The sequence below is a fragment of the Streptomyces sp. NPDC055025 genome (assembly GCF_053608565.1).
The window spans coordinates 1-57,671 of record NZ_JBSGVS010000032.1 but is presented as its reverse complement, the minus strand read 5'-3'; the positions used below and the strand labels follow the sequence as shown (position 1 = coordinate 57,671).

The window sequence follows — 57,671 nt, the reverse complement described above, 5'->3', positions numbered from 1 at the left end:
ATACTCACACATATGGGATTATTTAACCCTCCAACGCACCGACCAGCCCGAAGACATATCACTCTCAGTGCCGAAACGCACGCTGCACACAGAGGAAAAAGACACCCCGCCAAACCACCCCAGCCCGCCACCCCGGACGGCCACCTCTTCCGCGCGCCCCGCGGCGAACGCGTCCGCTCCACCAAGTACCGCGAGATCTACAAAGAGACCCGCGAACAGACATTCACACCCAAGGACCCCAAGACGCCGCTCGCAGAGGTCCCGTACTCACCCCGTCACGCCGGAATCACCTTCTGGATCAAGGCAGGAGTCGAACCCGCCGAAGTAGCGACGACTACCCCTCTACGCCTCATCTTCTTCTTCCAGACCGAAGCTCTCCGGCAGGTCCCTCATAGCGGCGCGCACGTCAGGTCGTGACTCATGCTCCGCCACTTCCCGGAAAAGTGCCGCCAGTCTCACGCGGTCGACCGTTGGTAGTTGATCGAACACGTGGGCAAGATCCTCAAACCACCCGGTGGCAAGGTCGGGGTCCACTTCTTCGTCACTCGTCAAGAACTCATTCTCGCCGAAAACCACCCGGAGGTCGCCTCAGGCTGGACCGACCACGGCACCCCGTACGACAAACGCGGCCTCAAACGCCGCGCCCGCAAGACCACCCGTCCCGTACCGATCCCGCCGACGCTCGTCCAACTCCTCCGAGAACACAAGGAGCGCTACGGCCTGGCCCCTGACGGCCGCCTCTTCCGCGCGGCCCGCGGCGGACGCGTCCGATCCACCGAGTACTGCGAGATCTGGAAAGAGGCCCGCGAACAGGCACTCACACTAGAAGACGCCAAGACGCCGCTCGCAGAGGTCCCGTACTCACTGCGGCACGCCGGAATCTCCCTCTGGATCAAGGCCGGAGTCGAGCCCCCCGAAGTAGCCCGCCGCGCCGGCCACAGCCTGGCCGTGATGTACAAGGTCTACGCCAAGATCCTCCGAGGCCGCCAGAACCACGCCAACCAGCTCATCGCGGCAGCCCTCCTGGAGGGGGGCGAAGTCTCTCCCAAGTCTCCGTAACATCCGTTACCCGCTCCCTCTGGTGCTCTTCTGGTGCGCCAGATGGAGCGGGTGCCTGCAGTACGGGAACGCTCGACACCGCTCCGATTACACCCCATGCACCAGTTGGCAGGCTTACAGCGGCTAACACAATGAGGTCGATTGCGCCTGGCGGCCGTGTCCGGTCTGGGAGTTTGGGCGTTGGGCTGGTCGTGGGAGCCTCGCCGTGGATCGTGTCGGATGAGCTGTGGGAGTGGATCGAGCCGCTGCTCCGAAGAAGGAGCGGCGGTTCCGGTATCCGGGCCGCAAGCCGGTACCGGACCGTGAGGTGCCGTGCGGGATCCTGTTCGTGCTCCATACCGGTATCCAGTGGGAACACCTGCCGCAGGAACTCGGGTTCGGGTCGGGGATGACGTGCTGGAGACGGCTGCGGGACTGGAACGAGGCCGGAGTGTGGCAGCGTCTCTACGAGGTGCTGCTCGCGGAGCTGAACGCGGCCGCCCGACTGGACCGGTCCAGAGCCGTGGTCAATTCTTCGCACGTCAGGGCGTTGAAAGGGGGCGCCACACCGGCCCCTCGTCGGTCGACCGGGGCCGGCCGGGCTCGAAGCACCGCCTGATCACCGACGGCCACGGCACACCACTGGCCATCATCCTCACCGGCGGCAACCGCAACGACGTGACCCAGCTCCTGCCGCTGATCGACGCCGTCCCCGGAATCAGAGGCCGACGCGGCCGTCCCCGCCAGCAGGCCCGACTCACTTTTCGCCGACTGCAGCTACGACCACGACATCTACCGCGACCAGGTCCGCGCCCGCCGCATCGTGCCGGCCATCGCCCGCCGTGGCACCCGGCACGGCACCGGCCTGGGCACCTACCGCTGGGTCGTAGAACGCACCTTCGCCTGGCTCCACGGCTTCAAACGACTCCGCATCCGCTGGGAACGCCGAGCCGACATCCACGAAGGCTTCCTCAAACTCGCCTGCTGCCTCATCACCCTGCGACAGATCAACTCATTGTGTTAGTCGTTGTTAGGGCTTGCCGGAAAACAACTTGCGTGTTCTGGCTCTTGACACCCCAGCGCAGTCAGGGTGTTCGAGAGCAAGTTGTTTACCGGCACGCCCTTACAGCGCGGCCCATTGCGCACGACTGGTCCGCTCACGCCGGACCCGTGTTGCAGATTAATCGGCCAGGCGCTCGATTTTATCCAAGAGAGCAATCATTTCAGGGTGAATTTCACCTGCCTTGGCATATTTGGCGATTGTGTCGAATGCGACGGATTTATATCCGCGATTCTGCAGCTCCCTATTCACAGCGGCCATGACTTCCTTGGGTGGGCAAATTGAATAGCGAAAGTCACTCCTCTTCCATTTTTCGGCTAGCTCATTCAAGCCGTCCTCGTTAATGGTAGCCACACTTCTACCTGATGGTCTTTCGGTGACCACCTTCTCCGCTAGAAGTCGCGATGTGACCTTGTTCTGCATTCCAATCATTACATCGTCAATCATTCCCTCCACTTCACCGACTGGGCACTGGGTGAGACGAGCGATAGTTTCCGGAATTATGAGGTAACTTTCAAGCTCCTTCTTCCTCCACACATGAGCATGTACATCGACGTTGTCAAAGCGCTTGATTACTTCCTCGACCTGTGCATCTGTGCGGTAGTCGCGATCCAGTAGCACAAGCGCCTTGACCGTGTTTCCAAGGAATTCCCTGAGGAACCAACCGAATGCCTCGGCATGCTCCCATCTAGAATAACCGCTCATGGGCACAACGGCCAGTGAAATATCCTCCGAAATTTTGCCCAACCCCAGCGTTCTTGAAATGCGCTTGAGAGTTCGAATATCTTTGCCTTCAACGAAAATCACGCCATGGGCACGCAGAGCTTTCGCCATCGCCAAATTAAAGGAGCTTCCGAGTGCAGCATTCAAGCCGTCGAGATTTGATTCTTTGGGGGCCCTCACTGCTCTACGTCGCGTCTTATCTACCCAAACAATGGATTCAGGCTCGGCCTCGGTGAGGACCTCGGTCGAGTGAGTCGCCAAGACGATCTGGGTATCCAGAGCTTCGAGCAAGCGGACTAGACGTCTTTGTAGATCTGCGTGAAGGAACACCTCCGGCTCGTCAAGCACGAGTGTAGGCAAACTCCGGGAGCGGTAGAGATGAAGCAGGAGTTGTAGCCAAATCTGTACACCATCGCCAGCCCATACAATCTCTTTTTCGGAGGTATTACCTGCCTCCGTAAAGAAGACATCAATGCTCGACGTGTCATATCGCGTTGCAGGCTTCCTCAAATTAATACCCGCCAGCCAAGGCGAGGCGAACTCAATAAACTCATCCCATTCTCCCGCCTGATCGAGCATTCTTAGTTGATTTCTGAAATGTCGGCTACTGAGGCGTGTTGAAAGATTTTTTCGGACTGTTTCCGCTTCCAGAATTGCCTCTTCGTGCTCAAGCGGAGAGAGCGTAGGGATTACACCGATTGTCGAGAAGTTCGCTTTGACGGGTGCAACCGTCCTCGGTGGGCTCCCGTTCACTTCAAGAAGATAGAAAAAGGGATTAGGTTCGTCCTCGTAGGGGCGTCGCTCAGGCCAGACAATCCGCATTTTGCAGCCATTTTTCCATGACAACTCCATGCTCGTCTCATCGTCACGAAAATTATGCCGCACGCTCTCATTCAGGGCGGCAAAATCACGCGTTGGCACTGGGTAAGAAAGATAGTAAGAGCCCGCATGTTGTTCGGTTGCGTTGGGGCGATTTCTTTTTGCGACTCTTAGGCATGTTTCCGCAAGTCGGAGTGCAGTCAGGATGGTGCTCTTTCCGGCACTGTTGGGACCTACCAGAAGTGATGATCCTTTAAACGTCATTGTGAAATTCGCGAAGGCCTTGAAGTTCGTGAACTTAATCTCTTTGATCAACGTCCCCCCTAGAGCTGCTGTTGCCAGGACCCTCAAGTCCTGTTTACCACTGAACCTCGAAGGCTTTCTATCCATTTGGTTTATATGGAGGATCCTTGTAATATTGATACTTTTCGTGCCTGCACCAGACTGTCGGCGCTGAGCGGGTTTGGCCGGCGTCCTGCCCCCGGTTTGGAGTCGAAGATGATCAGGGGACGTATGTTGGCTGGCAACTCGGGCAGGCTGTGATGCTGCCCGGAATTTGAACGAGGAACCGACCGCCCCAGCCACGAAGTCACCCCTTCCCTCATCAACCGCTGATCGCTGTTCGCTCGCGTGGGCGCCGACCGAGCTGCGGCGGGGCAGAGTCAGGAGCGTAGGCCCGACCGGGGCCGTGCCGCGCGGCGAACGGAGCGAGCCGCCCTTGAAACCGTGAGGAAGGTTGTAACTCGTGGGCCCGGTTGGTGGCCCGTTGGAGCACCTGGTGATCGTCCATCGCTTCAGCAGCGTGGTCGATCACGGAATTCTGGGGGACGGCTGGGGGACGAACGCTGATCCAGAACGGTCCACAGGCGAGAAACAGTGAGACAGGCTCAACACGGAAGGGGTGTCCCTCAGTCGGAGACACCCCTTCTGACCTGCACCTACATTGACCAGTGCGGTGGGTGTGGGATTTGAACCCACGGTGACATCACTGCCACGACGGTTTTCAAGACCGTTCCCTTAGGCCGCTCGGGCAACCCACCCGCGCCCCGTCCACCAGGGGCGGAGCGCCTACAGCCTACCGGCTGCCGGATCTCGCCGTGTCGCACTGGCCAGAGGATGGCCACGCTCCACGGATCTCACGTGCGAGTCTCACTGTCACGCCGAGCCGAGGGCAACAGAAGGTCCCGCTCGGGGTGGTTGTCACCGGTGACCTTCCCCTGCACTCCGAGATCCACCCGGGCAGCCTCATGGAACTGGTTGATCTCCCGGAAGACGACGCGATTGCGCTCGCGCCACTCCTCCAGGGACCCGGCAGTCTTCCCGGTCGCCTGCCAGTCGACGGCGAGGGCGGCTGCGTTCAACTCGTGTGCGGCTTCGACCACTTCGTCCCCGCCGAGCAACATGATCTGCTCGAACGACCGCCCGCGATGACGCTCGGCCTCAGCCAGCTCGCCAGCCATCTCCGCCTCGGAGTGCTCACTCCGCCGAAGCCCTTCCTTGTGCTCGTAGAGCTGCACAGCAAGGAAGATCCCCGCCCGGACCCGGTCGACGTAGCCGCTGTAGGCATCGAGCTTCCGATCGTCCCAGCGAGTCAACAGCTCCCGTCGATGCCGGCTCCGCTCCATCACGTAGTTGGTCAGATGCGTCGTCAACGCACCCAACAACACAGCAGCGACGGTCACAAGCTGCTCGCCGGTCCCCAACCCATCCCCCAGCGCCGAAGTCCTCTACATCTCTAGAGGATCTTACGAGCCGGGGCACTGGCGGGACAGAAAGGCCCCCTCAAGCGCACGCCGGGCCAAGCCGCGTCGATAACAATGGGACCCGCGGACGCAGAATGCGGGGTTCCTCGGTCGGGCTTATTGATCACGCCAGGGGACCCTCCACAACTCCGATGCCGCCGCGAAGGGCTGGGAGAACCATCCCCGCAGGGTGCGGGGAGGAGGCCCGGCGCGCGATTGTCGGCATCCTCGACCAGGGACCATCCCCGCGGGTGCGGGGAGCAGTGTTCCGGGAAGCACCGAAGCGCTCCATCAGTGGGACCATCCCCGCGGGCGCGGGGAGCAGTGGACCGACGCCGACCGCCAGGCGGTCCGCGCGGGACCATCCCCGCGGGCGCGGGGAGCAGACCACGGGGCGCCTTTTCTGGACCACGGTGGAGGGACCATCCCCGCGGGCGCGGGGAGCAGCCGCCGTTGTAGGCCGCGCTGATGGTGCCAGGTGGACCATCCCCGCGGGCGCGGGGAGCAGAGGTGGGGGCATGCTGAACAGGTGCTGGAGTGGGGACCATCCCCGCGGGCGCGGGGAGCAGGGTGTTGTCCATCAGCGGCCGTAGGTCGGCTGGGGACCATCCCCGCGGGCGCGGGGAGCAGTACCGGACCTTTCCGCCTTTCAACACGATCTTCGGACCATCCCCGCGGGCGCGGGGAGCAGCTCCACGGGTTCCCGGGGTCGGACAACCCGTGGGGACCATCCCCGCGGGCGCGGGGAGCAGTTCGCCAGCATGGTCGGGCTGGGCAACACCCCGGGACCATCCCCGCGGGCGCGGGGAGCAGCCGAAAGCCCCACCCGGGGGTTGTCTCCACAAGGGACCATCCCCGCGGGCGCGGGGAGCAGTCCTGCCGGTCGTCGTGGCGCGCGACTGCCGCGGGACCATCCCCGCGGGCGCGGGGAGCAGTCCGCGAGGGTGCGTACGGCGTGGCCTATGGCGGGACCATCCCCGCGGGCGCGGGGAGCAGCGGACGGGACCGTCCCGGGCCAGCCCAACGGAGGGACCATCCCCGCGGGCGCGGGGAGCAGACTTTCTGACCTGGGGGTTTATCCCGGGTGGCGTTGGATTTCGAGCACTTTCACCGATTCCGGCATTCGGCGTGAAGCGACCATTGGTGACCCTCAACTCCTGCCGAAGCGACGGCGTCTGGACGCGTTGCTCCAGCCGGGTTTCGGGCCGCTGGCCGGCGGCCGAGGGTTGTTGTTCGGGCGGCGGATCAAGGTCAGGCCCTCGTGGTCCGTGGGGTGCCAGGCATGGTCGTGGGTGCGGAAGGTGAAGCCCTGTTCGTTGTTCGTGGTGTGGGCGAGCAGGGCGCGGCCTTGGCCCGCGTACTGCCGGACCTCGTCCCAGAGGACGTCGCGGATTCTCGCGGACGGGTTGCCGATGAACACGTCGGCGGAGATCTCAAGCAGCCAGCGTGTGAGGAATCCGCGCAAGCCCGCTGGGCAGTTGGTGAGGACGATCACGGTCACCAGATCACCGCCTCGTCCGCGTCTCCGTAGTTCCGTCCGGCGGCGACCTCTCGGTCACCATCGGTTTGGAGAACCACCCGGTCCGCCCCACCGAGCGGGTCGCCGTCCCCCTCCGCGCCATTCGGCAGCAGAAGTTGTTTGATGTCGTCGACGCAGCGGTTCAGCAGGCCGGTTTCGTTGATGCGGTCACGCAAGGCGCGACGGGTTCGGGGACCGACGTCTTCCTCGCCCTCGGCCGCGATGTCGAAGGCCAGGGGAATACCGATCTCGGTCTTGTAGAGGTCGGCGATGTCCAGGACGAAGGACAGTTCGTGCCCGGAGTGGACGAAACCGAGACCCGGGCTGCAGCCAAGAGAAGCGACCACGGCGTGGGCGATGCCGTACATGCACTGGGCGGCGGCGGTGATGGCCTGGTTGACCGGGTCGCCGCTCGTAAAGTCGCCGGGGGTGTATTTGCGGCCATGCCAAGGGACACCGGTACGGGCTGCCTGGTCGCGGTAACAGCGCCTGACCCGGGTGCCTTCCCTGCCGAGAAGCTCGTGGCGGGTGAGTCCGGCCGGGTCTTCGTCGGGGAAGCGGAGCCGGTACATGGCTCGTGCGACGGCGACGCGAGTACGACGGTTCGCCCACTGGAGGGCCTGGGCCTCGACCAGGGCGGCGGACCGGGACAGGGCGCGTCCGCCCGCGTAATAACGCACGCCGTGCTCACCCACCCAGACGACGCCGGCCCCGGTCTCGCCCAGGACGCTCATGGCCTGGTGGGTGATGCGCGTGCCGGGGCCCAGGAGGAGAGTGCCGATGGTGGCCGACGGGATATGGGTCGTGCCGTCGGCGTCCTCGGCCGTGATGGCGTTCGCGTCCCGGTGTACGGTGCAGCGCTCCAGGTAGATGAACGAGAGGCGCTCGCTGGTTCGGGTGAGGTGGCGTGGGGTGAGCGCGGTGCGCTTGCCGACTGTCGTCATCGGTTCATCCGCCAGTGGTGGGGAGCGGTGCGAGCGTCATCAGTCCGCAGCCGTACGCCTTGGCTTTCCCGAGCCCCTGGATGAGCGTGCGGCGCATCACTTCGGGATCGGTGACTTCGAGATGCCCGTCAAAGGTCACGGTCACCACCTTCACCTGATGCCGCTTCCGGTCCGCCTCCCCGGACTTGGCGAAAGACAGCGAGCGTGGGTCGCGAACGGTCAGTTGATACCGGTCACCATGGTGCTCGTACTTCTGATACGTCGTACCGCCCGGCAGCAGTCGCTTGCCTTCGGGCTTCTCCACGATCCGGAAGCCCGCGTTCTCCTGGCGTTCGAGGAGCCACCCCATCTGGTGGACAGGGGTGCGGTGCGCGGTCCGTTTGGTCGGCTCACCGTCCTTGCGGCGGATGTGGTGCACCGGGTTCGCGGTGAGGCGGAAGGCCCATGTCCGGCCGGGAGTGAGGCGCTGAAGAAACGGAGCGTACGGTCGGCTCTGCCAGCCGGGCGTAGCCGGGTCCAGGGACGCCGCCGGCCAGCCCGCCTGCTCGACAAGGTGGGTGAGATCGGGGCGGTCGGGGCTGACGACGTACAGGAAGACCTCGGCTCGGGCATTGTGGTCAAGCCGCCACAGCACCCGTTGAGTGGTGGGTTCCGTCGGCAGCAAGCCGGGGAACGAGGCCATGACGGCGGCGTGGAGCGACTGGGGGGAGGAGAGCAGTCGACGGGCTCCCGGGCGCGCGGTGTTCACGCGGAAACGGGTCAGATACATCAGTGGGTCTCTTCTTCCGGAAGGCTGTCTTCCAGCGCGTCGAACGGGTCGTGCGGCGGCACGGTGCGGGCAGGAGAGGCGGAACGCACCGAAAGGGCCGCCGGGTTGGGTACCTCCACCGTCGTACTGACCACGGTGCGCAGACCGTGCCGACGGTGCTCGGCGGCGAAACTGAGCGGCTGATCCCGGAGTACATCTCCGTCGCGTGCGCCGTCGTCGGCGTCCCGGAGCATCACCAGGGGCACCATGGCCTCTCGGCGGCGAAGCTTCTGATACCAGGGAGACGCCTGCCAGGTCTCCGCCCGCAGCACCTGGTCGAGGTCGGTGTCGTGATGAACGTCAAGGTCGACGGGACGGGCCGGCGGGCAGGACCGTCGGCCCAGGTAGGGCGGGTAGACAGGAGACCGCAGCGCCCTGTGCAGCGAGCCGATGAGCGTACCGTCACCCTCGACTGCGGCGACAAAGACCGCGTCGGCCAGGTAGAAGCGTTCGGAGAGCGGCATGGACTTGCCTGTGACCGGGTGATGGGCGGTCTGGAAGTCCCTCACCCGCGTGCCCGGCTGATCGATGCGGACACCGAAGCGCAGGGCGCTCAGCCGCGCCAGCCCGTCGTCGTCACCGCGCTCGATGCCCACCGCCGCGGCCAGCAGGCCGATCACCCCGCTCTTCGTCGGTGCGGACTCCGTGGTCCGGCGGACGAAGCGGGACGAGGCCCCCCAAGCCTGCAGGGGGCCCGCCATACGGAGCGTGAGCACACTCGTCATGCCTGCTTCTCCAGGCGACCGGCAACCTCCTGGCCGACCGACTTCACCAGCCCGGACAGACTCGACACCACAGCGCCGACACCGTTCAGCTCCTCGGTGTGCGCGCCGACACGCAGCACCCAGGAGACGGTGGACTCTTCGTCCCCGTAGACCGCCTCGACCTCCGGGATGTACTTCGCCAGACGCGCGGCGGCCCCCTTCATGTACCCGCCGCCCTGCCCGGCCGAGCCCGACTCCTCTCCGGCGGAGACCGGCTCCTCGAAAGCCGAGACGAAACTGATGGGCCGGGTGGTACGCAGCTTGACGACGACCGCGTCGGGAAGGGTGTGATGGCCAAAGGTATTGATCTTGCCCTTGGGCAGTGAGGCGATGAAGCCGTGCAGGAACGCCTCGACGGCGCGGCGCACCGGATCGGTGCGCGGTTCGTCGTCGCGCAGCCCCTCGCCCAGGTTGGCCGCGAGCTGATGGACTCCCAGCGCGGCGTAGCGGTAGAGGGTGGCTGAGTTGAAGTCGACGTTGCCGATCATTCCGGCGCCGGGTTCCGCGTCGGTGTTCCGGTCGTCGACGGCGGTGTAGTAGTCGGATTCGTTATCGACGCGGTGGACGCTGATGGCGTGGGCGACCTGGACGGCGGCGTCGACGTTGATGTCGGCGGAGTCGGCGACCATACGGCCGAACAGGGCGATGTCCACGGAGTGGCGGGTGTCGGCGATCTGCTTTGCGCGCGCCTTGTTGCCCTTCTCCTTGTCCTTGAAAAATGCCTTGATGTCGGCCGCACCCTCGACGGCGAGCGCGGCCAGGCCGTCAAGCTGCCGAGCGCTGAGGAACATCAGATACTTGGACTCGGGCGCGGGTTCGTCGTCACCGTCCTTGGCGGCGTTGGCCTTGCGCGTGGGCACCTCGATCTTCGAGCCGGTGGCTTCGTGGATCACTTCGGCCGCCAGTCGGAGAGCGGCTGGGCCCTTCAGTGATTCGTCGAGGTCGGCGATGCGGTCGGCGAGGACCTCGGCGACCTTCTTCGTACGCACGCCGAGCTCGCTCGGGTCCAGCAGATGCTCGTCGCCGAAGTATTCACGCGTCGCCCGCTTCCACGCCTGGCTGGAGACCCGGGCGCGGGGCACCCCGCCGTAGACGGCTGACTTCGGAGCCCCCGTGTCGTCACGGTTGAGATTGCTCGGCGGGACGGTCTGCAGGGCGTGTACGTCGAGGAAGAGGCGGTTCACAAGGCGTCCTTGTCGATGGTGTCTGCGGAAAGTACGGGCTGGTCGGAGGCTGCCGCCGACGGCCCGTCTCCGGTGTCTTCGTCATCCGGGCGGTAGGCGTGAAACGACCGTCCCCAGGCGCGGCGCACGGGATCACGACCACCCGTCTCCTGCCACTGGTAGAGCTGCTCGGCGAGCAGGGCGTAGTCGAGGGCGATGTCCTCGCGGCGGAGCAGGAGGACGATGTCCCGCAGGCGTGAGGCGAGCGCGGGCAGATCCGGGGCGTTGCCGGCGCGGACGAGACGCTTGAGGACGGGCTCCTCGATGTCGCCCGGCGTCATCAACTCTCGTACGGCGGCGCCGAGGCCGGTGGGTGATTTCCGGCTGTCGGACCGGTGCATGCCGGTTCCCCGCGACTGCTGATGCAGGGCCCACAGGGTCAGGGCCACGTGTACGGAGTCCTCGGCGCGGATGAGTTCGTCCTCGCGCAGTGGCCGCCCGCCGTCCTGCGGGCGTTCGTGCAGTGGGCGGGTGTCAACCAGGTTCCACAGGTCGGGCACGCAGAGGGCTTCCTTGCCCGCGCCGCGCCGCAGCCTGGCCAGCGCTGCGACGGCGTGGGACTCGTCCTTCAGATAGCCCCTCTGGAACCGCCCGACGATCTCGCCGGTGAGCAGTCCGACCCGCTTCGGGACAGTGGACGGGGCGGCGGTGGTCATACGGGCACCTCGGCGGCGGAGTCGGATCGGGATGCGGAGTCGTCACCTGGGGACGAGCCGTCGGAGAACGCCTGGCCGAGAACCTTGCCGAGCCGGGCGCGGAACCACTTTTCGGCGAGGGCGGAGTTGAGCCACTCGCTGCCCTTCTTCACCGCCACGGTCCTGCCTTCCCACGCCGCATCGCCCGCGTCGGCCAGGACCCGCTCCCCGAGCTGTCTGACGTGGCGGTACACGTTCTGCTGCCAGATCCTGCGCTGCTCGTAGGGATCTTCGTCTTCGGTGAGACCCCTCAGCCAAAGACGGTACGGGCCGTCCAAGGCCGCGAAACCGAGTGCGCGGGCAGTGCTCCGGGCGGAATCGGTCTCGGTACCGGACGCGCGGGCCAGGTCGGAGGCGAGGTCACCGAGAGCGATAACGGCGTCGTCGGCATCTCTGACCGCGTCAATGGCTTGCTGCGCATATACACGGTCCTGCCGGTGCAGAAGCACCAGAGCCATGGAGAGATGGTCCTCAACGGTCTCGTCGATCACCGACTGCTGGGTGCCATACACCGCGCCGACGACGCACGCCCTGATGAGGAAGCCGCGTGGCAGTTCCCCCTCGCCCACCAGCCGGGAGACCCATTCGATGACGCCCGGCCTCAGCTCGGGAGCGGCATCCGAACCCTGCGGCGACCGGGTCCGGTCGGCGATCAGGGACGCGAGTCCACGCCAGGCCGAACGGGCCGGATCATGCTCGCGCGGGAGATAGACGACACCTTCGCGGCGCTTCTTCTCCTGCGCCGGACTGCGCCGCCATGCGGTCATGGGCTCCCGGGTGTGCATATTGTGCGGGGCCAGCGGGTCGCCGTAGCCGAGTACGACCCCGTACGCGCCATCGGCATCGAAGTGCAGCCGCAGGCGGCGGCTCTGCCAGGTGTACAGGTCCCGCAGGCCCGAGGGCTGCCGGCCGACCGCGCCGGGGCCGTCCGGCTCGCGCCGCCAGGCCGGGCGGTCGTCGTCGGTCCACCGCAGGCCGGTGGTGTCGCCGGCGATGAGGTTGAGGAGCAGAGTCTCCCGCAGGTTCTTGCCTTCGACGTATACCCCGCCGAGCGTGCCGGCCCATCCGACACCCAGCGGATATACCTTGCCGCCTTTGACCCGGGGGTCACCGTCAACGCCGGTCTTGATGCCCGAGGTGTCGTACCCGTGTGCGTGGACGATCCAGCGAGCGGCCTCGGCGAAGCCCAGTCTGTCGACGGTCGGCATCCGGGCGGTGAAGAACGGCTCGCCATTGGGGACATCGGCGACGATCCGGCTCAGGGAGAACACTTCGTCCCGTGTCGTGCGCAAACCTGGGACCTGAAAGAACGGCGCCGAAGGGTGTAACAGGTCGAAGCGGTCACGGTGGATGTCGAGGTACGCGGAGACCGGCGCGAAGCAGTCCTCGTCGTTCCACAGGTCCGCCCAGTGGTCGATGTCCTTCGGTCCGTCGAGGGCGTCGTGTGCGAGGGCGAGCAGCAGGCGCAGGAGAGCGAATCGCTGTGTGGGCAGTCCTGCGGCGATACGGCGCAGATCACTGGCCTGTTCAAAGATCTCGCGCAGTGAGAGCTCGTCCTCGGTGCCGCCCAGCCGCTGGACAGGCACCCATGGCCGTACGGTCAGGTCGAACGACAGCGAAAGCGATAACTCGCCGCTCACCGTCGTCTCTTCGTTTGTCTCAGTCATCCGTCATCGTCACCTCAAGGCCGTCGGTCTTGCTGTACTTGAGCAGAAAGCCTGCCAGGCGGGTCTGCCAATCGGCGTCGAGCGCGAGAATCAACTGGCCGGCAAGCCAGTGGCTGTCCTTGGTCTGCCAGGCGGGTACGTACAGCTCTTCGAGTTCCGCGATCGCCCGGTCCATCACCTCGGCATACGAGAACTGGATGGGCAGACGGAGGCCGCATCCGGCAGCGGCCCGAGCTGCCTGCGGCGAAGGAGGACGGTCCTCCGGCAGTTCCAGCCCGCCGCGCCGCCCGCTCAGCCAAGGCACCGTGGCGAGCGCGCCGTCGGACCGGCGCTGGACGACGATGACCTCCAGGCTCTCCTTGCTGTCCCGTACCTGGGCCCGCCCTGCGCGGGTGTCATCCGCGTCGCCGACGCCTGCCGCGATCCAGCCAATGATCGGGCGGCCCGCGCGGCCCACGGAGTCGAGCCGGAAACGGCCGGCCCGCTCTGCTTGGTCCGTCCGGTGCTTTTCGTGCCGTTCCAGCGCCGTGGCCATGGCGTCGGCCCAGTTCCCGGGACCGACGGGTCCATCCGCGTAGGCGCCCTGAACGAGCGGGCTGATGTCCTGAGGCAGCCGTACGGGCATGCCTGGACCGGTCCGGGTGGCGATACCGGTGCCGGTGCCGCTGCCGGTCCGAGTGCCGTTGTCGGCCGCGGTGTCGGCCGTCGCAGCGGTCAGGTGCGGAAGCAGCACGGCCGCGCTTCGCAGCAGCGCGTACGCGCCGTACACCGCGACGGAGCCCCGCACGGGCACGGGCACATCGCCGCTCCAGTCGACGCCGGTGATCAGACAGCGGGCCGTACGCAACCGCTCGGGCCGGTCGGCCTGGCCCACGCCTCGCTGATGTCGGTGGAGCCGTCCCATCCGCTGAAGCATGAGGTCGACCGGGCAGAGGTCGGTCACGAGCAAATCGAAATCAACGTCGAGGGATTGCTCGGCGACCTGGCTGGCGACAACGATGTGCCGGCCGACCGGGCGCCGGTCCCCGGCTTTTCCGGGCGGACCGAAGCGGGCCAGCAGATCGGCGTCCTTCGCCGCACGGTCCAGGTCGAGGAAGGACGAATGCGCCACGGTCACGTGTTCGTCGCCGAAGCGCTCCCGCAGCACCTTGGCGGTGTCGAGGACCCGCTTGACCGTGTTCCGCACGACCAGCGCGCAACCGCCGCCATCGAGTTCGGTGGCGAGCCGCTCGGCCAGCACGCCCAGGTCGTCACCGAGCGTTTCGACCTGGACCTCCGCGCCACGGGCAGAGGCATCCGGTTGTTCCATGACAGGTGCGTGTCCCGGGGCCACGGCGGTCAGCAGGGGATAGGCCTCGGCGCGCGCCACGTCCTCGAACTCCTCCGCCCCCTTCGCCGCGGCACCCGCCGAACCGGGGGCGGCATCCGCGTACGCCTCGGCGAGCTGTCTGCGCCGGGCCGCAGGAAGCGTCGCGGAGAGCACCACAACAGGCACCCGGTAGGCACCCAGCCACGACAGAACCCGGTCCAGATAGACGCTCATGTACGTGTCGTAGGCGTGCGCCTCGTCGATGATGACGACCTTGCCGGCCACCGCGAGATGGCGAAGCGCGAGGTGACGGCTCTTGAGACCGGCGAACAGCAATTGGTCCACGGTGCCCGCGACGAACGACGAGAGCATCGCCTTCTTGCGTCCGCGGAGCCACACGTGCGCGACCAGTTCGGCCGGAGCGGACCGCTTCTCGTCAGCGGGCCGCGAGAGCTGGGTATCCGCGTCCGAGTCGACGGCCGCGATCGGCTGCCTGCTCACACGCATGAGATCGGCGTAATCCTCGTTGAGGGCGGCCTTGGAGTGCGCCAACAGGACCGAGAGCCGCGCGCCTTCTTGGGCCGGAAGCCGTTCCAGCCAGTCCAGCAGACGAGGAAACATCGCATTGCCGGTGGCCATGGTCGGCAGCGCGAAGAAAACTCCGCCTGCGCCCGATCGGGCCGCGAAGATCTCTGCCACAGCGAGCGCGGCCTCCGTCTTCCCTTCCCCCATCGGCGCCTCGATCACCATCAGCCCCGGCACGGGCATCGCACGTGCGAGACGGACCGCCGCCTCCTGGACCGGCCTGACCTTGGCACCCGGCGGAAGGTCGAACCGTGAAGCGAAGAGTTCCTGCGCGTCCTCGGGCGGCTCGTCCGGCTGCCACGGCGGCGGCAGGCTCAGCCCGCGCCAGGCGGCTGCGACGCGTTCTTCGCCGGTACGGGTCTCCTGCGGGAAGTACGGGAAGAGATCGGGATTGCTGGCGATCCAGTCGGAGACGATCACCAGAGCCGTGAGCAGTACCTGCACCGGCTGGGGCAGCTTAACGGTCCGCCATGCGTCGAGCCGCTGCCGTACCTCGTACTCGTCGGCGCATGCGTCGAGCAGTTCGTACTGCACCCGCTGCCACGCTGCCCGGCTCGCGCCAGGTGTGCGTAACAGGTGCGGACGGTCGTTCAGTTCCTTGAGCTGTGTGTAATCCGGCGGCACCCCGTGGTGGCCACCCGGAACGACGGCGAACTGAGCGGACTGCTTCACCGTCCACCCATGATGCTCTTCGAGCCACTCCCCCAGCAGTACCTGACCGGCGAGACCGTGGGGCGCGATCCTGCGCTCCGGTCCGAACTGACGGAGGGTCTTCATCTCAAGCCCTTCCGCTCGCATCCGGTCGGCCAACGCGTCGACCTGGCAGGCGAAGGCCGGGGTCGCCTTACCGATGTCATGCACCGCAGCGAGCCACACCACGAGTCGCCGGGCGTCATCGACCCCGCCCGGCAGCACCTCGGCCACCAGTCCCCGCACGCCTATGGGCAACCAGCGATCCCACAACAGCCCCGCCACAGCGGCGCTGTCCTCCATGTGCCGCCACAGCGGCAGCCAGCCCTCAGTATCCCGATCATGCTTGGCCCACACGGTCCGCACGGCCCCTGTGAGCCGGTTTCCGAGCCTCGGTCGGGGCTTCGTTCCAGCGGTCATGAACTGATGAATACACGCAAATCAGCGGTCACCGTGCGCATATGGGGAAATCATCCCGTGGGTGCGAGGAGCAGGAGGCGATCCAGATCGACATCGCCAAGTCCGGGGGACCATCCTCGCAGGTGCGGGGAGCAGGTCGAAGGCGTCGTATCTGAGCTGGGGGTTGACGGGACCATCCCCGCGGGTGCGGGGAGCAGTTTCGGGGTCTCCGGCCCGTGGTGGGCGGGGTGAGACATCCCCGCGGGTGCGGGGAGCAGGACCCCTCTACCTCCGCCGGGGCCTGGTCCTGGGGACCATCCCCGCGGGTGCGGGGAGCAGCCGTCGGCAGCCAGCACTTCGTCCCCATCCGCAGGACCATCCCCGCAGGTGCGGGGAGCGGTCGGCCAGCCATTCGAGGCGGGCCCATTCGTAGGGACCATCCCCGCGGGTGCGGGGAGCGGCTGCCCTCGGAGCGGCCCCGGTTCTACGCCGAGGGACCATCCCCGCGGGTGCGGGGAGCGGCAGCGCGCCACCGGGGTCGCCCACATCTGCGAGGGACCATCCCCGCGGGTGCGGGGAGCGGACCGACAGCATCACGTGCGCCGTGGGGGCGGTGGGACCATCCCCGCGGGTGCGGGGAGCGGCTCAAGCGCGCCAAGCCGCGCGAGAAGTCCGTGGGACCATCCCCGCGGGTGCGGGGAGCAGAGCCCTTCCGGAGCTGGCTGCGTGACTGGAGTGGGACCATCCCCGCGGGTGCGGGGAGCAGGAGCTGGCCCGGCGGATGGAGTGGCGAGTCGAGGGACCATCCCCGCGGGTGCGGGGAGCAGGCACGAGCACGAATCGAACGCAGGAGACGGTTGGGACCATCCCCGCGGGTGCGGGGAGCAGGCTTGGCTGCGGTTGCCGTGCAACTTGCGGTAGGGACCATCCCCGCGGGTGCGGGGAGCAGCCGAACGTCCCGGACCTGGTGCCGGACACCAGGGGACCATCCCCGCGGGTGCGGGGAGCAGATCTCGTCATGCAGCCAGGATGGCGGGGCATCGGGACCATCCCCGCGGGTGCGGGGAGCAGTGGCCGTCCGCCTTGCCGAGATCGGCGGGGACGGGACCATCCCCGCGGGTGCGGGGAGCAGTCATTCCGGCCGATCTCCCGGCCGATCGCCCTGGGACCATCCCCGCGGGTGCGGGGAGCAGGCGACCAGGTCGCCCACGTCCCGGGGGATCGCGGGACCATCCCCGCGGGTGCGGGGAGCAGTGCATGCGCGGGAGGTGACCCGCGCCGGGGCTGGGACCATCCCCGCGGGTGCGGGGAGCAGGTTGCGGGCGGCCCGTACGGTCTCGCTCGCGGGGGACCATCCCCGCGGGTGCGGGGAGCAGCTACCCGTTCAGCTCGGACCGGCGTCCACCTGGGGACCATCCCCGCGGGTGCGGGGAGCAGAACGGCGTCTGGCTGGAGGACTTCGCGCACGAGGGACCATCCCCGCGGGTGCGGGGAGCAGGCGAAGCGGAGTTGGAAGACCTGGCCACGCGGGGGACCATCCCCGCGGGTGCGGGGAGCAGGTGCTCGCGCAGCAGCAGCGGAACGTGCACCGGGGACCATCCCCGCGGGTGCGGGGAGCAGGGTCGGTCACCGGCTCCGTCCGCGGCGCTGTTGGGACCATCCCCGCGGGTGCGGGGAGCAGACTTCCTGACCTGCTGCTTTACGGCGACAGTGCGCGAAATTCAAGTAGTTTCACTGAAACACTCAAATGGAGCGAAAGGTGCAAGTCGGAAGCCTTTTCATGCATATGTCACTCGTCGCCTTCAAGGGTAAATGGCGGGCCATACGGTTGCCCGACGGGCAGTAGCCCTATCCCTGCTCGAATTCGCCCGGTGCCCGCGTGGTCTCTCCGGTGGACCGGTGCCGGAAGTTCCAGCCCGGCACCCCACACCCGCAAGGATGGTCCCTGTCAGTCCGAGAAGGGGTCCCCGACGTTACCGTTTGCATGAGACTCGACGGAGAGGCGATCGGATGCGTAGCTACAGCTCGGCAACACTGGTCAGCCTCAGCCGGGGGTACGTTCGCCACACGGCGGGAGCGCTTGGGAAGGCATCGGTCGCCGCTCGGTACCTGAATCCCCAGCTCCGGAAGCATCCCCGGCAGCGGGTCGTACGCTCGCGGTTCGGGGCACGGTTCGCCGTTGACACTCAGGACCTCATTCAGCGGTACATCTACCTGTTCGGGGTGTGGGAGCCGCATATGACGCGATGGCTGCGAGGGCGGTTGGGGCACGGGGACACGTTCGTCGATGTCGGCGCCAACATCGGGTACTACAGCGTGCTCGCCTCGCGGCTCGTCGGGGACGGCGGCAAGGTGGTGGCGATCGAGGCTTCGCCTGTCTTTCTTCAGCGGCTGTCACAGAACGTGCGGCTCAATGAGTTGGGCAACGTGCGAGCGGTGAACGGGGCCGTCTCGGACAGTCGGAAGACGCTGACGTTCGTGCTGGCCAGCTCGGCCAACATGGGCGCGAACAGCATCGTGCCGTACGACGGGCCGGCGGAGTCGACGTTCGATATCGAGGCCCGGCCGCTGGGTGAGCTGCTCGATTCGGCGGAAATCAGCACTGCCCGGGTCATCAAGATTGATGTCGAGGGAGCCGAGGGGAGCGTCGTACGGGGCATGGCGCCCATGCTCGACAAGCTGCGGCCGGACGCCGAGATCACCGTTGAGGTGACACCTGAGCGGATGGCCCAGCTCGGCGACTCCGCCGAGGAGTTGCTCACGACCATGCGCGACCACGGGTTCAACGTCTACCGGCTCGCCAATGACTACCGGCCGGAGAGCTACCCGGCCGCGCTGCGCGGTGCACCCGTCGTGCCCGTCCGGTGGCGTGGGCAGGTTGTCGACGAGAGCGACCTGATCTTCTCGCGGGTCGACGCGGAGACGCTGACGTGAACAGGGCCCGGCTCCCCCGGTTCGAGGTAGCCGGGCCGCATCACCAGTAGATGGGGGCGAGTGTTCCGCCGGCGCATCGTGGGCAGGGCACTCGGTACGTCCATCCGCACGCCGCGCAGCCTTCGAAGCCGCAGCACTCCGGGCACCAGATCGACCGGTGGCCCGTACAGCACCCGCAGTAGGTCGAGGTCACCGGCCGTTCCTCGGTCTGCTTCCTTGGCCCTCGGCCCTCATCCCACGGCATCGGACGACGGCTCGGCGCCCTCGCCGCCGTCGTGGTCACGCACCGGCAACCGCGCGCCTCGGCTCTCCGCGACCCTCAGCACAACGTCCAGAGCCTCCGTCGTCCATGTCAGCGCCTGGCGGAGTTTGCGCGCCCCCGCCTTCCCGTCGGCCAGGACCGCCTCGGCGTCCCTCAGTACCTCGGCCCCAGCACTTGTCTGTGCGGCCTCGATCTCGTCAGCCAGCCGGGAGATCAGACTTCCGTTGTCATCGCTGCTCAGATAGCACGGTTTCCCTCCCGAGTCCGCCCACGGCAGCAAGCGCAAGGCCGCGGGAAGAGGGGGCACAGACGGCGGCGTGCCTGCGAATTCATGCTCGTTCATCTTGACCGCTCCAACCGCTCGGACACGGAGCCCGTGGTGACGAGAATGTCCGCGCGGTCGCCGGGCAGCACCAGGAGCGCCCCCTCCACCACGCGTTCGGTCGCGTCGGTCGAGACGCGCTCCACCGCCAGCACGGGGGACCGGGTGGTGATGCGCAGCGTCTGCGCCTCCGTGGTCGTGGGGAATCGGGCCGTGATTCGTTCGGTAGTCCGCGTGACCTGCACCCCGGCGGCGGACAGCAGCTCCCGTACCTCGTCGCCCCAGACAGACTCGATCGCCGTGGGCACACCGAGCCTCGCGACCACGTGCGGTACGTAGATACGGGCCAGGCTCCTCGGTGAGGTGCCCTGGTGACCGACGAAGACGTACTCGGTCACCGGACTGCCGGCCTCAAGGCCCAGGAACAGCGCCAGTTGGCCGTCGACCTCCACCGTCCTGGTGTCGCATCCGACACTCACCGCGGCGTCGGGTACGGCCCGCTGTTCTGCCTCGCCGAACCTGGTGTTGGCATACGTCATCCGCTGACCGGGCCGACGGACGAAGTTGCCGCTGCCATGACGCTTCTCGATCAGCCCCTCGCCCTGGAGAATTTCCAGAGCATTGCGGAGAGTTGGCGTACTGACCTTGTAGCGAGCGGCCAGTTCCTGTTCCGCCGGCAGCCGATCGCCAGTGGGCCAAGTGCCGACAGCGATGAGCCGACGCAGGTCATCGGCGATGTGCTCGTACCGATTAGCCATGCGCCGCTCCCTTGCTGGGGACTTCAACGGCGCGCAAGTGGCACGAGCAGACGCATGTCTCGTAGACAAGCGGCAGCTCGGCCGGAGCGGCGGCGGGTTCCGACTCCGTACAGTCGGCGTGCGAACCGATACGACAAACCGCAGAACGGTACGGCGGCGCGGCGCCGCCGCCACGAGATTGCTGGTGACGGAGGGATCTCACCGGACCTCCACGGCGTCGAAGTGGTGATGAGCCAGGGACGCGCGACCACGCGGTACGCGCCAAAGCTGTGCACGCTCTTCGCTGGTCAGTACGTACGGACGGACGAGGACGTTGTCCTCCGCGCGAAGCGACGCCGCGTGCTTGAGTGCCCGCGTCGGACGAGGAACAAGCCGTGCCGGAGGCGCCGTCCACTCCCCGAAGGGATGCGGCACGATCCCGCGCGAACGTTGCCCGCCGCGCCATCGATCAGGCCTCGATGTACTGCTGAACTGCCGTCTGGTCCACGCGGCAGCACGACGGATAGTGTCTAACACGCTGATCAGCTCCCTATGGCTGATGGGTGTGCCCCGGGACGGCGCCGGCCGTCCCGGAGGCGTTCTTGCTGATGGCGACCCATGCGATCCGGCCGCCGTCCCCGGTGACAGCGAGACCGAACGAGTCGCCCGTCTCCAGCACCGCTAACAGCTCCTGCCAGGACCCCGCCGAGACCAGGTCCGGTACCTCCGCCTCGACGCAGATATGGCTGTCGTGATCCACGAAACGCGCGGTGAGCCCTGCTTCGGAGAGGCGCGCGGCGACCTGCTCAGCACGTCCTTCAGGTGAGGACACAGGGCCTCCGTTGCCGCGAGATCACTTTCAGTAAAGCTAGTTAACTAGATTAGAGCTAGTGGACTAGATTTTCCATATGCGTGAGCAACCTCCCTACCTCCGGATCGCGGACGTACTGCGGCAACGCATCGCCAACCAGGAGTGGACGCCGGGGGACCGACTTCCCTCGCGGGCTCAACTCGCCGGGGAATGCGGGGTGGGCGAGAACGTCATACGCCGCGCACAGGAGCTGCTCATCTCGCTCGGCGTGCTGGAGGGGCGTACGGGATCGGGGACGTACGTCGCGGAGCCCCGCGAACGTCTGCGCCTGGTCCGCTCGCAGTACCGCGAGCAGCGCGGCGGGTCACCGTTCAGTGCCGACATGGGATCGCTCGGCAAACGGGGCACCTGGGAAAGCCGCACCGACGCGAAGATTCCTGCGCCGGCCGAGATCGCCGCACGCCTCGGCATCGCGGAAGGGGACCTCTGTGTCCGTACAGCGTACGAGTTCCTGGTGGACGGCAAGCCGGCCCAACTGTCGACGAGCTGGGAACCGTACGAGCTGACGGCCGGCACCCTGGTCGTACTGCCCGAAGGCGGGCCGCACGCGGGCGCAGGGGTCGTCGACCGCATGGCCGAGATCGGCATCACGGTCGGCCACGCGGTGGAGCAGCCGGAGCCCGGACAGGCCAGCACCGAGGAAGCAACACTTCTCGGCGTGCAGCGGGGCGCTCTTGTGACCCGAATCCGGCGGACGTACTACAGCGACGATGCCCGCCCGGTCGAGACCGCGGACATCGTCATCCCAGCCGCCACCTGCGAAATCGTGTATGAGGTGCCGGTCAAGACTCAGCTATAAGTCCATTCCAGACCAACAGATCTCCAGAACTCACGCCTCGCCTACTGAGTAACCGAGGGGTACACGCCTCTTGCCGGGCGACGCGTAGGTCTCACGGATGAACACGGAAGGCAGCGAAAAGCCCTGCCGCTCCGGGAGTGAGTGGCAGGGCTCCAGTGGCCGGCCTGACCGTTCAGGGGCGGGTGAACCCGTCCTGTCGAATGGCGGATACGAAGACAGCAAAGGCACGGTCGCGGAAGATCAGCCCCGGACCTGAGGGATCCTTCGAGTCACGAACAGGGACGACGCCTGGCATCCCCTCTGCCACCTCCAAGCATGCGCCCCCCTCCTGATTGCTGTATGACGACTTGCGCCAGGCGGCGGCGCTGGGAACGGGTCGGGCCACGGTCGTTTTCCTCCGTTATGGCTCGCATGAGGTCGAGCGACGTCTGGGGCGGCAGTGCGTGCGCCCGCACGTGATCGTAAGTGACCTGATAGCCCTTGACTTCTTCCGGGTCCTCCACCAAGTGACCACTATCGGCGCCTTCGGTGTACGCCACGGATGTTCCGTCCGGGGCAGTGGCGATGTTGAGTGATCCGCCCATAGCCGGATGTGCGCCGGCCGCAAATGGGAGTACCTGAATGGTGATGTGTGGCTCCATGGCTCGCGCGATCAGATGTTGGAGTTGTCCACGCATGATCGCCGTCCCGCCTACAGGGCGCATGAGCACGGATTCATCAAGCACGACCCACAGACTCGGTGGAACTAGCGAGCTGAGGCGATCCTGTCGCGCCAACCTTGCATCCACTCGTTCGTCAAGTTGCTCTTTCGTTTTGAGTGAGCGCCCCATGCTCAGCATTGCCCGTGCGTAATCCGGGGTTTGCAACAGCCCATGAACGGTGTGACCCATGTATGCCCAGATCTCAGTGGCTTTTGCCTCTGCGTCCATATAGGCACGGCTCCAGTCAGGAAAGCTCTCCCGGTAGACGTGGGGCCATAGGTCCACCAGCAGCCCATCCGCCCCAAGCGCTTCATCCAGCGCGATAGCAACAGGCAGGGTGGGTTTCGCACCTGTCGCACGTTCAATCTGCGAGATGCGCGAGTGCTCCACTCGGACAATTTCCCCCAACCGCTTCTGAGTCATGCCCAGTCCGGTACGGAGGCGGAGGACGCGGGCGCCGAACAGGTGACCCATGGTTGACGAGGCATCAACTTCCTTGGCCATGGCCTCACTTTCCGGAGTTTTACGGATCAAGAAGTAAAGCGGTTCCCCCTGTTGAGACTACGCGCGAGTGCTCACCCTGGTAACAGGCAACCGCAGGTTCGTTACAGAGAGCGAAAAGCGCAGATGGAGGCCGTGTGACATGTACGGGAAACCCACGCCGAACCCAACGGGCAACCGCGTTGTGCTGCGATGGAGCACGGATCCGCGATGCGTCGCGTACGCGCGGTTGGAGCTGCGGAAAGCACTGGCCGATTGGGGCCTGTCGGTCCTGGAGGACTCGGCCACTCTGATCCTGTCCGAGCTGCTGAGCAACGCCGGGCGGCACGCGAGGGTGACGCCGGAACAGACCATCGAGACGCGGTACTTCCGCAGTTCGGGCGCTCTGCGCATCGAGGTGCACGATGGTTCGCCGGAGCGTCCGCAGCCGCGTACGCCGGACGCGGAGGCGTCGGACGGGCGGGGGCTGCTGCTGGTGGAGGCGTTGGCGGACGCGTGGGGCGTAGCCGAGCGGTGTGGGCCGGGGAAGGTGGTCTGGGCGTCGTTGTCGGTGCCGCTCGTACGGTCCGTTACGAGGGATTGCTCGTGACTGCGCCGCGGGGAAGGCCTCCGGTCGTGCCGTACATCGCCTGCTGGTCCTCCGAGCACCGTCCGCCGGGCGTGGTGCTCGTGAGGGATGGGGGCATCGCGTACGCCGACGAAGGACCATACGAGCGAGATGACATGGGTGTGTTGTGGAAGCGGGTGGGGATCAGTCCGGGGAAAGGGCAGCCGGAGTTCGGGAATGTGCATTTCCTGCGGCAGCGCCAAGCTATGCGGAAGCTGCTGTGCCAGGTCTGCGGCGGGCCGTCGGACCGTACGCCAGAAGGCACACTCTGGCTGGTCGGCGAGGACGCGGACTACCCGGAGCTGCACAAGCCCGGCTATGTCACCACGCACCCGCCCCTGTGCGTGCCGTGCGCGGTCACCTCGGTCGGGGCGTGTCCCCACTTACGCGAACGACATGTGGCGTTGCGGGTGCGGTCGTTTGTGGTGGCGGGAGTGCACGGGGCGTTGTATCAACCGGGCGGGTCGTTTCCGGTGGCGTATGACGCGGGCGGGGTGGCCTTCGAGAGTCGGCGGCTCAACTGGGTACTCGCCAGCCAGCTGATCATGGAATTCCTTGAGTACACGATCGCGGACCTGAAAGCGGAACACGTCGCATACCTCAAGCGAACGGAGGCGCGGAGCAAGATCTTCGGGGCGGGTCTGAAACGCGCGCCTCAATAAGCCAGAACTCCCGCCTCTGTCGAACGCAACGGAAGCGGTTCCCTCGCATCCGAAGTCTCAACAGGGGCGGGCATTCTCACCCGTTTAGCTCGATACGGAAGAGCCTCAGAGCTATCAGCGCCCGCCCGCCAGTGGCCGCGCCCCCGCGCAACCCGGCCAGAGCATCGCGGTTCAGCTGGAGATCGGGTACTGCCACCGCAGGTACGCCAGCGCCCGCGCCCTGGACTCCACCACCGCCATGCGGGCATCGCGCTCCTCCGGGTCGGTGTGCGCCGCCTGGCCGGTGGCCTGGCCTGGCCATTTGCGGTAGAGCAGGCCCACCTCGGAGGAGAACCAGCCCCGGCTGACCGAGTCCAGCGCGAGCAGCAGTCCGGTGTCCTCCGAGGCCGGCAGTGCCATCCAGCCGCCGAGCGCGAGCAGCAGATCACGACGGGCGAAGAGAGTGGCAGGGTGGACCGGCGCCCGGTAGTTGTTCGCCGACCAGTACTCAAGGACGGCGCCGCGCTCGATGGGCCCGTTGTCCGGGTCGCCCTCGAAGCCGACCGTAGAGCCGTCGGGCAGCAGATCCAGTACGCGCGATGTCGCCCAGCCGAGGGTGGGATCGCCTTCGAGTGCGGCCAAGTCCCGGGCCAGAGCGCCCGCCGGCAGCTGGTCGTCGGCGTCCAGGACCTTGATGTACTCGCCGTCCGCGTGCGCGAGAGCCAACGTACGCGCCGTACCCGGACCGCCGGGACGCCCCTGCCGGAACGTCACCCGCGGATCATCGGGGACATGGGGCGCGACCTCGTCGCTCCGGCCGTCCTCCTGGATCAGCCAGTGCCAGTCCCAGCCCGCGGGAAGGTCCTGTGCGACAAGGGACTTGTAGGCGTCCGGCAGGAAGTGAGCGGACGGGCCGTGTACGGCGGTGACGATGATGATGCGCCGGCGCACGGCACTCACCACCTTTCCAGGGGAGTGGTGAAGAGCATTTCCGTGCGGTCGCCAGGCAGCGTGACATCCGAGACGTCCACCACCCGGTCATTGACGTCGAACGTCGTCTTCCGGAGCACCAGGACCGAGGTCCCGGGCGGGAGTTCCAGCTCCTCCGCCTCTTCGGGAGTCGGTGGTCGGGCGGAGACGAGTTCCTCGACACGGCCGACCTCGATGCCGACGGTGTAGAGCTGGTTCTGTGTGCCGCCCGGCCAGGGCTCCTTCGTCTCGTCCAGGAGGTCCGGGTTCGACTCGACCAGGGAACGGACGAGGTACGAGGTCACCAGGTTGAACGGGGCGTTCTCGGCGGCGTACCGCGTCCGGTAGGTGCGCTCCAGGAGGGGGGTCCCCTCCGGCACGCCGAGCGCCTTCGCGATCTCCTCGGACGCCTTGATCTCGCGGTACGCCGCGTAGAAGACGAGATCGTTTACGCCGAGGCCTGTGTCGTGCTCGGTGGCTCCCGTCTGCTGCCGCTCCGCCTCCGTTTCGCGGGCACGGTCCTTCTCCCACTGGTGCCGGAGGTTCGTGCGCAGCACGCGCGTACGGGGCTTGCGTACGAAGTTGCCGCGGCCGTGCTGCTTCTCGATCAGCCCCTCGTCCTGGAGGAGCCGGAGCGCGTCACGGATCGTCGGGACGCTCCGCCGGTGATCCTCCGCGAGCTTCGTCTCGGAGGGCAGGCGGTCGCCGGGCTTCAGCTCACCTGCGCGAATGGACTGACGGAGTTCGTCCGCGATCCGCTCGTATGCCTTGGCCATGAGTGCTCACCGTTCTCTCTCGTAACGACACCAGCTTACGACTCCTAAAGAGGTCTTGACGACTGGTGGAGAGGTACGCCACAGTCGAGGAAACTCCTAAAGAGGAGTTGAGGAGAAGACCTCTTTAGGTCTCGCCCTGGCGTTGCTTGAAAACTGCACAGCGTGCCTCGACGAACGAGTGCTTTTGATCTTCGGCGCCCAAGCCCCCGCAGGGCACGGGCGTCGGAGGTCATGACCACTCAGTTCCCGGATGACTCCGGATAAGCGGTCACCGGCCGACGACGGCGGTCGACGGGTCAAACGATGCCCGCCGCGCCGGCCTCTCCCGATCCCATCCAGTCCCGTGCTCAGGAGAGATCCCATGCGTACGTTCATCGGCGGCCACGAAGCCGCGGGCGAGGACGAAGACTTCCGCGCCTTGTTCCTCGGCGGGCGCGACGAGTCGCCCGAGCAGCGTGCGGTACGCCAGGCGGCGGCCCGCGACGTCTTCGCCGACCTGCTCGAAGAGAGTGCGGACGACGAGATCGCGATGCTCAACGCGGCGTACGCGGCTCAGCTCAGCAGCATCGTGATCAGGCCCACGGCGGGTGCTCTGCCGAAGCCGAAGGATCGCCTGAGGGACGCCGCGTGAGCCAGTGGAACGTACAAGTCGCGGAGCCTCCCCCGCTGAGCACAGCGGAGAGAGCGCTGCTGGGCATGGTGATTCCGCTCGGCGGGGGTGTCGGCGGGCTCGGGCTCGTCGCCTCGTTCGGCTCCGTCTCGTCCGCCGCCACCCGCTGGGGGTTCGCGGACGCCTGGATGCTGCCGGTCGGGATCGACCTGGCCATCCCGGTCTTCACCGCGGCGAACCTGCTACTCATCCGGCTCGGTATGCGGTTGGCATGGGTACGATTCGTGCCCTGGGCGCTCACTCTGGTGACCTGCTGGCTGAACATCGCGGCCAGCGCCTCGGTCTCGGCGAAGGTCGCGCACGGCGCGATGCCTCTGCTGTGGGTCGTGCTAAGCGAGATCGCCGCGCATGTTTACGCCGTAAATGTCGGTGTGGCGACCGGAGCTCGGATGGAGCGCATCCGCCGCTCACGCTGGCTGTTCGCGCCCCTCACCACGCTGATGTTATGGCGCCGGATGGTGCTCTGGGAGACCACCGACTATCGCGAAGCCCTGGCGCTGGAGAAGCAACGGCTCCTGGTCCATGCCGAGCTGCGCGAGAGCCACGGTCGGGCGTGGCGGCGAAAGGCTCCGCGCCGAGACCTGGTGCTGCTCAAACTGGGCGAACTCACACCGGAGGGCTCGCTCTCGGCTGACGAGCGAGACGAGCGAGACGCGGGAGACGAGCCCGACCCTGACGACAAGCCGGGCTCGGAGCCCACACCGCGTCCCCGGCGGAGGCGACAGGCCGAGAAGTACCGCCCGCGTATGACGTGGGAAGAAGCGATCGCCAGGGCCCGCGAGCACACCGCCGACTGGCCGTACGAGCGCCTCGACGCGGAGCCCATCCGCAAGGCCATCGGTTGTAGCCAGAGCCGTTCGCGCCAGCTGCGCGACGTGCTGCGGTCCGAGCGCCGGCCCCAGGAAGCGGAGCCGATGCCGGTCGACGGCTGATCTGAACCCGTCACCTCTCACCGAACTGAGGTCCGGCCGCTGCTTTGGCGGGTAGGGCCGGGCCTCAGCCTCCCCTCCCAGTCCGGAAGGAAGCGTCAGTGAAGCACGAGCCCGAGGAGCCCGACGCCCAGGAGCGCGCGCTCTTCGCACGCTTGGAGAAGGAGTTGGGATCGGGTCCGACCGAGTCGGCCGACCGCGCCGCCGCCGAATCGGGCGACCCTCGCCAGACCGTCATGGTCGACCGCCCCGGCGAACCCGTGGGCCCCCGCCTGATGGATCGGGTACGGGACGCGAAGCGCCGCCCGGTCATCCCGGCCTGGGCCCAGTCCCGCACCGAGTTCAAGACCGCCGGGCGCGGCGTCGCGGCGTACGCGTGGCACGTCTCGGCGTACCACGCGGTGCGCACGCCCTGGTACACCCTGCGTCTCGTTCGCCAGTCGCCGCACGGCGTGGCCCGGTTCGTCGGCGGCTCGCTCCGGTGGGTGACGGATGCTGAGGGCGAGCCCTTCCGTCAGTCGGCCGCCTCGAACGACGACATCGACGACTATCTGAGGCTCTCCCGCCAGCGCGATCGTCGGGTGCGGTGGCGCGCGGTCGTCACCTTCGCCGCCACTGTCGTGGGAACGGCCACCGCCTTGGCCCTGTACGTCCTGGCACCGGCCTGGTTGCTGGCGTTGAGCGGCGCAGTCGTAACCCTGGCCCTGGGCCGACTCGGACAACCAGCAGATGATCCCGTTATCCACAGGGCTGTGGAGATCCCGAAGGCCACCAAGCTGACCAGCGACATCGTGTTGCGGGCGCTGGGCTCTCTCGGTATCCACGCGATCAACCAGGCCCAGTCCAAGGGCGGCCCGGGTTTCACCTTCACCGCCCCCATCACCCGGGACGGGCCGGGCTGGCTCGCCGAGGGCGACCTTCCGTACGGCGTCACCGTGACGGACGTGGCCGACCGGCGCGACAAGCTGGCCTCCGGGCTCCGCCGCCCACTGGGCTGCGTGTGGCCCGAGGCCGTACCGGACGAGCACACCGGCCGACTCCGCCTGTGGGTCGGGGATCAGGACATGTCCCTGACCAAGCAGGCGCCATGGCCGCTGGCGAAGGCCGGGGCCACCGATCTCTTCAAGCCGGTGGTCTGGGGCACCGACCAACGCGGACGGTGGGTCGGGGTCACGCTCATGTTCATCGCGGGTGTCATCGGCGCCATCCCGAGGATGGGCAAGACGTTCCTGCTCCGCCTCCTGCTGCTCATCGCCGCTCTGGACCCGCGAGCCGAACTCCACACGTACGACCTGAAGGGCACCGGCGACCTGGACTCGGTCGGTGACCGCGTCGCCTACCGGCACCGGGCCGGCGAGGAAGACGCGGACATCGAATACGCCATCGCGGACCTTCGCGAACTCCAGCGGGAGCTGCGCAGACGGGCGAAAGTCATCCGTTCCCTTCCCCGCGACATGTGTCCCGAGTCGAAGGTGACCACCGAGTTGGCCTCGAAGCGCTCCCTCGGACTCCACCCGATCGTGGTCGGGGTGGACGAGTGCCAGGTCTGGTTCGAACACCCCACGTACGGCACGGAGTTCAAAGAGATCTGTACGGACCTGGTCAAGCGGGGCCCGGCGACCGGGATCGTGCTGTTGCTGGCCACCCAGCGGCCGGACAAGGACAGCATCCCGACCTCGATCAGTGCGAACGCCTCGGCCCGTTGGTGCCTCAAGGTCATGGGCCAGACGGAGAACGACATGGTGCTCGGGACCGGTGCTTACAAGCGCGGGGTCCGGGCCAGCATGTTCGCCTGGGGCGACAAGGGCATCTGCTACTTCCTGGGGGAGGGCGCGGACGCCCGTATTGTCCGCTCCGCGTTCATCAACGCGGTCGAAGCCGACCGGATCGCGCTCCGGGCACGGGCTCTGCGCGAACGCGCCGGCACCCTCGCCGGACACGCGCTCGGCGAGGAGCCCGAGGCCGGCGCGCACGCCTCGTACGACCTGCTGGCCGATCTCCGCGCCGCCGTTCCCGCCGACAAACCGAAGCTCTGGAACGAAGCTGTCGTCCCGCGTCTCGCCGAACTCCGCCCGGAGGTCTACGGGGACTGGACCCCGGAGCAACTGACGGTCGCGCTCAAGCCGTACGGCATCCGGACTACGCAGATCTGGGGAACCACCGAAGACGGCAAGGGCGCCAACCGGCGCGGCATCAAGCGCGCCGATGTCATCAAGGCCATCGCGGAACGTGACGGACAGGCCGACGCGGCATAGCCGTACGGCGCGCGTCCGACGCCCGTTCACCGCCGCTGGACCTAGCAGGCAGCCCTGCTAGGTCTAGCACTCCCGCTAGCGCTCGAAACCCACTCCGACCAGGCATCTAACTCCTAGCAGCCGGTCCCGCGCACCCCCTGAATCCCGCTCTGGAAGGGGTAGCCATGCCCTCCCTGCTCTCCATCACGCCCATCCTGATATTCCTCGCGCTCTGTTACGCGCTGCTGTGCACCACAAGCCCGTACGGAGCCTGCCGTAAGTGCAAGGGCTGGGGTCACAAGATCCATCAGACCCGCGCCGGAAGGCTCAAGCGCGGTCACCAGTGCCGCCGTTGCGCTGGCTACGGCAGGCGTCTACGCATCGGCCGTCGCGTCTACAACGGCGCTTCGCGCCTCCACCACGACGCCACCCGCTGACCCGGCGCGATTACCAGACGCGATCAAGGAGGCCATGCCCATGTTCCTGACCATCTCCGCTCTCGCGCTGTTCGGGCTCTTCCTGACCCTGCTCCTGTGCTTCAGGGCGCTCGGCGTCGGTGCCGCCGCCGTCGCTGTGCTCTTCGGTTTCTACCTCTCCCGCACCGGAGCCGCGGACGCGATCGACCAGATCATGTCCGCGCTCGGCAGCGCGCTTCACGACCTCGGCAACTGAGGGCAACTGACCCGCATCCGGAACAAACCACTGAAAGGCATCACTCCATGTCTGAGCAGCTCGTCACCGCCCCTCCCCGCATCTCGCTGATGGCCGCCGGTGAACTCCGCGACGCGCTCAAGGCCATCGGCGAGGGCCGCGGCCCCGCCGCCGTCGCCTCCCTGATGGCGATCGATTCCGCCTCGTGGCAGGCGATCGAGCAGCGTCTCGTCGCCGTCGTGGGCAACGACCTCCGTGCGCTCCTTCTGTCCGCCGCCGGTGGTGCTGGTGCCGCCGGTGGCACCACGCAGACGCAGCAGTTCCTCGGCTGACACGCCGTCCCCATCCGCCACCGTCCCTATGGAGGACCCGTGTTCAACCCCAGCCCCACCCTCGCGTGGTTCGACAGCTTGACCGCGAGCGTGCACGCGCTCGGCGCCGCCGCCCGCGAGTACCGGACCGCCAACCAGGCCGCCCAAGCCTCCGCGTGGCACACCGATCCCACCCGACTGCTCCCGATCAACGGCGCGGTCCGCATCCCGGGCCGGGATGTCGTTCGTCCACAGCATGACGCCCTGTGGCGGCTCGGAGAGTTGTACGGCGACCTGCGGAGCAGCACAAAGAAGCTGTACGAGAACGCCGCCCAGGCGTACGCCCACGGCACCGCCACCGCCGTCCGCTCCGTACTCAGCGGCGGACGCCCGCCATACGTCGAACTCGACCGGCGCGACGGCCGTTACGTACTGCCTGTGGCCTCGCTGCCCGACATGCGGGAGGCGCTCAGCCGGTGGACCGGAAGCAAGCGGCTGGCCGAACTGCGACAGCAGGTGATCGAACGGGAGCATGCTCAGGCCGTCGTTGCCGACTTCGCGTTCTATGAAGATTTGGCGGACTGCGCGGCGGCGGAGATCACCCGCGCCTCCGAGCGCGCCGCAGGTCTCGCCGACTGTGCGTACGCGTATGGCGAGACGGCCGAGAGCGCCCTGCATTTCGTACTTCTCACCGCGACCTCCCAGTCCAACCGCGCCGCCGAGGGGGACCGGTGACTCACGAAGCCGAGCTGCTCACCGCGCAGATGAGCCGCACTGGGGATGGCGCGCATTGGGCGGTGTACGTCGTCCTCTCCAGCGAGCCGGGGCACTGGCCGGAGGTCCTGATCCCCGCCGACAACGGCATCCCCAGCATCGCCACCCGCGCGACTGCCCTCGCGCATCTCGGCTTCGTCCCCTTCAGGACGTACCCGTTCTGGGACTGGGCCGAGACGATGAACCCGAGGGATACGGCGTCCCCGGTCCGGCTCGTCGCCACCCTGGCGCTCGTACCCGCCGCTCCTGAGCGCGGCACGGGCAGCAGTTCCCGCCACTTGTAGCTCTGCCCGGGGCAGCGGTCGACGGGTCAAGGAAGCCCGCTGCCCCGGTATCTCCCATCCCATCCACGGATCAGGAGGTGCCATCAGGATGCACCACATCCGCGGTGTCCGCGTAGTCGCTCCGGCGACCGCACGGATGTTCCCGCACCTCCCCGTGACCGTCGCGAGTTCGCGAAAGGCCACACGGTGAGCAGCGCGTTTCCCTCCCCTCCGCCCCCCGATCCTTCGTACGACACGGAGACGGTTCCACCGAACGACCAGGACGCCGAACAAGCCGCCTTGGGCGCCATGCTTCTGTCGCGCGACGCGATCACAGCAGTCACGGCAGTGGTCGCGATCGATGACTACTACCGCCCGGCACACGCCACCATCCACGCGGCGATCACCGCCATGCACGGCGCCGGGCTGCCGGTCGACCCGATCACTGTGGCTGCCCGCCTACGCGATCAGGGCGATCTCCAACGGGTCGGTGGAGCCAGCTATCTGCACACCCTGGTTCAGGCAACACCCACCGCAGCGAACGGTTCGTACTACGCCGAAATCGTCGTAGACGTCGCCCGGCAACGCCGTCTCATCGAGACCGGCACCCGGCTGATCGCACACGGCCGTAGTGGCACGCAAGGGACCGAGCGGATCGCCGCCGAGGCAACCGCTGAACTGGCCACGATCCACACCACGGAACGATGGCCAGCCCCGATCCCCCTCGGCACACACGCCGCGCTACCGATCTTTCCGGTCCCGGCCCTGACACCGTGGATTGCGGAACACGTCGCCGCCGTAGCCGAGTTCACGCAGACTCCCCCGGATCTCGCCGCCACCATGGCTCTCGCCGCCCTCTCGACAGCGGCGGGCGGCCGGGTGCACGTCGAGATCCGGCCCGGCTGGCGCGAGCAGTCGAACCTCTACCTCGTCTGCGCGATGCCGCCGGCCTCCCGGAAGTCCGACGTCTTCGCCGCCATGACCGAGCCGGTGTACGACGTCGAGCGCCAGCTCCAGGAGGAGTCCCGCGCCCGGATCATTGAGGCCGAGACGACGAAGGAAGCCGCACTGGCCGAGGCCGAAGGGCTCATGGCCAGGGCCCGCAAGCCCGGAGACGGCATTGATCGCACCGCGCTGGTCGCTGAGGCATCCGCCGCCAAGCTGCTCGCCGAAGAGATCCACGTACCGCCGCGCCCGCGCCTCACCGTCTCCGGCGACATCACCCCCGAACCGCTCGCCCAGCAACTCGCCATCCATCGCTGCCTGGCCGCGCTGTCCCCCGAAGGCGACCTGTTCGACATCATCGCGGGCCGCTACAGCGCGAAGCCGAACCTCGGCGTCTTTCTCCAGGCTCACAAGGGCGAACGCCTTCAGACGGACCGGATCACCCGCGAGCAGCCCAGCGTGGACAAGCCCGCGCTCACCATCGGCATCACACCCCAGCCAGCCGTGCTTCAGGACCTGGCCGGAGCCCCCGGCGCGCGTGACCGCGGCCTGCTCGCCCGCTTCCTGTACGCGCTGCCCGCATCAAACCTCGGCTACCGCAGGACCCGCACCGCCCCCGTACCGGAGGCCGTAGCCCGGCTCTACCACTCCCGCCTGTCCGGCCTCCTGAACACGCTCTACGCCCTCCCCGAGCCCGTCACCGTCCCCCTCACCGCACAGGCCGACCGAGCCGTAGAGGCCCTACAGGACAAACTCGAAGTGGCCCTGCGCCCCGAGCAGCCGCTCTCTCATCTCCTGGACTGGGCGGGCAAACTCGTCGGTCACACGGCCCGCGTCGCGCTGCTGCTCCACCTCGCCGACCGAGCAGCGGATGACCGATGGGGACAGCCCGTCGAAGAGAGCACCATCGACCGGGCAGCGGAGATCACGGACTACTACACCCAGCACGCCTTGGCGGTCTTCGACCTGATCGCGTCCGATCCCGCCACCGACGCGGCACAGACCATCCTCGAATGGCTGCGCCGCCCCAGGACGGACGGCACCTGGCGCACGTCGGTCAAACGCCGCGACGCGGTCGCCGCCTCCCGCCGCTTCCGCACAGTCACCCAGGTCGAACCGGCGCTCGCGCTACTCGAATCCCACGGCTACCTCCGCGCCGACACCCCCGCCAGGACCGGCCGAGCGGGCCAGCCGTCATCAGCGACCTACCACGTCCACCCCTCCCTCCAGACCGTCAGCAGTGTCAGCACAACCCGGTGACCTGCACAAACGACAGCAGCCACAACGCCAGCACACGTCAGCACAGTCAGCCCGTACCCACCCCACTGCTGACATCGCTGACGCCCGCTGACACCCGTCAGCAGCGCAAATCCGCAGCTCAGCGAATTCCGCTGACGCCGCTGACGCCCTCCCCCGCGCCCGAAGTACCGCACCGCCACGCACCGACCGAGGGGACCGATCACCGTGCGCCGTGAACCTCACCTCAAGCTCTGCGACCTCCTGGACGAACTCGACCTGTCCCGCGCCGCCTTCTACCGCATGCGCGCCCGCGGCCAGGCCCCGAAGTCCATCAAGCTCCCCAACGGCCAACTCCGCTTTCGTCGCTCCGACTTCGACAAGTGGCTCAAAGACCACGAGGAGATGCCCGCATGCTGACCTACGACGTGCGTATCTGGGGCGTCCGAAGCCGCCCGAGCAAGAGCGCTCCATATCAGCTCCGTTGGAAGGTCGGGGACGAGGTTCATCAGCAGCCGTTCGCCACCAAGACCCTCGCCGACGGCCGACGCTCTGAACTCATGTCGGCTCAGCGCAACGGCGAGCAGTTCGACACGGAGACGGGTCTCCCGACCACTGAGCTCCGCGCGCTCAACTCCCCCACCTGGTACGAGCACGCGTGTGTGTACGCCCTCATGAAGTGGCCCAATGCATCAGCCAAGCACCGGGTGGGCATCGCCGAAGCCCTGACGAACGTGACACCCACACTCACCACGACTACAAAGAAAGGAGCGCCGGACCGGACGCTCCTACGGCAGGCGCTCAGGAACTGGGCCTTTCAAATGACCCGCGACGCCGATGACGAGTGGGCGCCTCGCAAGGATGTGACCGACCCGCCCGAGGACATCGCGGAAGCACTGGCCTGGGTGGCCAAGCACTCCATCAAGGTCAAGGATCTGGCCCAGTCCGACAATCTGCGGCCCGCGCTCGCAGCGCTGTCCGTCAAGCTGGACGGCAAACGGGCCGCGGACAACACCGTCAACCGCAAGCAGACCGTCCTGAGCAACGCTCTACGCTACGCGGTGGAACGCGATCTGCTCACGACGAACCCTCTCAGCCGAATCGACTGGTCCCCGCCCCAGACGGACGACGAGGTCGACTTCCGGTACGTCCCGGGCCCAACGCTGGCCCGCGACCTCTTGGAGGCCGTACGTACACAAGGACCGCGCGGTGAACATCTCCACGCGTTCTTCGGCTGCCTCTACTACGCCACCATGCGTCCGTCCGAAGCGGCAGACCTCCGAAAGAAGGACTGCCGACTACCGGAGAAGGGTTGGGGTGAACTCATCCTCGCGGGCAGCCGTCCGGAAGTCGGCTCCGGCTGGACGAACGACGGCAAGTCGTACGAGGAACGCGGCCTGAAGCGCCGCGCCCGCCGCGCCACCCGCGCGATCCCGATCCCACCGGCGCTCGTCGCGTTGCTTCGCCACCACCTCGCCACACACGGCACAGCACCGGACGGACGTCTCTTCAGGGCAGCCCGCGGCGGGCGCGTCCGTTCAACCGAGTACATGACGCTGCCGTCGTTGTTCAGGCTGCCCATGTACCAGTCATCGTCATTGACGGCTTTCACCAGACAGAGTCCGCGGAATCCCAAGACGATCTCGGGGTGGAGGCGCTCGCCTCGTGCCGGCCAGCTCATCACGACGCGATCGGTGTCGAGAGGCGTTGCCTCCTGGTCGCCGGAGACCTTGCGGATCTCCTCCAGGGGCCAACCTGTCGGTAGGTGCGCGCCTGCCATCGAATGATTATGACAGCCGCTCGGAGCACCGCTTTAAGAGTTCGGCCTCCTCTCGGCCTGGCTGGGGCCCGCCTCGGGCACCGGTGCCACACGTGGGTGCTGAATGTCGCCGCCGTCCGGGGGCGTTGATGTCAACGTTGTATGTGAGCAGAAGAGCTCCGGCACCGGTCATGCCTCCAAAGGCCTATTCGGCCGATCGCCCAGTTCCACCAGACATGCCGAGCGCTACACCTCCACAACGTCCGGCAGGTCTGCCGGCCATCGTCCTCCCGCCAGAGAGCACGAAGCCGCCAGACTTCATGGGTCGGCTGTACTCGGGACAGACCGGGGCGAAGTTGGTCATGCGACGCACCCTAACGGAGCGACTGCTTCTTCCCGAAGCAACTTGGGCGAGGGCTCGGCCTTCGGCTGGTGTGCTCGTCACCTGCGCTGCCAGTCCGTCGGCGTCCGTGCTCGTCTGCCGTTGTCCGTCGGCGTTGTCACGCAGTTAGACACTCGGCTGGGCCTGTGGCTGACGGCTCACTGTGCTGGCACTCAACTCGACTCAGGCGCTTGGTCGAGCTGTTCGAGCTTCAGCACATACGTGTTACCACCGTTCCCCCACAAGCGGGCTCGGCGTGATGCAGCTTCGTTTCCACGTAGAAGCCTCATGCCGAGATGAGGTGGCGGCCCAGAAGCCGCTGTGGTTCGAGGGCAGGCTGTATGCGGAGGGACTCGGATCAACGAGCGGCTACGTGAGACGGCTTGCGGTCGAAGACTCACCGGTCACACTGCACAGCTTGGCAGCCACCACAACCTTCGTCCTGGTGGCTGATGTCGACCACCGGCATCTGCAGGTGATCGAGGAGCACCGCACGGGCGGCATAAAGTTCCGCTTGCAGCTCACCGGCACGACCATGAACGACGGCAACCTCGAACGCATCGATGTTGGCGGCATCGAATGCGAGCTCACCCAAAGCGACTGGGCGGCCGTCCTTGAACAAATGCAGTACCGACGCCTGCTCCTGATCGAGCTGGACGCACCGGGCGCCAACCGGTCGGACGAGTTCAAGATGGCTCTCGACTTCTACCGAGACGCAGAGAAGCAGTACCTCAAGCAGGAGTGGCGGCTGACCGTAGAAGCGCTCCGCCAGTCGCTCGCGGCGCTCGTCGGGAAGACCGCCGACGAGGAGGACGAGGAGGCCGATGTGGAAGCGGCGTTCAAGACGCTCCGCAGGGAAGCCAACAAGACCAGGGTCGGCTACCCGCCGCGTGCCGAGCAGGTGCGGCGTTCTCTCAAGTTCATGTGCGACCTGGGGGCGCACCCGGAGACTGCTGAAACCGTCAAGGCCGACGCATACTCGGCGCTCCTCATGACTGGCGGACTTCTGCACGAGTGGCAGGGCTGATTCCGAGGGGGCAAGTGCCGTCGATCGCGTCAGTGGATCCCGCTACGGAAAACCCGCTTCCCTCTACGTAGCGTTAGGATAAAGTGCGCCCATGAATGAGCGATCCCCTCTTGAATTCCCTGACCGTCTGGACTACGTCGCCAACAAGCTCGGTACCGAACCGTGGATCACTGTCTATGAGTTCACGAAGGGCGAGCACGAGGAGGCAAGTTACTACTGTGCGCTTGCCCGGCCCGAGACCTTGGACAGGTGCCTTTCCAACACGTCGTGGGATCTGCTCATTGGCCACGGGATGCCGGGGTTCTCCATCTACGGCGACGGTAGGCGCGAATACCACCGTTTCGGCGATGACGACGGGATTGAGCCGTTCATCGTTAGCCGTGAATTCCATGGCCTCAAGCCGTCGTACCTTGAGCTGGCCGAGGAGTTCCGGCACTTCCACAACCTCTACGAGGACCGGAAGAAGGGCGTATTTATCGCTCTGGACGACAACGGCGACGATGTTGAAGTCGTCCGTGTGGCGCCGAAGAAAATCCAAGTGCGGGCGAAGTACATCAAGGAGTACCTTGCAGCTCGCGGCATGGTGATGCTGCTCTTCTTTGAGTTTGACCGTTGGTCGTCGAAAACGCTGGACGAGCTGGGTCTTGAGAAGCAGAACGTGGACGAGCAGGAAGCTAACTACCGATACATTCGCTGGGTGGACATGCTTCCCGGTATCTCCGACCCTGCCCGTCGGACTATGGCACGCATCATGGGGAAGAAGGTAATCGAGGGCTCAGGGAATCCCCTCCCCTCATGGATTCGTGATCGCGACAGCCGAGAGTACGAGCAGTTCATCATTGGCGTCGACGAGGATGGGGAAAACGTCTCCTTCACCTGCGACGAGGAGAAGCTTGCAAACTTCTTCGGCAAGAACCCTGGAGCGCCCAACTTTCTGACGCCCGTCTTTTTCAGTAAGGCCGTCATGGCCAAGTATTACAACGACCCTGCGAAGTACCGGGTCGAAGACAGTCACCTTTACTGCGGTGGGTACTGGGGGCTCCGGCTCGACAACAACCATCGGGACTATCTTGTTGTCTATCTGGGCGACCTCGGCAGGCTCTCCCAGAAGGAACAACTCTACTGGAAGAGCTTTAACGTCGCGCCCGATGGAAATGTAAGTGACGTTGCGTTCCGACGCGGCATCCTGGGGGAGTGGGCTGCCGCCGATGAGCCTGCGCTCGCGTTTAAAGCCTCGTACGAGCGATTTCGTGACAGCTGGAATGACCAGTTCGGATGGGATCTGTTTAAGTCGCTCAGGCCTGAAGACGAACACAACTGGGCAACGCTGCATGTCCCGGCGAGCGAGAACCAGAAGGAATTCGACGACCAGGTCATGTCGCTATCGAAGGTTCTCGTGGAACGTTTGAATGAACGTGAGCTCGCCAAGCACATCACCGTTGAGCCTAACGATAAAGGCATCACCAAATTTCAGAAGTACCTCGATGAGGTCGAGTTCCCGGAACGGGAAGAACTCATCACGTTTCTGCGGAACCTCAATGGCCTTCGCAGCGGGCCAGCCCATGTCAGGGGCGGTAAGGACTACCAGCGCGCTGCCACGCACTTCAATCTTGAGAAGAAAGGGTTGTCGAGCGCGTTCTCAGACCTCCTCCTGCAAGTAACTGTACTGATTGATCAGCTGCGCAGCTTCATGGTGCCCGACTCCGAACATTGAGCCAGCGGCAAAGTGCGCTCGCCCTGTGTTGGGAGAAGGAGAGGAACCTAAGCTGGCTCTATGACGCAACAGTAATGCGCACTTTGGGCCCCTTGGGCAAGTGTGAGTTTCCTCGGCCCGTGTGCTCGGAAGTTAGTTCGTCAAGCTGCGCCAGGTCGTTCGCTCTGTCATTGCGGTTTCCCCAGATGCCGAAGAGCTAGACCATTTGGTCCGCCTGCTGTTGGAATAGCAGGCGGCCTTCGGCGGCATGAGCCCTTGGACATGTACGTCATGAAGTCCGCGAAGGGCGCACAGTCCGCTGGCCTCGGCGCGCTGGTCCCCGGCAGGATTCAAACCTGTGACACCCGCATTAGAAGAGAGGCTGGAGCATCATGTTGCTGAGCTGGGGCTTCGACACCTGATCGGGCTGCCGGAAACTTAACTGTGAGACACTCCTGTTGATCGTGGCTGACGCCTGTATCTGGCACAGCAGTGGCACGAAGCTCAGCCGACGACAGTCAGCCACGACAGTGGGTGCGCCGACCGAGCACGTGCGCGTGTGCGTGTGCCTCGCTGCACCCCACTGGCCTCGGCCACGCCACTGGCTTGTGTCGTCGACCAAAGCTAGTCACGACGGCGGAACCGTGGCGGCGAGGCATTGGGCAGTGACTGCTGTAGGACGCTGGTTCAGCCGTCGATAATTTCGGCGCCACCTTCGGTTCCCCTATCGGCGATTCCATTCTTAGCCAGAACTTTTCGCCACTCTTCTTCAGGTCCCATCATGTCGTATTTAACGCCGACGATATTCCATCCTAAGCGATTTGGTGGCCCCAGCTTGCGATCTTCCCAAAGATGAGCCACATAGTCGGATGCTTCAGGAGTCAGGATGTCCAATCCTGTCATGATCATCGAATATGGGTCTAGCTCAAGAAAAAACTCGAAGTTCTCTTTAGCGGAATAGTGGACTGGGCAAAAAGATCCACCCTCGCATTGATAAATATCGTGGTGTCGTACTCGATCTTCCATGCATCTACCTCGCTCGTCGCCGATTACCGCCAGATCGAAAATATTCTCGTATGCTGCAAGTTTTTTAAAGTCCGGTTGGATGACCCATTTAATGAGGCATAGGTCGGGATATTGCACGAACTTCACCGCCACTAGGTCGCGCCGCAACCATCGGCGCATTCGATTTTCCATGGCGGGTAGGGTATCTATTTCTACCGCCTCAACTACTTCGTTCACTGGATAGCGAGCACAGACATTCTGTACGTATCGAATTGCCTCGCGGGTTGGGATTCTGAAGAACTCGCGTTGCGCGTTCACGCGGTGAATGCGAAGTAGTGAGTGCAGTTCTTTTTCTGCGGCGCTAGCGTCGCTTACCACCTGATCGTAGATCACTTCATACTCGGTCGGAACTCCGGTTGCCCGGGAGATCTCTCTAGCGCGCTCTGCGGACTCTCTGTGTGTGCGGCCGATCTTCAATACTCCAGGGATGAGGGAATTTGCGAGAATGTAAATCACCCCACGGGTACTCTCGGTCAAGTGCTCTCCTGGCAATTATGGGTCACCCTTCCGGCTCTGCTTGGTCAGGTTACTGCCAGCCACTGACAACGGTTGAGGGATCACCTAGCGCGGAGCCGACCGCCCTGGCAGTACGTACCTCTTCTCTGGCAGCAGGCGGCGGATTGCTGTGCGCGCGGCACAGGCGCCGGCAGGGCTGGAGCGGGACGGAGACAGGAGCGCAGGCCCGGCCGGGGGCCGGGCCGCGCGCGAAAAGCAAAGCGAGCCGCCTTGAACCAGTGGAGAAAGTTGTAACTCACCCTGCGGTTTGGGGATTTGAATCCAGGTAGGGAAGTCCCGCGTCGCGTGCGTGTGCTCCTACCGGCCCGAGCTGGGCGGCCGACAGGTTGGCCACAGGGTGGCCACACGTCCTGATCCACGGCGGGATCGGGTGGGACAGGGTGGGACGGTCATATGGGTGGGAGGGGCCGCCAGAGTGTTCCGCATCCCATCCCACGTGCAGCTTTGTTAGCTGCGAAGACCCTGGGGTCTGGGTTCAGGAGTCGGCGGTAAGGGCGAATGCGGATTTCAAGACCGTTCCCTTAGGCCGCTCGGGCAACCCACCTGCGCCCCGTCCACCAGGGGCGGAGCGCCTACAGCGTACCGGGTGCCGGATCTCGCTGTGGCGCGCTGGGCAGAGGGTGGTCACGGCCCGCGGAGCTCGTGCGTCGGTGTCGCCGTCACGTCGCGCCAAGGGCAGCCGGAGGAGCAATGGACAAAGCCGTTGGACAGAGATCGCGCGAGCGGCAGACTTGCCACATGACCGCATCGGATCCCAAGGCTGACCTCCGCTTTTATCTGCAGTCCGCCCGCGATGCCCTGCTGTGGAAGCTCGAAGGGCTCTCGGAGTACGACGTCCGCCGTCCGCTGACGCCTACGGGCACCAACCTCTTGGGCCTGGTGAAACACGCGGCCGGCGTGGAGCTGGGGTACCTCGGCGACACCTTCGGACGGCCGTCCGGCGAGCTGCTCCCCTGGCTCGAACCTGATAGTGAGCCCAACGCGGACATGTGGGCCACCGCCGACGAGTCACAAAGGCACATCGTGGAGCTCTACCGCCGGGCTTGGGCGCACGCGGACGCGACGCTCGACGCGCTGGCGCTAGACACGGTCGGCAGAGTGCCGTGGTGGCCGAGCGGCAGGGACGGGGTGACGTTGCATCATGCCGTGGTGCGTGTGATCGCTGACACGCACCGGCACGCGGGGCACGCCGATATCGTCCGCGAACTCATCGACGGTGCCGTGGGGATGAACAAGGGCAACGACGGCATGGCACCGGGCGATTCGGCGTGGTGGGAGAACTATCGGAGCCGACTGGAGCGTACGGCTCGGGAAGCGGGCCGAGACACGTGACGTCGGGCCGGTCACCCGAGGCAGCGTCCGGCGTCCACCCGTCGGATCGTAGGTCCCGTTCGGGATCGGATCATCCGGACGGGCCGTGACGGCGCCTTGCTCACCAGTCCCGCCACTGGTCCGTGAGTTCGTACCGACCGAGTCCACGCCTGGCGGTCAGGGCGACGACATCAACGCCCTGCTCGGTCAGGGCCTTATCGATGTAGGCGCACAACCGCTCGCGCTCATCGGTCTCGAAGGCGCAGCCGTCGTGCGACTCGTTCACCGCGTTCAGGGCCAGGACGACGCGCTCCACCACGGCGAAGACCCCCGCGTCGTCCGCTTCGGCGAGCGTGGGCAACTCGGCCTCGAACGTGTCGAGGACGGCATCGGTCGCGGACAAGAGCTCATCGGGGAACAACGCGGCCATGCCCGCGCGGTCGGGATCCAAGGTGCCGGCGGCAAGCTCCGCGGCCTCCTCGGCCACGCCCCCGCGCCAGTTCGTCGTCGGTCTCTCAGCCATGGAACGGACCGTACAGCGCGGGTCTGACAACGCCTGCCGGGCGCCAGGGACGGCCCGCCGGGATCGGCCCGCGGGGGGCTGCCCTGCCCCGCGCTTCGAAGCCGAACTCCACGGTCGGCACACTGAAACGCCCGCACTGAAACACCCTTCACGGTCTCTTCCCAGCATCCGCACAACCAACCCCCGGTGTCAGATGTCTTGATCTCCGGCGCCCGCTCGTACGGCGTCGACGACACAAGGACCGAGGGAACGAAATGAGACCTGCTCGGCGCCTCGCGCCCACGCTGGCCACCACGGTGGTGCTCGCCACGACCGGCGGTCTACTCGCCGTGGCCGCTCAGGCTTCCGCGGCCACGACCTGCGCCTCCCCGGTCTTCAAGCGGCAGTTCTTCGCGAACACCAGCTTCTCCGGCACGCCCAGGAAGACGGACTGCGACAGCGCGATCGACCAGAACTGGGGCACCGGCGCGCCCGCTTCCGGGCTGCCGAAGGACAACTTCGGTGTCCGCTGGTCCGTCACCCGCGACTTCGGGTCCGGCGGCCCCTTCTCCCTGCCCGTCGCCGCCCAGGACGGCATCCGCGTCTACCTCGACGGGACCCGCAAGGTCGATCTCTGGAAGAACGTCTCCACCACCCAGAAGAAGACCGTCAACATCACCATCCCCTCCGGCAAGCACTCCCTCCGCGTCGACTTCGTCAACTGGACCGGAGGCGCCGCCGTCAAGTTCGCCTACCAGCCCCGGACAACGGCGGCCGTCGACAAGGTCAAACCCCTCGTGCCGACGGGGCCGGCGGTCTCGTACGACGCCGCGACCGGCAAGGCCAAGCTGACCTGGGCGAAGAACAAGGAGATGGATCTCGCGGGCTACCGCGTCCACCGCCGTCTCAAGGGCGCCTCGTTCGGCAAGCCCCTGGCGACGACCACCTCCACGTCGTACACCGACTCCACCGTTCCGAAGACCGGTGACGTGTACTACTACGAGGTACGGGCCTACGACAAGGCCGGCAACGAGTCGGCGGGCACGGCCGACAAGGGCGTCACCACCGTCGACCGCACGGCACCGGCGCGGGTCGCCGGTCTGTCCGCGCTGGGGACGACCGCGGGCAACGCGCTCACCTGGCAGCCCTCTTCGAAGGACGTCGACCACTACGAGGTGTGGGCCGCGCCCGCGGGAGGGCAGGACCTGGACGGACCCCAGCCCGTCTTCGGTACGTCCTACACGGACCCCGTCGCGGACGCGGGAACGCCCTCCACGTACACCCTTCACGCCGTCGACTCCGCCGGGAACATCTCCCCCGCCTCCGAGCCCGTGACGGTCACCCGCCCCGCGGCGTCCGCGGCGCCCGCCCCCTCCGCGCTCAAGGGCGAGCCCGCCGACGCCTTCACTCAGCTCACCTGGACCCCGGCGGACGGTCCGGACACGGCGGCCACCGGGTTCCACGTCTACCGTCGCACCTCCCCCACCGGTGCCTGGGCCCTCGTGGGCAGTGCCGGGGCGTCCGCCACGTCGTACGAGGACCGCTCCGCCCCGCAGGGGAACGCGTACTACTACGTTGCCGCCGTCGGCCAGGGGGGCGCCGAGTCGGTGCCCTCCGCCCAGACCGTTGTCGACCGCCTCACCCCGGCCACCACGAACGGGCCGCTCGCGCCACAGCTGACGGTGATCTCGACGGGGTCCACTCGTTCCCCCATCACCATCGGGATCAAGCCCGGGGCGGGTGACGAGGGACGGCTGCTGAGCGGCTACTCGTGGGACATCTCCGGCGCCTGCGGAGACAGCGGCCTCGGCCGGATGACGAAGACGTCCACCATCACATGGATTCCTCCGTACAACGGGCCGTGCATGGTCACCGTGTTCGCCGTGGACGTCTACGGGCGCATGGGCGAGTACGGCTCCTGGAAGGAGTTCATGGTCGGCCGCTGACCGCCGCTGACCCTTCCGGCGCAGGGCACGAGTCGCGGCGCACGAGTCGCAGGGCACGAACAGGGAGGCGGGGTACCGGATTCGCTCCGGTACCCCGCCTCTCCTCTGCTTCATATGAGCCGGGGAGTCCGCGCTGGACCCGCTCAACTCGCTCGACTCGCTCGACCCGTGACGCCCCGGGGGCCGGTCGGTCAGCTCTCGCCCTTGCGCTCGCCCAGGGTGACCTGGGCCGTGGACTCCTTGCCGTCGCGGATATAGGTGAGCGTGACCTTGTCGCCGGGCTTGTGGGTCCAGATCTGGCCGATCAGGGTGGGGCCGCTGTCGATCGGGGTGTCGTTGAACTTGGTGATGACGTCGCCCGCCTTGAGACCGGCCTTGGCGGCCGGACCGTTGGGGGTGATGGCCGGGGTGCCGCCCTCGCCCTGCGGGGAGATGGTGGCGCCCTCGCCGCCCTCGGTCATCGTGACCGTGGCACCGATCAGCGGGTAGACCGGCTGGCCCGTCTCGATGAGCTGTTCGGCGACATTCTTCGCCTGGTTGATCGGGATGGCGAAGCCGAGGCCGATGGAGCCCGCCTGGGACTGGCCCAGGCCGCCGCTGCCCGCCGACTGGATGGCCGAGTTGATGCCGATGACCGCGCCGCGGGAGTCCAGCAGGGGGCCGCCGGAGTTGCCCGGGTTGATGGAGGCGTCGGTCTGGAGGGCGCTCATGTACGAGTTGCTGGCGCCGGAACCGTCACCCGACGCGACGGGGCGGTTCTTGGCGCTGATGATGCCCGTGGTCACGGTGTTGGAGAGGCCGAACGGGGCGCCGATGGCGATCGTCGAGTCGCCGACCGCGACCTGGTCCGAATTGGCGAGCGGGAGCGGGGTCAGACCGGGGGGCGCCTTCTTCAGCTTCACCACCGCCACGTCGTACCCCTCGGCCCGGCCGACGACCTCGGCGTCGTACTTGTCGCCGTTCGAGAACGTCGCGGTCAGGTCACCGCCGTTCGCCGCGGAGGCCACCACATGGTTGTTGGTGAGGATGTGGCCTTCCTTGTCGTAGACGAAGCCGGTGCCCGTGCCGCCCTCGCCGTTTCCGCCCTGCGCCTCGATGGTGACCACACTCGGCAGCGACTTCTTGGCCACCGCCGCGACCGTGCCCGGCTCGCGCTTGATGTCGTTGGGAGCGTCCGCCGCGGCGACCGTCGTCGAACCGGCGCCGTTCTCGTCGTTGCGCTCCGCGCCCCAGTAGCCGACCCCGCCGCCGATACCGCCCGCGATCAGCGCGGCGGCGAGCACGGCGGTGATCAGACCGCCCTGGCGCCTGCGCGCCGGCCGGGGCTCCTGGCCGGGCATGGGGGCGCCCCACTGCGGGCCGTCGCCACCGCCTCCGGAACCATCGCCACCGCCTCCGTAGGAGGAACCGTCGCCGCCTCCATAGGCGGCGTACGAGGGGATCACGGGCGGGGGCGGGGGCCAGCCGGCGTCCGCCGCGTGCCCCGGCTCGGGAGCGCCCTTCGGGCCGTCCGCGGGGGCGCCGCCCGGCGTCCCCTCCGGATGGCCCGCCTGAGCGACCGCGGGCGGCCGTGTGTCTACGGGCGCCTGCGTGTCCACGGGCGCCTGTGCGTCCGCGCCAGGCTGTCCCGCACCGGGCTCGCCGGGCCGGGTCGCGCCAGGCTGTGCGCCCGCGTGCTGTCCGTCCCCGTACGCGCCCCCCTGCGAGCCTGTCCGCGGGGCCGTCCGCGCCGCCGGCTCCTGCCACGCCTCTCTCGGACCGGACGCGGGTGTGCCCTGGGGAGCGGCATCCGGCACGGGAGGTACGGACGGGCCGCCGGGGGCCGCAGTGCCCTCGTTCTCAGTGCTCACAGCTCTTTCTCCTCGGTTCCACATCAGTCTTCGGCAAGAGTTCCGCAGGGTTCCGCCGTGCGAGTCAGTTCCGCCGTGCAGGTTTCCGTGATTGCGCAAGTATCTGCGGTCAGCTTTTCCCACGGCACGTCAGACCACTGTAAGCAGGACCTGTGTGTCTGTCCGCCATCCTTTATTTCGGACAAAACGATCGCACCTTGATCCGACCGACCGGAGAACCGCATCCGTCCACCTACCTACCCCGCCACGATGACACCATGACGCGGTGACCCAAGCACGACAGCACAGCATCCAGGTCGTCGCCCACCGTGGAGCCTCGGAGGACGCGCCGGAGCACACCCTGGCCGCGTACACCAAGGCCATCGAGGACGGCGCCGACGCACTGGAGTGCGATGTACGGCTCACCGCCGACGGGCATCTCGTCTGTGTCCACGACCGCCGGGTGAACCGCACCTCCAACGGACGCGGTGCCGTCTCCGCCCTGGAGCTGGCCGATCTCGCGGCGCTCGACTTCGGCTCCTGGAAGGACAGCGAGGAGAGCCCGGACTGGCGGGACCGCGAGTTCACCTCCGTACTGACGCTGGAGCGGCTGCTCGGACTGATCGCGGACACCGGCCGGCCCGTCGAGCTGGCCATCGAGACCAAACATCCCACCCGCTGGGCCGGACAGGTGGAGGAGCGGCTGTTGCACCTGCTCAGGCGCTTCGGTCTGCACGATCCGGCACCGGACGACTCGGCCGTACGGATCATGAGCTTCTCCGCCCGCTCGCTGCACCGGATCGCGGATGCCGCGCCCGCGCTGCCGACCGTCTATCTGATGCAGTTCCTCTCGCCCCGGCTGCGTGACGGGCGGCTGCCCGCCGGCTCCCGGATCGCGGGTCCCGGGATGCGGATCGTCCGCAACCACCCCGGCTACATCGAGCGGCTGCACAAGGCGGGCCACCGTGTCCATGTCTGGACGGTGAATGAGCCGGAAGACGTCGATCTCTGTGTGCGTCTCGGCGTCGAAGCGATCATCACCAATCGCCCCAAACAGGTTCTGTCCCAGCTCGGCCGACTTTCCTGACACGCGGTACACACCGCCCAGGCACGCCGTCCACGCGCCGTGCACATCGACTGACAAATCCATCCGACTCGGCCGTGCCGAACAGTGACGGGTGGTGCACGGGGAGTGCACCGGCGCGTTCGATGCGTATTCGAGCGTTACGAGTGCGTCAACGGCCCTCGCTTGGCCGGTTTCCGGTCCAGGCCAATGGGGCATCCACACCGTGGCGTGGGGCGAAGGAGGTCTCGGGGGTGGCGTTTGTGGTGGCACAAGAAGTGCCCACGTCGTCGTGCATGGCCGTTCCCCATGGCCCTGCGGGCGTGGGGGAAGCGCGACACCGGATGCGGGAGCAGTTGAGCCGCAGCGGGGTGTCCGCGGCGGTGGTCGACGATGCCGTACTGATCCTTTCCGAACTGGTCAGCAACGCGTGCCGGCACGGCAGACCGCTGGGGCACGAGCAGATCGGCGACGGCGACATCCGTGCGGAGTGGCGCGTCGACAAGGCGGGACGGCTGATCGTCGAGGTGACGGACGGCGGTGGCCCGACGCGGCCCATTCCCGCGACACCCTCGGTCACGGCCCGCGGCGGACGCGGACTCAACATCATCTCGGCGCTCGCCCAGGAGTGGGGCGTACGGGACAGCGAGTCCGGAGAAGTCACCGTGTGGGTGATCGTCGCGGCCGTGCGTCTGCGCAACGATTACGCTACGCGCGTCACAGGCCCGGACACAGGCGTCAGCGCGAGCGCCGGCGCAAGCGGGAGCGCGAGTGCGGGCGCCGGTGGCGGCGCGGGCGGGAGTGCGGGCGCGGGGCGCGGCAGACTGGACGAGTTCGGCGAGTTGGACGGGCTCGACGCCCTTGAGGGTCTGGACGGCCTGGACGGGCTCGCCTTCGCGGATCCTACGACGCTGCGAGCTGACGAGTGATCCGGGCGGCCGGATGTGATCCGGCCCGGGGAGTTGACGGTGTGAGCCGCCTGAGCTGACGGTGTGAGCCACCCCTGAGCGGGAGCGCGGGTACGGGAAGGGCGCCGGACCGACCCTCCGCGCGTCGCGTCGCGCTCGCCGTGCTGTCGGTCCGTACGGCTAGGCTCGCGCCGACATCGCACCGCCGCTACGGGAGAAAGCCACACCATGGCCAAGAAGCGCCCCCAGACGAAGGCCGCCACGGCGCAGCTCAAGGACGGACCCATTCCGGTGGTGGGGGCCCGCGAGCCCTGCCCGTGCGGCTCGGGCCGCCGCTACAAGGCCTGCCACGGCCGGGCCGCCGCGCATGCCGTGACCGAGCTGGTCCAGCGTCCCTTCGAGGGCCTGGCCGGTGAGTGCGACTGGATCGCGCTGCGCGAGCTGGTGCCCGCCGCGACCGCCGGACTGACCCTCAAGGACGGACTGCCCGAGGGCGTACCGTCCGTGACGCTCGCGACCGTACTGCCGATGGCCTGGCCGGCGCTGCGCCGCGACGACGGCTCCGTGCTGCTCGCGCTCCAGAACGACACCTCGTCCGGCGATCTGAGCCGCGATCTCGCCGATACGCTCCGGCGTGCGCTGACGGCGGAGCCCGGCAATCCCGTGGCGGCGCAGCGGGTGCCCGCCGACGGGCCGCGGCTTCAGGATCTGCTCGACCCCGAGGCCGCCTTCACGCCTGTCGTGCACGCCGGGTTCGAGTTCTGGGTGCCGGACGCCGAGAACGCCTCGGCCGAGGTGAACGCCTCCCTGGAGCGCGCCAACGCCGCCGCGATCCCGACCGTGCGGCTCTCGGGCACGGACGCCGCGTACTGGTGCGAGACGCCCGAGAAGAACCACCTCCGCTGGGTCATGCCGTATCCCGAGGAGCGGTTGCTGGACGGGCTCGCCCGGCTGCATGTCGCGGGCACGTCGAGCCTCGGTGAGGGAACCCGCCTGGTCGGCTCCTTCCGGGCGCACGGGCTGACGGTGCCGGTGTGGGACCTGCCGAGCGCGATGGGCGCGGAGGAGTGCGAGAAGCCGGCGGCGGAGTTCGCCGAGCGGCTGTCGGCGGCGCTGGCCGTCGACACACCGCTGACGGGCGACGAGCGACGGGCGCGCGGCGGGCTCACCAACCGCCAGGTGACACTGAGCTGACCGGCGAGTCACCGCCCGATCGCGGGACCGTCGAAGCGCCGGACCACCACCGGATCACCGCCGGTCCACTGACAGTGCCTTCGGCGGTGAAGGGCTCCCGGCGGAGCGGTGACACCAGTCACACCATCCGTCACACCGTCCCGTACCGGCAGGTAATTCATTGTCCGAATACACCGGATCGAATTTGCTAACTGCCGATCTCTTGTTACCGTTCTAGAAGCCCGGTCGCTGGTGCATCCCCCGTCGCCAGCGACCGGGCGTCCGCGTTCTCGGGGCCGACCGGTATGTCAACGGTCCACCGTGGCCCACGAGTTGCTCCCCGACCTCGGCAGCAGAGGTCCGGACTCCCCGCCATCGCCCCCGCCGGACGGCTTCGGTGAGGCCGCGAACTCCACGATCACCGTGTATTCCGCACGAGTTCCCCGGGACCGCTCACGGGGCGTCCGGCAGGTCGCGGGCTCATCCGCGGCCCCGGCCACGCGGTGTGTCCGTACGGTGCGTCCGCACGGGCCCATCGGGCTGAGCGGGGCGCGCAGTTCACGCCCGTCGCATTGCGGTATGCGGTGCGGGCCCCTGTGTCGCGTCCCTCGGTCGGTACACATGTCCGCGCCTCGATCCCTTCGGGAGAGGCGACTTCAGGCCCATATCGCTCGGCCGTACATCCCGGCGCGGTCCCGTCGGCGGTATCGCCCGTCATACCGCCAGCCGTATCGCCCGTCACAGGCGTCCCGTCCGTCACGGAGCCCGTCGCACAGTCGGCCGCGGCAGACCCCTCGGTTCCGGACACAGTGGTTGCGGACACGGTCGGAAGACCGGCTCCCGCCTTGGCGTGCGCCCGGCCCCGCAGGGAACGTCCAGGGGAGCGTACAACGGGGTCCGGCTCGCGCCCGTAGGTCCGGCTCGCACCCGTACGGGTGACAGCGGGCGCCGACGCCGGCGCCGTACCGCTTCGGGCGCGGCGGCCCTGCCCCGGGGACCCGGGAAGCTCGGCGCCGTACGGGCCGGGCCCTGATGCACCCGGCGCGACGCGCCCCGGGACGGGACGCGTCGACCGCCGTCAGTACGCGAGCCTGCTGCCGCCGTCCGGCGCGCTCGTGCTCGCCTCGACGAGCGCGTCCACGACCGCCTTCACATCGGGCAGCCAGGGCGCCGCCGAGCCCGCCAGAGGCGCCCGTTCCCAGCGGACCTGTCCGCCCGCCGCCTCCGACGGAGGCAGCGCCAGATAGCCGCCCTCGCCGTGGAACCGCAGCGAACTGGGCACCCACGCCTTGGCGTAGAGCAGCTCACCGAGCTGTTCGAGGGTGTACGGAGCCACCAGCAGCGACCAGCGCGTGGGGGTCGCGACCACCGGGCCGAGCCGGATGTCCATCCGGTCCAGCTCCACGAGCGCCCGCGCGCCCGCGACGGCCGGCAGGCTCACCGCGCAGGGCGCGCTGCCGCCGGTGGCCAGCACGATCGGGGCCGTGGGCCGGTTCCGCCACCACCAGCGCACCATGCGCTCGTCGGTGGTCGCCGCGAGCAGACCGGGATCGAAGGGGTGTGCGCCGGGTACGACGCAATCGGGGTCGGGGCAGGCGCAGCCGAGTCCGCGTGTCCCGCGTCCGCCGACCGCCGTGAGACCGGCGCCGGGGAGTACGGGCCATCTCCACGCGGTGGCGCAGATGAGCGCCGCGTCGAGTTGGGCAGGCCCACCCTTGCGCCGGAGCCTGCGTCGCCTTCCGAGGATCTCGCGCATGAGCGCTCGTTCCTTTCCGTTGAACGCCGAGGTCCACATGACACTGACACCATGTGTGTGCATCACTTCACCGTGCGTATCACTGTGCGTAGTCACCGCGCGCACTTTCGACGCATGGCCGCCCCGTACCTGAGGCACGGACGGTCCCTCCCCGCCCGCCGGCGCATCACGCCATTCCTGGGCCGGGCACGGACCGTCTTCGTCGAGCATGTGGCGAGGGGTGGCGTGCGCATGGCGCTTACTGTCCCGCTCTGTCCCGCTGTACTTTTCTCGCCACTCCGGGGGATGAGGTGTGACCTACGGCGGTTAAGACGCCCGGTCCCGCCGACAGGTTCCGGGGCGGTCCCAACTGCCCCTGTCCGTCACCGTTTACGTACCCACCACGTTCGGAATGACGCTCCACTCGGGCCGAACTCGAACTCGTCCCTGAAGGACCCCCTGTTGAGCGCACTCAGTCGATCGCAAAACCTGGTCAGGGGGGTCATTTTTTTGCCAACTTGAACGTCTCAGGACACCGGTCGTTCCACCGGGACAATGCTGGACATTGCCTAAGTTGTACGTGTACATGTGGATACATGGGTAGCCGCGCGGAATGACCTAGGGGTTTGCGATGCTATTGAGTGAAACGCACCCGTCGGAAAGCCGACTGTCATGAGCGCCCCGAACATGCCGAAAGTGGCTGGAATCGATTCCACGGTTCCGGCCCCCGCGCACACTGGCCCGCCCCTGGATGACCTTCCCTCCGCGCCCGGCGCGCTGATCCGGGACCGGCTGGCCGGCTGGGTCTCCGATCTGACCACCCTGCACGAACTCACCGAACGTCTGGCCGGAACCAGCTCACTCGACAGCGCGCTCAAGGAACTGCTGCGCGCCGGAGCCGCCCTCGTCGGCGCACGCCGAGGACTGGTCGTACTCGAACCGGCCGACGGTCTGGGCCCCGGTACCACCCTCGGGCTCGGACTCACCCGCGCGGATCTCGGCCATCTGGAGACCGTGCCGCGCCGGGCCTCCTCGTACGGCAGGCTCCTGGACGGCCCCGCCGCACGGACCGAGCCGGTGGCCGTTCCCGATCTGTTCCGTGACACGGAGGCGGACCCGCGCCAGCGCGAGGTCGCGGTACGGCTCGGCTACGGCGCGAGCTACGCCGTACCGCTGGTCGCCGGTACGGGAGCCGGCGCCGTGTCCGGGCGGCTCGGGGCCGTCGTCTGGCTGTACGACGAACCCGCCGAACCGGTGGAACGGCAGCGCCATCTCGTCGGTCTCTACACGCGGTACGCGAGCGCGCATCTCGCGCGGCTGCTGGAGCTGGAGCGGGCCCGTACGCGCGCAGCCAGCATCGCCGAGGAGCTGCTCCCCAGCCGGCTCCCCCGGATCCCCGGCATCCAGCTCGCCGCGCGCCACCGCACGGGCCCGTACGGCGGCGGCGACTGGTACGACGCTCTCCCGCTGCCCGAGGGCGCCGTGAGCCTGTCCGTCGGCTCGGTCAGCGGCTCCGGGCCCGGCGCGGTGGCCGCGATGGGACGGCTGCGCGCCTCGACGCGCGCGTACGCCGTCATGGAGGGCGAGGACCCCGTCGCCGTGCTCTCCGATCTGGAGCTGCTGCTGCGGCTGACCGAGCCCGCGCGTACGGCCACCGCCCTCTTCGCGTACGCCGAACCGGCCCAGGGCAAGATCCTGCTGGCGGGGGCCGGGCACGCGCCGCCGCTGATCGTCGGGGACCGGCGTACCGAGTTCGTCGAGACGTCCCTGTCCGCCCCGCTCGGCATGCTCGCCTGCTGGGAGGCGCCCAGCGTGGAGGTGTGGCCCGCGCCCGGTGAAACGGTGCTGCTCTACACGGACGGGCTGCTGCGGCGCACCGGCGATCCCATGGACCGGGCCTACGCGCGGCTGCACGGGGCGGCGGCGAGCGTCCCCCCGTCCGCCAGGAACGATCCGGGAGCGGTCGCCGACCATGTACTGCGGACCGTGCTGCCGGGCGGGCCGGACACCGGGAACGCCGGCGGCGCGGGGAGTCCCGGCAGTGCGGAGGACGTGGTCCTGCTCGCCGCGCGGTTCGACTGATCTTGTCCGGGTCTCCCTCCGTCTCGTCCGGGTCTCCCCCCGTCTCCCTCTGTCCCACCCCGTCTCATCCGGTCTCATCGGGTCTGGTGGGGTCTGATCCGGTGCTGATGGATTCCTCACAGGGACACCGGGCGGTCTTCCCCCCGCACATACGATGGAAAAGATGGTCTGGATTCATAGCCTTATGAGGAGAAGACGTGGCTGACGAGCTCACCCAGGAGACCCCGGCAACCCCGGAACCGGAGACTCCGGAAACCCCGGAGGCCGAAGAAGAACCGATCAAGACGAGGAAGAACGGTTTGACCCCGGGCGTGTCCGACGAGCTCGCAGAAATCATGAAGTCCGGCTGGGCCGACACCGAGTTGCACGGCCTGGAGCCGATCGCACAGGCGTCCCACACCGCCGCGCGCCGCGCCGCGCTCTCCGCGCGCTTCCCCGGCGAGCGCCTGGTGATCCCCGCCGGCAATCTCAGAACCCGGTCCAACGACACCGAGTACGCCTTCCGCGCCTCCACCGAGTACACGTACCTCACCGGCGACCAGACCCACGACGGCGTTCTCGTACTGGAGCCGAAGGACGACGGGCACGACGCGACGGTCTATCTGCTGCCGCGCTCCAACCGGGAGAACGGCGAGTTCTGGCTCGACGGCCAGGGCGAGCTGTGGGTCGGCCGCCGGCACTCCCTCGCCGAGGCCGAGCAGTTGCTGGGGATCCCCGCCAAGGACGTACGCAAAGTGGCCGCCGCCCTCAAGGAGGCGACGGGCCCGGTCCGTAACGTCCGTGGGCACGACGCCTCCGTCGAGGCCGCGCTGACCGACAAGGTGACGGCGGAGCGCGACGAGGAGCTGCGGGTCTATCTCTCCGAGGCGCGCGCCGTGAAGGACGACTTCGAGATCGGCGAGCTCCAGAAGGCCGTCGACTCCACCGTGCGTGGCTTCGAGGATGTCGTGAAGATCCTCGACAAGGCGGAGGCGACCAGCGAGCGCTATATCGAGGGAACGTTCTTCCTGCGCGCCCGCGTCGAGGGGAACGACATCGGTTACGGCTCGATCTGCGCGGCGGGACCGCACGCCACCACCCTGCACTGGGTGCGCAACGACGGCGACGTACGCTCCGGCGATCTGCTGCTGCTCGACGCCGGTGTGGAGACCCACACCCTCTACACGGCCGATGTCACGCGCACGCTGCCGGTCAACGGCCGCTACAGCGAGCTCCAGCGGAAGATCTACGACGCGGTGTACGAGTCCCAGGAGGCCGGTATCGCGGCGGTGAAGCCCGGTGCGAAGTACCGCGACTTCCACGACGCCTCGCAGCGTGTCCTCGCCGAGAAGCTCGTGGCGTGGGGGCTGCTCGAAGGGCCGGTCGAGAAGGTCCTGGAGCTGGGCCTCCAGCGCCGCTGGACGCTGCACGGCACGGGGCACATGCTCGGTCTGGACGTGCACGACTGCGCCGCCGCGCGCAGGGAGGTGTACGTGGACGGAACGCTGGAGCCGGGGATGTGCCTCACCGTCGAGCCGGGGCTCTACTTCCAGGCCGATGATCTGACCGTGCCCGAGGAGTACCGCGGTATCGGTGTCCGGATCGAGGACGACATCCTCGTCACGGAGGACGGGAACCGCAATCTGTCGGCGGGGCTGCCGCGCCGGGCCGACGAGGTGGAGGCCTGGATGGCGGGCCTCAAGCAGGCCTGACGGCTGAGATCTGACGGACCTGACGGACCTGACGGACCTGACGGCTGGAGCGGGCCCGACGGACTCGATGGCCGGGCACGGAGGGCGGGCTGCTCGGGCTCACATGGCTCTGAGCAGCGCGTCCTCCCGCCATTTGAGGATCTTGTCGAAGCTGACCACCGCGCCGTGCCCCGGTTTATTGCGGAAATGCACATGATCAGCGAGTTGTTCGATCAGGCCCAGGCCCCTGCCGCTCTCAGCGGTGGGGGCGGGCGGGGGCGCGGGGCGGCGCACCACCCGTCGGGCAGGGAAACCGGGGCCGGAATCGGCCACTTCGATACGGCATCGCTCGCCGTCCAGATACGCGGTCACCCGGTACGCCCCGGGCGCCCCGGTGAAGCGTCCGTCCTCGTCGTCCCCGCTGTCCTCACCCGTACCGCCGTGCTCGACGGCGTTCGAACAGGCTTCGCTGAGGGCGACCGAGAGATCGAAGGAGATGTCGGGGTCGACCCCTGCGGTCTCCATGGCACCGAGCAGAAGGTGACGGGCGAGCGGAACGCTCGCGGCTTCGCGCCGCAAGTGGAGAGACCACCAGATGCTCATGCTCCAGCCTTTCTGGCTGCGGCTCGACATACCGATACGTATTGCCCCCCTTGGGGGGTCGTAAGCACGCGGTTGACGTGATAGCCCCCATTCGGCGGACGCGAACGTGGCGCATGGCGGTGTATGGGACAGAGGACGACCTTCCGGACCTGCCCTATGGCACCCGGAGGCGCGGTGCGATGATGGCCCGGCCATGTCTGCCCGTCTCGTACGCGCCGGAGCCGCTCCGCGGCTGCTGAGGGCCGCGGTGTTCACCGCGGTCTGTGTCGTGCTGTCGGCGACCGGACATGTACTGGCCTCCTGTGCCCCCGTCCCCTGGTGGACCCTGCTCCTCGGCTTCCTGGCCGTCTTCGCCGTCGCGGCACCACTGGCCGGACGCGCGCGTTCGACACCCTCCATCGTGCTGGCCCTGACGGTCGGACAGCTCGCTCTGCACAGCGTGTTCGGCCTCGGGCAGCGGCATCTCACGGTGCCGGCGGGGACCGACGACGCGTTGATCAGACTGGCCGCGAAACTGGTCTGCGGAGCGGGCCCGGCCTCGCTGAGCGCTGTCGACGCACAGCGGATCGTGGCCAACGCGGGGCTCAACCCGGCGGGTTCGGGCATGGGCACGGCGGCGGGCGCGGGTACGGCGGCGGGCGCGGCCACGGTCACGGGTTCCGGGGCGATGGCGGGGGCCCATCAGCATCTGTTGGCCGCGATCGGGGCGGCGGGCTCTTCCCCGGCCTCCGGTTCGGCCGCCGGGCACTCCGCCGACGGGTTGCTTCCCTCCCTGCCGATGCTGCTCGGGCATCTGCTGGCCGCCCTCGCGACCGGCTGGGTGCTGCGCCGCGGGGATCTCGCGCTGGTCCGGCTCACCCGGCTCTCGGCGCACGGGATCAGTGAGGTGACGGAGAGTGCCTCGCTGCGCGCCCTGCGTGCGGCCCTGGCGCTCGTACGGACCCTGCGCGCCGGACTGTCCGGCGCGCACGCTCCAGAGGCACGCGCTCCCCGTACCTCGTACGCCGCTCCTCCGGTGACCGCCGGGGCGGCACTCCAGCACACGGTGATCAGGCGCGGCCCTCCCACGGCCCTCGCTCTCGCAGCCTGACGCGACGTATCTCTCCCTCCCTCACGTCCACAGGCCTCACGCGCTCACGTACTCAAGTGCTCACGCCGCCGCGTCCGTACGGACACGGCCGTAGACACAGATGCGTGTCCGGATGACGGCCGTGGCGGACGGATGTGAGGTCGCGCCGCCGTCGCGCGTCCGCGCCTCGGCGCATCCGCCCGATCACCTTCTCCCCACACCGTGGAGTGTTCCGTGTTCTCAACGTTCTCCGCCTTCTCCTCAGGGTCCGCGGCCAAGAACCCCGCTCGTCTCTCCGTCACCCGTCTCTCCGTCGCCGGTGGCGTCGCCGTGACGGCTCTTCTGCTGCTGGCGGGTCCCGCCTCCGCTCATGTCAGCGTCCAGCCGCAGGGCCCGGCCGCCAAGGGCGGCTACGCCACGATCAACTTCAAGGTCCCCAACGAGCGCGACGACGCCTCCACCACCAAGCTCGAAGTGAACTTCCCCGCCGACCATCCGCTGGCGTCCGTGATGCCGCAGCCGGTGCCCGGCTGGAAGATCGACGTCACCAAGAGCAAGCTCGCCAAGCCGCTGGAGCTGCACGGCAACACGATCACCGAGGCGGTCTCCAAGGTCACCTGGACCGCCGACGGCGGCAAGATCGGCCCCGGACAGTTCCAGCAGTTCCCCCTCTCCGTCGGCCAGCTTCCCGAGGACGCCGACCAACTGGTGTTCAAGGCCCTCCAGACGTACGACAACAAGGAGGTCGTCCGCTGGATCGAGGAGCCCAAGGAAGGCGCGGCGGAGCCCGAGAGCCCCGCGCCCGTACTGAAGCTCACCGCGGCCACGGGCGATGAGCACGGCGCGGCGGCGGACCAGGCCGGCACCGGGGCGGCCTCGGATCACGACGACACGAAGACCGCGGACGCGCCCCATGACGTGACGGCCGACGCGACGACCGGGACGGCCTCCGCCGACAGCAGTGACACCACCGCACGGGTGCTGGGCATCGTCGGCATCGGCGTCGGTGTCGCCGGGGTGGCCTTCGGTGTCCTGGCCGGCCGGCGCCGTACCTCCTGACGCGCCGCCCGATCCGTTGCTTGATCCACTGCCCGATCCGTTGCCCGACCGCGCTTTTCCGGCATACGCCTGACGTACGGCCGCCCTGCGGCTGACGCGTGAGGCTCCATGTACATGTAACCGAGGCGCCCGGGGCACGCGGGGCCGGAACTTCCCGGCCC

At 67.5% G+C, this 57,671-nt stretch carries 48 protein-coding genes, 1 tRNA gene, 1 pseudogene and 2 CRISPR repeat arrays; of the genes and pseudogenes, 27 read left to right on the top strand and 23 right to left on the bottom strand.

Annotation, left to right across the window (positions count from 1 at the left end; translation table 11 throughout):
- Window positions 1-477: 477 nt before the first annotated feature.
- Both ACWGDX_RS20595 and ACWGDX_RS20590 read left to right on the top strand, forming a co-directional pair.
- Window positions 478-1,059 carry a hypothetical protein gene (locus tag ACWGDX_RS20595; RefSeq protein WP_453627484.1) on the top strand — a complete coding sequence of 194 codons (582 nt, stop codon included), beginning with the start codon at window positions 478-480 and terminating at the stop codon, window positions 1,057-1,059.
- Between the two features lie 209 nt (window positions 1,060-1,268).
- Window positions 1,269-2,062, top strand: a pseudogene (locus ACWGDX_RS20590) (IS5 family transposase); the annotation flags it as partial.
- 156 nt (window positions 2,063-2,218) lie between these two features.
- Here ACWGDX_RS20590 and ACWGDX_RS20585 read toward each other — a convergent pair.
- From ACWGDX_RS20585 to cas3, 11 genes are all read right to left on the bottom strand, one after another.
- Entirely contained in the window at window positions 2,219-3,955 is a 1,737-nt protein-coding gene (locus tag ACWGDX_RS20585; RefSeq protein WP_453627482.1) for an ATP-dependent nuclease, read from the bottom strand.
- 638 nt (window positions 3,956-4,593) lie between these two features.
- A tRNA-Ser gene (locus ACWGDX_RS20580) sits at window positions 4,594-4,680 on the bottom strand.
- 96 nt (window positions 4,681-4,776) lie between these two features.
- Window positions 4,777-5,343, bottom strand: a complete 567-nt coding sequence (locus ACWGDX_RS20575; protein ID WP_453627480.1) for a hypothetical protein — start codon at window positions 5,341-5,343, stop codon at window positions 4,777-4,779.
- Between the two features lie 274 nt (window positions 5,344-5,617).
- A CRISPR array of direct repeats spans window positions 5,618-6,439; the repeat unit is 29 nt; unit sequence GGGACCATCCCCGCGGGCGCGGGGAGCAG.
- 93 nt (window positions 6,440-6,532) lie between these two features.
- Window positions 6,533-6,883 (bottom strand): type I-E CRISPR-associated endoribonuclease Cas2e, encoded by a 351-nt coding sequence (cas2e, locus tag ACWGDX_RS20570; RefSeq protein ID WP_453627478.1) that lies wholly within the window; start codon window positions 6,881-6,883, stop codon window positions 6,533-6,535.
- Window positions 6,880-7,845 (bottom strand): type I-E CRISPR-associated endonuclease Cas1e, encoded by a 966-nt coding sequence (gene cas1e / locus ACWGDX_RS20565; RefSeq protein WP_453627476.1) that lies wholly within the window; start codon window positions 7,843-7,845, stop codon window positions 6,880-6,882. Before cas1e ends, cas2e begins: the two co-directional genes overlap by 4 nt.
- A 4-nt stretch (window positions 7,846-7,849) precedes the next feature.
- Window positions 7,850-8,614 carry a type I-E CRISPR-associated protein Cas6/Cse3/CasE gene (gene cas6e, locus ACWGDX_RS20560; protein ID WP_453627474.1) on the bottom strand — a complete coding sequence of 255 codons (765 nt, stop codon included), beginning with the start codon at window positions 8,612-8,614 and terminating at the stop codon, window positions 7,850-7,852.
- Window positions 8,614-9,378, bottom strand: coding sequence for a type I-E CRISPR-associated protein Cas5/CasD (gene cas5e / locus ACWGDX_RS20555; protein WP_453627472.1), 765 nt, complete (start codon window positions 9,376-9,378; stop codon window positions 8,614-8,616). Before cas5e ends, cas6e begins: the two co-directional genes overlap by 1 nt.
- Entirely contained in the window at window positions 9,375-10,601 is a 1,227-nt protein-coding gene (cas7e, locus tag ACWGDX_RS20550) for a type I-E CRISPR-associated protein Cas7/Cse4/CasC (RefSeq protein ID WP_453627470.1), read from the bottom strand. Before cas7e ends, cas5e begins: the two co-directional genes overlap by 4 nt.
- Window positions 10,598-11,296 (bottom strand): type I-E CRISPR-associated protein Cse2/CasB, encoded by a 699-nt coding sequence (gene casB / locus ACWGDX_RS20545; protein ID WP_453627468.1) that lies wholly within the window; start codon window positions 11,294-11,296, stop codon window positions 10,598-10,600. The genes cas7e and casB overlap by 4 nt, the downstream gene beginning before the upstream one ends.
- The gene (casA, locus tag ACWGDX_RS20540) at window positions 11,293-13,002 is read right to left on the bottom strand and encodes a type I-E CRISPR-associated protein Cse1/CasA (protein WP_453627466.1); all 1,710 of its coding nucleotides are present in this window, start codon (window positions 13,000-13,002) and stop codon (window positions 11,293-11,295) included. The genes casB and casA overlap by 4 nt, the downstream gene beginning before the upstream one ends.
- Complete coding sequence (gene cas3, locus ACWGDX_RS20535; RefSeq protein WP_453627543.1) at window positions 12,995-15,889, bottom strand: CRISPR-associated helicase Cas3'; 2,895 nt, start codon at window positions 15,887-15,889, stop codon at window positions 12,995-12,997. Before cas3 ends, casA begins: the two co-directional genes overlap by 8 nt.
- A gap of 223 nt (window positions 15,890-16,112) precedes the next feature.
- Window positions 16,113-17,666: direct repeats of the CRISPR family, unit length 29 nt; unit sequence GGGACCATCCCCGCGGGTGCGGGGAGCAG.
- Between the two features lie 329 nt (window positions 17,667-17,995).
- On the opposite strand from cas3, the gene ACWGDX_RS20530 reads away from it, so the two are divergent.
- Window positions 17,996-18,919 carry an FkbM family methyltransferase gene (locus ACWGDX_RS20530; protein ID WP_453627464.1) on the top strand — a complete coding sequence of 308 codons (924 nt, stop codon included), beginning with the start codon at window positions 17,996-17,998 and terminating at the stop codon, window positions 18,917-18,919.
- A 230-nt stretch (window positions 18,920-19,149) separates the two neighbouring features.
- On the opposite strand, the gene ACWGDX_RS20525 is transcribed toward ACWGDX_RS20530, so the two are convergent.
- The 3 genes from ACWGDX_RS20525 to ACWGDX_RS20515 all read right to left on the bottom strand — a co-directional run bounded on the left by ACWGDX_RS20525 (window position 19,150) and on the right by ACWGDX_RS20515 (window position 21,072).
- The gene (locus ACWGDX_RS20525) at window positions 19,150-19,524 is read right to left on the bottom strand and encodes a hypothetical protein (RefSeq protein WP_453627463.1); all 375 of its coding nucleotides are present in this window, start codon (window positions 19,522-19,524) and stop codon (window positions 19,150-19,152) included.
- Window positions 19,521-20,261, bottom strand: coding sequence for a GntR family transcriptional regulator (locus ACWGDX_RS20520; RefSeq protein WP_453627461.1), 741 nt, complete (start codon window positions 20,259-20,261; stop codon window positions 19,521-19,523). The genes ACWGDX_RS20525 and ACWGDX_RS20520 overlap by 4 nt, the downstream gene beginning before the upstream one ends.
- A gap of 529 nt (window positions 20,262-20,790) precedes the next feature.
- Window positions 20,791-21,072 carry a hypothetical protein gene (locus tag ACWGDX_RS20515; RefSeq protein WP_453627459.1) on the bottom strand — a complete coding sequence of 94 codons (282 nt, stop codon included), beginning with the start codon at window positions 21,070-21,072 and terminating at the stop codon, window positions 20,791-20,793.
- Between the two features lie 76 nt (window positions 21,073-21,148).
- Here ACWGDX_RS20515 and ACWGDX_RS20510 point away from each other — a divergent pair, with 76 nt between their 5' ends.
- On the top strand, window positions 21,149-21,910 hold the full coding sequence (locus tag ACWGDX_RS20510) for a GntR family transcriptional regulator (RefSeq protein WP_453627457.1): 762 nt from the start codon (window positions 21,149-21,151) through the stop codon (window positions 21,908-21,910).
- Window positions 21,911-22,082: 172 nt separating this feature from the next.
- Here ACWGDX_RS20510 and ACWGDX_RS20505 read toward each other — a convergent pair whose 3' ends face one another.
- Entirely contained in the window at window positions 22,083-22,217 is a 135-nt protein-coding gene (locus tag ACWGDX_RS20505; protein ID WP_383036029.1) for a DUF397 domain-containing protein, read from the bottom strand.
- Window positions 22,180-23,085, bottom strand: coding sequence for a helix-turn-helix domain-containing protein (locus ACWGDX_RS20500; RefSeq protein WP_453627541.1), 906 nt, complete (start codon window positions 23,083-23,085; stop codon window positions 22,180-22,182). Before ACWGDX_RS20500 ends, ACWGDX_RS20505 begins: the two co-directional genes overlap by 38 nt.
- Window positions 23,086-23,254: 169 nt before the next feature.
- On the opposite strand from ACWGDX_RS20500, the gene ACWGDX_RS20495 reads away from it, so the two are divergent.
- Window positions 23,255-23,701, top strand: a complete 447-nt coding sequence (locus ACWGDX_RS20495) for an ATP-binding protein (protein ID WP_453627456.1) — start codon at window positions 23,255-23,257, stop codon at window positions 23,699-23,701.
- A 26-nt stretch (window positions 23,702-23,727) separates the two neighbouring features.
- On the top strand, window positions 23,728-24,381 hold the full coding sequence (locus ACWGDX_RS20490; protein ID WP_453627455.1) for a hypothetical protein: 654 nt from the start codon (window positions 23,728-23,730) through the stop codon (window positions 24,379-24,381).
- Window positions 24,382-24,552: 171 nt separating this feature from the next.
- On the opposite strand, the gene ACWGDX_RS20485 is transcribed toward ACWGDX_RS20490, so the two are convergent.
- Together ACWGDX_RS20485 and ACWGDX_RS20480 are read right to left on the bottom strand one after the other, a co-directional pair.
- Complete coding sequence (locus tag ACWGDX_RS20485; RefSeq protein WP_453627453.1) at window positions 24,553-25,311, bottom strand: glycosyltransferase family 2 protein; 759 nt, start codon at window positions 25,309-25,311, stop codon at window positions 24,553-24,555.
- Window positions 25,312-25,316: 5 nt separating this feature from the next.
- On the bottom strand, window positions 25,317-26,105 hold the full coding sequence (locus tag ACWGDX_RS20480) for a GntR family transcriptional regulator (RefSeq protein WP_066953097.1): 789 nt from the start codon (window positions 26,103-26,105) through the stop codon (window positions 25,317-25,319).
- A gap of 361 nt (window positions 26,106-26,466) precedes the next feature.
- Here ACWGDX_RS20480 and ACWGDX_RS20475 point away from each other — a divergent pair, with 361 nt between their 5' ends.
- The 12 genes from ACWGDX_RS20475 (at window position 26,467) to ACWGDX_RS20420 (ending at window position 39,000) form a co-directional block, all read left to right on the top strand.
- Window positions 26,467-26,736 carry a hypothetical protein gene (locus ACWGDX_RS20475; protein ID WP_453627451.1) on the top strand — a complete coding sequence of 90 codons (270 nt, stop codon included), beginning with the start codon at window positions 26,467-26,469 and terminating at the stop codon, window positions 26,734-26,736.
- Complete coding sequence (locus ACWGDX_RS20470) at window positions 26,733-27,707, top strand: DUF2637 domain-containing protein (RefSeq protein ID WP_453627449.1); 975 nt, start codon at window positions 26,733-26,735, stop codon at window positions 27,705-27,707. The genes ACWGDX_RS20475 and ACWGDX_RS20470 overlap by 4 nt, the downstream gene beginning before the upstream one ends.
- A 98-nt stretch (window positions 27,708-27,805) precedes the next feature.
- Complete coding sequence (locus ACWGDX_RS20465) at window positions 27,806-29,959, top strand: cell division protein FtsK (RefSeq protein ID WP_453627447.1); 2,154 nt, start codon at window positions 27,806-27,808, stop codon at window positions 29,957-29,959.
- A gap of 456 nt (window positions 29,960-30,415) precedes the next feature.
- Window positions 30,416-30,610, top strand: a complete 195-nt coding sequence (locus tag ACWGDX_RS20460) for a hypothetical protein (RefSeq protein ID WP_453627445.1) — start codon at window positions 30,416-30,418, stop codon at window positions 30,608-30,610.
- 47 nt (window positions 30,611-30,657) lie between these two features.
- Window positions 30,658-30,921 (top strand): hypothetical protein, encoded by a 264-nt coding sequence (locus tag ACWGDX_RS20455; RefSeq protein WP_453627443.1) that lies wholly within the window; start codon window positions 30,658-30,660, stop codon window positions 30,919-30,921.
- 39 nt (window positions 30,922-30,960) lie between these two features.
- Complete coding sequence (locus ACWGDX_RS20450; RefSeq protein WP_453627441.1) at window positions 30,961-31,635, top strand: hypothetical protein; 675 nt, start codon at window positions 30,961-30,963, stop codon at window positions 31,633-31,635.
- Entirely contained in the window at window positions 31,632-31,958 is a 327-nt protein-coding gene (locus tag ACWGDX_RS20445; RefSeq protein WP_453627439.1) for a DUF6303 family protein, read from the top strand. Before ACWGDX_RS20450 ends, ACWGDX_RS20445 begins: the two co-directional genes overlap by 4 nt.
- A gap of 186 nt (window positions 31,959-32,144) precedes the next feature.
- Window positions 32,145-34,142 carry a DUF3987 domain-containing protein gene (locus ACWGDX_RS20440; RefSeq protein WP_453627437.1) on the top strand — a complete coding sequence of 666 codons (1,998 nt, stop codon included), beginning with the start codon at window positions 32,145-32,147 and terminating at the stop codon, window positions 34,140-34,142.
- A gap of 204 nt (window positions 34,143-34,346) precedes the next feature.
- Window positions 34,347-34,538, top strand: coding sequence for a helix-turn-helix transcriptional regulator (locus tag ACWGDX_RS20435; RefSeq protein ID WP_384983328.1), 192 nt, complete (start codon window positions 34,347-34,349; stop codon window positions 34,536-34,538).
- On the top strand, window positions 34,532-35,905 hold the full coding sequence (locus tag ACWGDX_RS20430) for a tyrosine-type recombinase/integrase (RefSeq protein WP_453627435.1): 1,374 nt from the start codon (window positions 34,532-34,534) through the stop codon (window positions 35,903-35,905). Before ACWGDX_RS20435 ends, ACWGDX_RS20430 begins: the two co-directional genes overlap by 7 nt.
- Window positions 35,906-36,677: 772 nt before the next feature.
- Window positions 36,678-37,286: a hypothetical protein gene (locus ACWGDX_RS20425; protein WP_453627433.1), complete on the top strand. Its 609-nt coding sequence runs from the start codon at window positions 36,678-36,680 to the stop codon at window positions 37,284-37,286.
- Between the two features lie 91 nt (window positions 37,287-37,377).
- Window positions 37,378-39,000, top strand: a complete 1,623-nt coding sequence (locus ACWGDX_RS20420) for a hypothetical protein (RefSeq protein WP_453627432.1) — start codon at window positions 37,378-37,380, stop codon at window positions 38,998-39,000.
- 666 nt (window positions 39,001-39,666) lie between these two features.
- Here the strand turns inward: ACWGDX_RS20420 and ACWGDX_RS20415 are convergent.
- A complete protein-coding gene (locus ACWGDX_RS20415) occupies window positions 39,667-40,521 on the bottom strand; it encodes a GIY-YIG nuclease family protein (protein ID WP_453627430.1) in 855 nt (284 codons plus the stop codon).
- A gap of 777 nt (window positions 40,522-41,298) precedes the next feature.
- On the opposite strand from ACWGDX_RS20415, the gene ACWGDX_RS20410 reads away from it, so the two are divergent.
- Complete coding sequence (locus tag ACWGDX_RS20410; protein WP_453627428.1) at window positions 41,299-41,892, top strand: DinB family protein; 594 nt, start codon at window positions 41,299-41,301, stop codon at window positions 41,890-41,892.
- A 100-nt stretch (window positions 41,893-41,992) separates the two neighbouring features.
- Here the strand turns inward: ACWGDX_RS20410 and ACWGDX_RS20405 are convergent, their stop codons facing one another.
- A complete protein-coding gene (locus ACWGDX_RS20405; protein ID WP_453627427.1) occupies window positions 41,993-42,394 on the bottom strand; it encodes a hypothetical protein in 402 nt (133 codons plus the stop codon).
- A gap of 254 nt (window positions 42,395-42,648) precedes the next feature.
- Between ACWGDX_RS20405 and ACWGDX_RS20400 the strand changes: the two genes are divergently transcribed.
- Window positions 42,649-44,319, top strand: a complete 1,671-nt coding sequence (locus ACWGDX_RS20400; RefSeq protein WP_453627423.1) for a fibronectin type III domain-containing protein — start codon at window positions 42,649-42,651, stop codon at window positions 44,317-44,319.
- Window positions 44,320-44,510: 191 nt separating this feature from the next.
- On the opposite strand, the gene ACWGDX_RS20395 is transcribed toward ACWGDX_RS20400, so the two are convergent.
- Window positions 44,511-46,169, bottom strand: coding sequence for a trypsin-like peptidase domain-containing protein (locus ACWGDX_RS20395; protein ID WP_453627421.1), 1,659 nt, complete (start codon window positions 46,167-46,169; stop codon window positions 44,511-44,513).
- 265 nt (window positions 46,170-46,434) lie between these two features.
- Here ACWGDX_RS20395 and ACWGDX_RS20390 point away from each other — a divergent pair, with 265 nt between their 5' ends.
- The 3 genes from ACWGDX_RS20390 (at window position 46,435) to ACWGDX_RS20380 (ending at window position 49,313) form a co-directional block, all read left to right on the top strand.
- The gene (locus ACWGDX_RS20390; protein WP_453627419.1) at window positions 46,435-47,235 is read left to right on the top strand and encodes a glycerophosphodiester phosphodiesterase; all 801 of its coding nucleotides are present in this window, start codon (window positions 46,435-46,437) and stop codon (window positions 47,233-47,235) included.
- Between the two features lie 143 nt (window positions 47,236-47,378).
- Window positions 47,379-48,140 (top strand): ATP-binding protein, encoded by a 762-nt coding sequence (locus ACWGDX_RS20385; RefSeq protein WP_453627417.1) that lies wholly within the window; start codon window positions 47,379-47,381, stop codon window positions 48,138-48,140.
- A 207-nt stretch (window positions 48,141-48,347) separates the two neighbouring features.
- Entirely contained in the window at window positions 48,348-49,313 is a 966-nt protein-coding gene (locus tag ACWGDX_RS20380; RefSeq protein WP_453627415.1) for a DUF5926 family protein, read from the top strand.
- A 1,057-nt stretch (window positions 49,314-50,370) separates the two neighbouring features.
- On the opposite strand, the gene ACWGDX_RS20375 is transcribed toward ACWGDX_RS20380, so the two are convergent.
- Window positions 50,371-51,048, bottom strand: coding sequence for a bifunctional DNA primase/polymerase (locus ACWGDX_RS20375; protein ID WP_453627413.1), 678 nt, complete (start codon window positions 51,046-51,048; stop codon window positions 50,371-50,373).
- 651 nt (window positions 51,049-51,699) lie between these two features.
- Here ACWGDX_RS20375 and ACWGDX_RS20370 point away from each other — a divergent pair.
- Both ACWGDX_RS20370 and ACWGDX_RS20365 read left to right on the top strand, forming a co-directional pair.
- The gene (locus ACWGDX_RS20370; protein WP_453627411.1) at window positions 51,700-53,109 is read left to right on the top strand and encodes a PP2C family protein-serine/threonine phosphatase; all 1,410 of its coding nucleotides are present in this window, start codon (window positions 51,700-51,702) and stop codon (window positions 53,107-53,109) included.
- A 197-nt stretch (window positions 53,110-53,306) separates the two neighbouring features.
- On the top strand, window positions 53,307-54,800 hold the full coding sequence (locus tag ACWGDX_RS20365; protein ID WP_363083157.1) for an aminopeptidase P family protein: 1,494 nt from the start codon (window positions 53,307-53,309) through the stop codon (window positions 54,798-54,800).
- A gap of 99 nt (window positions 54,801-54,899) precedes the next feature.
- Here the strand turns inward: ACWGDX_RS20365 and ACWGDX_RS20360 are convergent, their stop codons facing one another.
- Window positions 54,900-55,382: an ATP-binding protein gene (locus ACWGDX_RS20360; RefSeq protein ID WP_453627409.1), complete on the bottom strand. Its 483-nt coding sequence runs from the start codon at window positions 55,380-55,382 to the stop codon at window positions 54,900-54,902.
- A gap of 193 nt (window positions 55,383-55,575) precedes the next feature.
- Between ACWGDX_RS20360 and ACWGDX_RS20355 the strand changes: the two genes are divergently transcribed.
- A complete protein-coding gene (locus ACWGDX_RS20355; RefSeq protein ID WP_453627407.1) occupies window positions 55,576-56,472 on the top strand; it encodes a hypothetical protein in 897 nt (298 codons plus the stop codon).
- 309 nt (window positions 56,473-56,781) lie between these two features.
- Window positions 56,782-57,510 (top strand): YcnI family copper-binding membrane protein, encoded by a 729-nt coding sequence (locus tag ACWGDX_RS20350; protein ID WP_453627538.1) that lies wholly within the window; start codon window positions 56,782-56,784, stop codon window positions 57,508-57,510.
- Window positions 57,511-57,671: the final 161 nt, after the last annotated feature.

What these genes read in the sequence shown, in the direction of transcription:
- cas1e (WP_453627476.1), bottom strand. Translation starts at nt 7,845, where the DNA reads ATGACGACAGTCGGCAAGCGCACCGCGCTCACCCCACGCCACCTCACC.
- cas6e (WP_453627474.1), bottom strand. Translation starts at nt 8,614, where the DNA reads ATGTATCTGACCCGTTTCCGCGTGAACACCGCGCGCCCGGGAGCCCGT.
- cas5e (WP_453627472.1), bottom strand. Translation starts at nt 9,378, where the DNA reads ATGACGAGTGTGCTCACGCTCCGTATGGCGGGCCCCCTGCAGGCTTGG.
- casB (WP_453627468.1), bottom strand. Translation starts at nt 11,296, where the DNA reads ATGACCACCGCCGCCCCGTCCACTGTCCCGAAGCGGGTCGGACTGCTC.
- casA (WP_453627466.1), bottom strand. Translation starts at nt 13,002, where the DNA reads ATGACTGAGACAAACGAAGAGACGACGGTGAGCGGCGAGTTATCGCTT.
- cas3 (WP_453627543.1), bottom strand. Translation starts at nt 15,889, where the DNA reads ATGGAGGACAGCGCCGCTGTGGCGGGGCTGTTGTGGGATCGCTGGTTG.
- ACWGDX_RS20530 (WP_453627464.1), top strand. Translation starts at nt 17,996, where the DNA reads ATGCGTAGCTACAGCTCGGCAACACTGGTCAGCCTCAGCCGGGGGTAC.
- ACWGDX_RS20525 (WP_453627463.1), bottom strand. Translation starts at nt 19,524, where the DNA reads ATGAACGAGCATGAATTCGCAGGCACGCCGCCGTCTGTGCCCCCTCTT.
- ACWGDX_RS20520 (WP_453627461.1), bottom strand. Translation starts at nt 20,261, where the DNA reads ATGGCTAATCGGTACGAGCACATCGCCGATGACCTGCGTCGGCTCATC.
- ACWGDX_RS20510 (WP_453627457.1), top strand. Translation starts at nt 21,149, where the DNA reads ATGCGTGAGCAACCTCCCTACCTCCGGATCGCGGACGTACTGCGGCAA.
- ACWGDX_RS20500 (WP_453627541.1), bottom strand. Translation starts at nt 23,085, where the DNA reads ATGGGTCACCTGTTCGGCGCCCGCGTCCTCCGCCTCCGTACCGGACTG.
- ACWGDX_RS20495 (WP_453627456.1), top strand. Translation starts at nt 23,255, where the DNA reads ATGTACGGGAAACCCACGCCGAACCCAACGGGCAACCGCGTTGTGCTG.
- ACWGDX_RS20480 (WP_066953097.1), bottom strand. Translation starts at nt 26,105, where the DNA reads ATGGCCAAGGCATACGAGCGGATCGCGGACGAACTCCGTCAGTCCATT.
- ACWGDX_RS20475 (WP_453627451.1), top strand. Translation starts at nt 26,467, where the DNA reads ATGCGTACGTTCATCGGCGGCCACGAAGCCGCGGGCGAGGACGAAGAC.
- ACWGDX_RS20460 (WP_453627445.1), top strand. Translation starts at nt 30,416, where the DNA reads ATGTTCCTGACCATCTCCGCTCTCGCGCTGTTCGGGCTCTTCCTGACC.
- ACWGDX_RS20455 (WP_453627443.1), top strand. Translation starts at nt 30,658, where the DNA reads ATGTCTGAGCAGCTCGTCACCGCCCCTCCCCGCATCTCGCTGATGGCC.
- ACWGDX_RS20430 (WP_453627435.1), top strand. Translation starts at nt 34,532, where the DNA reads ATGCTGACCTACGACGTGCGTATCTGGGGCGTCCGAAGCCGCCCGAGC.
- ACWGDX_RS20420 (WP_453627432.1), top strand. Translation starts at nt 37,378, where the DNA reads ATGAATGAGCGATCCCCTCTTGAATTCCCTGACCGTCTGGACTACGTC.
- ACWGDX_RS20410 (WP_453627428.1), top strand. Translation starts at nt 41,299, where the DNA reads ATGACCGCATCGGATCCCAAGGCTGACCTCCGCTTTTATCTGCAGTCC.
- ACWGDX_RS20405 (WP_453627427.1), bottom strand. Translation starts at nt 42,394, where the DNA reads ATGGCTGAGAGACCGACGACGAACTGGCGCGGGGGCGTGGCCGAGGAG.
- ACWGDX_RS20400 (WP_453627423.1), top strand. Translation starts at nt 42,649, where the DNA reads ATGAGACCTGCTCGGCGCCTCGCGCCCACGCTGGCCACCACGGTGGTG.
- ACWGDX_RS20380 (WP_453627415.1), top strand. Translation starts at nt 48,348, where the DNA reads ATGGCCAAGAAGCGCCCCCAGACGAAGGCCGCCACGGCGCAGCTCAAG.
- ACWGDX_RS20375 (WP_453627413.1), bottom strand. Translation starts at nt 51,048, where the DNA reads ATGCGCGAGATCCTCGGAAGGCGACGCAGGCTCCGGCGCAAGGGTGGG.
- ACWGDX_RS20370 (WP_453627411.1), top strand. Translation starts at nt 51,700, where the DNA reads ATGAGCGCCCCGAACATGCCGAAAGTGGCTGGAATCGATTCCACGGTT.
- ACWGDX_RS20360 (WP_453627409.1), bottom strand. Translation starts at nt 55,382, where the DNA reads ATGAGCATCTGGTGGTCTCTCCACTTGCGGCGCGAAGCCGCGAGCGTT.
- ACWGDX_RS20355 (WP_453627407.1), top strand. Translation starts at nt 55,576, where the DNA reads ATGTCTGCCCGTCTCGTACGCGCCGGAGCCGCTCCGCGGCTGCTGAGG.